The sequence below is a fragment of the Streptomyces sp. NPDC031064 genome (assembly GCF_055570965.1).
On sequence record NZ_JBVIGF010000004.1, the window covers coordinates 123,749 to 180,785 of the forward strand.

Annotated in this window: 49 protein-coding genes, 1 tRNA gene and 1 pseudogene (1 of these 51 only partly in view); 31 read left to right on the forward strand and 20 right to left on the reverse strand. The window is 71.8% G+C overall.

Features of this window, described 5'->3' with window-relative positions:
- Positions 1 to 92: 92 nt before the first annotated feature.
- From ACZ46W_RS15880 to ACZ46W_RS15900, 5 genes and pseudogenes are all read left to right on the forward strand, one after another.
- Positions 93 to 926: pseudogene (locus ACZ46W_RS15880) on the forward strand (bifunctional DNA primase/polymerase); the annotation flags it as partial.
- On the forward strand, positions 923 to 1,264 hold the full coding sequence (locus ACZ46W_RS15885; protein ID WP_468337361.1) for a hypothetical protein: 342 nt from the start codon (positions 923 to 925) through the stop codon (positions 1,262 to 1,264). The pseudogene ACZ46W_RS15880 and the gene ACZ46W_RS15885, both read left to right, overlap by 4 nt.
- The gene (locus tag ACZ46W_RS15890; protein ID WP_468337364.1) at positions 1,261 to 2,457 is read left to right on the forward strand and encodes a DUF3631 domain-containing protein; all 1,197 of its coding nucleotides are present in this window, start codon (positions 1,261 to 1,263) and stop codon (positions 2,455 to 2,457) included. Before ACZ46W_RS15885 ends, ACZ46W_RS15890 begins: the two co-directional genes overlap by 4 nt.
- Positions 2,458 to 2,645: 188 nt before the next feature.
- On the forward strand, positions 2,646 to 2,834 hold the full coding sequence (locus ACZ46W_RS15895; protein ID WP_468337367.1) for a helix-turn-helix transcriptional regulator: 189 nt from the start codon (positions 2,646 to 2,648) through the stop codon (positions 2,832 to 2,834).
- Between the two features lie 57 nt (positions 2,835 to 2,891).
- Positions 2,892 to 4,277, forward strand: a complete 1,386-nt coding sequence (locus tag ACZ46W_RS15900; protein WP_468337370.1) for a tyrosine-type recombinase/integrase — start codon at positions 2,892 to 2,894, stop codon at positions 4,275 to 4,277.
- A gap of 146 nt (positions 4,278 to 4,423) precedes the next feature.
- On the opposite strand, the gene ACZ46W_RS15905 is transcribed toward ACZ46W_RS15900, so the two are convergent.
- The 3 genes from ACZ46W_RS15905 to ACZ46W_RS15915 all read right to left on the reverse strand — a co-directional run bounded on the left by ACZ46W_RS15905 (position 4,424) and on the right by ACZ46W_RS15915 (position 6,351).
- Positions 4,424 to 4,508 (reverse strand) — tRNA-Ser (locus ACZ46W_RS15905).
- 69 nt (positions 4,509 to 4,577) lie between these two features.
- Positions 4,578 to 4,802 (reverse strand): hypothetical protein, encoded by a 225-nt coding sequence (locus ACZ46W_RS15910; RefSeq protein WP_468337373.1) that lies wholly within the window; start codon positions 4,800 to 4,802, stop codon positions 4,578 to 4,580.
- A gap of 79 nt (positions 4,803 to 4,881) precedes the next feature.
- Positions 4,882 to 6,351, reverse strand: a complete 1,470-nt coding sequence (locus ACZ46W_RS15915; protein WP_468337376.1) for a S1C family serine protease — start codon at positions 6,349 to 6,351, stop codon at positions 4,882 to 4,884.
- A gap of 177 nt (positions 6,352 to 6,528) precedes the next feature.
- Here ACZ46W_RS15915 and ACZ46W_RS15920 point away from each other — a divergent pair, with 177 nt between their 5' ends.
- The 3 genes from ACZ46W_RS15920 (at position 6,529) to ACZ46W_RS15930 (ending at position 9,261) form a co-directional block, all read left to right on the forward strand.
- On the forward strand, positions 6,529 to 7,329 hold the full coding sequence (locus tag ACZ46W_RS15920; RefSeq protein WP_468337379.1) for a glycerophosphodiester phosphodiesterase: 801 nt from the start codon (positions 6,529 to 6,531) through the stop codon (positions 7,327 to 7,329).
- Positions 7,330 to 7,382: 53 nt separating this feature from the next.
- Complete coding sequence (locus tag ACZ46W_RS15925; protein ID WP_468337383.1) at positions 7,383 to 8,003, forward strand: ATP-binding protein; 621 nt, start codon at positions 7,383 to 7,385, stop codon at positions 8,001 to 8,003.
- A gap of 289 nt (positions 8,004 to 8,292) precedes the next feature.
- Positions 8,293 to 9,261 carry a DUF5926 family protein gene (locus tag ACZ46W_RS15930; protein WP_468337386.1) on the forward strand — a complete coding sequence of 323 codons (969 nt, stop codon included), beginning with the start codon at positions 8,293 to 8,295 and terminating at the stop codon, positions 9,259 to 9,261.
- Positions 9,262 to 9,482: 221 nt separating this feature from the next.
- Here ACZ46W_RS15930 and ACZ46W_RS15935 read toward each other — a convergent pair whose 3' ends face one another.
- Positions 9,483 to 10,016 carry a hypothetical protein gene (locus ACZ46W_RS15935; RefSeq protein WP_468337389.1) on the reverse strand — a complete coding sequence of 178 codons (534 nt, stop codon included), beginning with the start codon at positions 10,014 to 10,016 and terminating at the stop codon, positions 9,483 to 9,485.
- Positions 10,017 to 10,185: 169 nt separating this feature from the next.
- A complete protein-coding gene (locus ACZ46W_RS15940; protein ID WP_468337392.1) occupies positions 10,186 to 10,869 on the reverse strand; it encodes a bifunctional DNA primase/polymerase in 684 nt (227 codons plus the stop codon).
- Between the two features lie 544 nt (positions 10,870 to 11,413).
- On the opposite strand from ACZ46W_RS15940, the gene ACZ46W_RS15945 reads away from it, so the two are divergent.
- Positions 11,414 to 12,922 carry a PP2C family protein-serine/threonine phosphatase gene (locus ACZ46W_RS15945; protein ID WP_468338753.1) on the forward strand — a complete coding sequence of 503 codons (1,509 nt, stop codon included), beginning with the start codon at positions 11,414 to 11,416 and terminating at the stop codon, positions 12,920 to 12,922.
- Positions 12,923 to 13,081: 159 nt separating this feature from the next.
- Complete coding sequence (locus tag ACZ46W_RS15950) at positions 13,082 to 14,545, forward strand: aminopeptidase P family protein (protein WP_468337395.1); 1,464 nt, start codon at positions 13,082 to 13,084, stop codon at positions 14,543 to 14,545.
- Positions 14,546 to 14,607: 62 nt separating this feature from the next.
- Here ACZ46W_RS15950 and ACZ46W_RS15955 read toward each other — a convergent pair whose 3' ends face one another.
- On the reverse strand, positions 14,608 to 15,060 hold the full coding sequence (locus ACZ46W_RS15955; RefSeq protein ID WP_468337398.1) for an ATP-binding protein: 453 nt from the start codon (positions 15,058 to 15,060) through the stop codon (positions 14,608 to 14,610).
- A gap of 214 nt (positions 15,061 to 15,274) precedes the next feature.
- Between ACZ46W_RS15955 and ACZ46W_RS15960 the strand changes: the two genes are divergently transcribed.
- The 9 genes from ACZ46W_RS15960 (at position 15,275) to ACZ46W_RS16000 (ending at position 24,769) form a co-directional block, all read left to right on the forward strand.
- On the forward strand, positions 15,275 to 16,063 hold the full coding sequence (locus ACZ46W_RS15960; RefSeq protein ID WP_468337401.1) for a hypothetical protein: 789 nt from the start codon (positions 15,275 to 15,277) through the stop codon (positions 16,061 to 16,063).
- Positions 16,064 to 16,156: 93 nt separating this feature from the next.
- Positions 16,157 to 16,879 carry a YcnI family copper-binding membrane protein gene (locus ACZ46W_RS15965; protein ID WP_468337404.1) on the forward strand — a complete coding sequence of 241 codons (723 nt, stop codon included), beginning with the start codon at positions 16,157 to 16,159 and terminating at the stop codon, positions 16,877 to 16,879.
- Between the two features lie 30 nt (positions 16,880 to 16,909).
- Positions 16,910 to 17,605 (forward strand): SCO family protein, encoded by a 696-nt coding sequence (locus tag ACZ46W_RS15970; RefSeq protein WP_468337407.1) that lies wholly within the window; start codon positions 16,910 to 16,912, stop codon positions 17,603 to 17,605.
- A gap of 53 nt (positions 17,606 to 17,658) precedes the next feature.
- Positions 17,659 to 18,069 (forward strand): copper chaperone PCu(A)C, encoded by a 411-nt coding sequence (locus ACZ46W_RS15975; RefSeq protein ID WP_468338755.1) that lies wholly within the window; start codon positions 17,659 to 17,661, stop codon positions 18,067 to 18,069.
- 22 nt (positions 18,070 to 18,091) lie between these two features.
- Entirely contained in the window at positions 18,092 to 19,999 is a 1,908-nt protein-coding gene (locus ACZ46W_RS15980; RefSeq protein WP_468337410.1) for a copper resistance CopC/CopD family protein, read from the forward strand.
- Positions 19,996 to 21,240 (forward strand): iron uptake transporter deferrochelatase/peroxidase subunit, encoded by a 1,245-nt coding sequence (efeB, locus tag ACZ46W_RS15985; protein WP_468338757.1) that lies wholly within the window; start codon positions 19,996 to 19,998, stop codon positions 21,238 to 21,240. The genes ACZ46W_RS15980 and efeB overlap by 4 nt, the downstream gene beginning before the upstream one ends.
- Before the next feature lie 40 nt (positions 21,241 to 21,280).
- Positions 21,281 to 22,216 (forward strand): prephenate dehydratase, encoded by a 936-nt coding sequence (gene pheA / locus ACZ46W_RS15990; RefSeq protein ID WP_468337413.1) that lies wholly within the window; start codon positions 21,281 to 21,283, stop codon positions 22,214 to 22,216.
- A 466-nt stretch (positions 22,217 to 22,682) separates the two neighbouring features.
- Positions 22,683 to 23,960 (forward strand): serine--tRNA ligase, encoded by a 1,278-nt coding sequence (gene serS, locus ACZ46W_RS15995; RefSeq protein ID WP_366127940.1) that lies wholly within the window; start codon positions 22,683 to 22,685, stop codon positions 23,958 to 23,960.
- Positions 23,957 to 24,769, forward strand: a complete 813-nt coding sequence (locus ACZ46W_RS16000) for an HAD family hydrolase (protein WP_468337416.1) — start codon at positions 23,957 to 23,959, stop codon at positions 24,767 to 24,769. Before serS ends, ACZ46W_RS16000 begins: the two co-directional genes overlap by 4 nt.
- A gap of 185 nt (positions 24,770 to 24,954) precedes the next feature.
- Here ACZ46W_RS16000 and lpdA read toward each other — a convergent pair whose 3' ends face one another.
- Complete coding sequence (gene lpdA, locus ACZ46W_RS16005) at positions 24,955 to 26,358, reverse strand: dihydrolipoyl dehydrogenase (RefSeq protein ID WP_468337419.1); 1,404 nt, start codon at positions 26,356 to 26,358, stop codon at positions 24,955 to 24,957.
- 112 nt (positions 26,359 to 26,470) lie between these two features.
- Between lpdA and ACZ46W_RS16010 the strand changes: the two genes are divergently transcribed.
- Positions 26,471 to 27,148 carry a FadR/GntR family transcriptional regulator gene (locus ACZ46W_RS16010; protein ID WP_468337422.1) on the forward strand — a complete coding sequence of 226 codons (678 nt, stop codon included), beginning with the start codon at positions 26,471 to 26,473 and terminating at the stop codon, positions 27,146 to 27,148.
- 39 nt (positions 27,149 to 27,187) lie between these two features.
- A complete protein-coding gene (locus ACZ46W_RS16015; protein WP_468337425.1) occupies positions 27,188 to 28,480 on the forward strand; it encodes a CynX/NimT family MFS transporter in 1,293 nt (430 codons plus the stop codon).
- On the opposite strand, the gene ACZ46W_RS16020 is transcribed toward ACZ46W_RS16015, so the two are convergent.
- The 5 genes from ACZ46W_RS16020 to ACZ46W_RS16040 form a co-directional block, all read right to left on the reverse strand.
- Positions 28,477 to 28,716: an SGM_3592 family protein gene (locus tag ACZ46W_RS16020; RefSeq protein WP_468337427.1), complete on the reverse strand. Its 240-nt coding sequence runs from the start codon at positions 28,714 to 28,716 to the stop codon at positions 28,477 to 28,479. The two genes, ACZ46W_RS16015 and ACZ46W_RS16020, sit on opposite strands and share 4 nt — an antisense overlap.
- Positions 28,717 to 28,832: 116 nt before the next feature.
- Positions 28,833 to 29,552, reverse strand: a complete 720-nt coding sequence (locus tag ACZ46W_RS16025) for an ABC transporter permease (protein WP_468337430.1) — start codon at positions 29,550 to 29,552, stop codon at positions 28,833 to 28,835.
- Positions 29,553 to 29,582: 30 nt separating this feature from the next.
- Positions 29,583 to 30,494 (reverse strand): ABC transporter ATP-binding protein, encoded by a 912-nt coding sequence (locus tag ACZ46W_RS16030; protein ID WP_468337433.1) that lies wholly within the window; start codon positions 30,492 to 30,494, stop codon positions 29,583 to 29,585.
- A gap of 49 nt (positions 30,495 to 30,543) precedes the next feature.
- Positions 30,544 to 31,428, reverse strand: a complete 885-nt coding sequence (locus ACZ46W_RS16035; protein ID WP_468337436.1) for an ABC transporter permease — start codon at positions 31,426 to 31,428, stop codon at positions 30,544 to 30,546.
- Positions 31,425 to 32,399: an ABC transporter ATP-binding protein gene (locus ACZ46W_RS16040; RefSeq protein ID WP_468338759.1), complete on the reverse strand. Its 975-nt coding sequence runs from the start codon at positions 32,397 to 32,399 to the stop codon at positions 31,425 to 31,427. Before ACZ46W_RS16040 ends, ACZ46W_RS16035 begins: the two co-directional genes overlap by 4 nt.
- 306 nt (positions 32,400 to 32,705) lie before the next feature.
- On the opposite strand from ACZ46W_RS16040, the gene ACZ46W_RS16045 reads away from it, so the two are divergent.
- From ACZ46W_RS16045 to ACZ46W_RS16060, 4 genes are all read left to right on the forward strand, one after another.
- Complete coding sequence (locus tag ACZ46W_RS16045; protein WP_468337439.1) at positions 32,706 to 33,548, forward strand: M24 family metallopeptidase; 843 nt, start codon at positions 32,706 to 32,708, stop codon at positions 33,546 to 33,548.
- Entirely contained in the window at positions 33,548 to 35,314 is a 1,767-nt protein-coding gene (locus ACZ46W_RS16050; protein WP_468337443.1) for an SDR family oxidoreductase, read from the forward strand. Before ACZ46W_RS16045 ends, ACZ46W_RS16050 begins: the two co-directional genes overlap by 1 nt.
- A gap of 68 nt (positions 35,315 to 35,382) precedes the next feature.
- On the forward strand, positions 35,383 to 36,336 hold the full coding sequence (locus ACZ46W_RS16055) for a MerR family transcriptional regulator (RefSeq protein ID WP_468337445.1): 954 nt from the start codon (positions 35,383 to 35,385) through the stop codon (positions 36,334 to 36,336).
- Positions 36,337 to 36,514: 178 nt separating this feature from the next.
- Complete coding sequence (locus ACZ46W_RS16060) at positions 36,515 to 37,057, forward strand: RNA 2'-phosphotransferase (protein WP_468338761.1); 543 nt, start codon at positions 36,515 to 36,517, stop codon at positions 37,055 to 37,057.
- 18 nt (positions 37,058 to 37,075) lie between these two features.
- Here the strand turns inward: ACZ46W_RS16060 and ACZ46W_RS16065 are convergent, their stop codons facing one another.
- Positions 37,076 to 37,969, reverse strand: coding sequence for an LLM class flavin-dependent oxidoreductase (locus ACZ46W_RS16065; RefSeq protein WP_468337448.1), 894 nt, complete (start codon positions 37,967 to 37,969; stop codon positions 37,076 to 37,078).
- A gap of 95 nt (positions 37,970 to 38,064) precedes the next feature.
- On the opposite strand from ACZ46W_RS16065, the gene ACZ46W_RS16070 reads away from it, so the two are divergent.
- Complete coding sequence (locus tag ACZ46W_RS16070) at positions 38,065 to 38,925, forward strand: Cof-type HAD-IIB family hydrolase (protein ID WP_468337451.1); 861 nt, start codon at positions 38,065 to 38,067, stop codon at positions 38,923 to 38,925.
- Here ACZ46W_RS16070 and ACZ46W_RS16075 read toward each other — a convergent pair.
- From ACZ46W_RS16075 to ACZ46W_RS16095, 5 genes are all read right to left on the reverse strand, one after another.
- Complete coding sequence (locus ACZ46W_RS16075) at positions 38,919 to 40,196, reverse strand: peptidoglycan DD-metalloendopeptidase family protein (RefSeq protein ID WP_468337454.1); 1,278 nt, start codon at positions 40,194 to 40,196, stop codon at positions 38,919 to 38,921. The genes ACZ46W_RS16070 and ACZ46W_RS16075 overlap by 7 nt on opposite strands.
- Before the next feature lie 124 nt (positions 40,197 to 40,320).
- Complete coding sequence (locus ACZ46W_RS16080) at positions 40,321 to 42,063, reverse strand: sensor histidine kinase (protein WP_468337457.1); 1,743 nt, start codon at positions 42,061 to 42,063, stop codon at positions 40,321 to 40,323.
- Between the two features lie 41 nt (positions 42,064 to 42,104).
- Positions 42,105 to 45,707, reverse strand: a complete 3,603-nt coding sequence (gene cydD / locus ACZ46W_RS16085) for a thiol reductant ABC exporter subunit CydD (protein ID WP_468337460.1) — start codon at positions 45,705 to 45,707, stop codon at positions 42,105 to 42,107.
- Between the two features lie 15 nt (positions 45,708 to 45,722).
- Positions 45,723 to 46,724, reverse strand: coding sequence for a cytochrome d ubiquinol oxidase subunit II (gene cydB, locus ACZ46W_RS16090; RefSeq protein WP_468337463.1), 1,002 nt, complete (start codon positions 46,722 to 46,724; stop codon positions 45,723 to 45,725).
- A 13-nt stretch (positions 46,725 to 46,737) separates the two neighbouring features.
- On the reverse strand, positions 46,738 to 48,264 hold the full coding sequence (locus ACZ46W_RS16095; protein ID WP_366127960.1) for a cytochrome ubiquinol oxidase subunit I: 1,527 nt from the start codon (positions 48,262 to 48,264) through the stop codon (positions 46,738 to 46,740).
- A 198-nt stretch (positions 48,265 to 48,462) separates the two neighbouring features.
- Here ACZ46W_RS16095 and ACZ46W_RS16100 point away from each other — a divergent pair, with 198 nt between their 5' ends.
- Positions 48,463 to 48,831, forward strand: a complete 369-nt coding sequence (locus ACZ46W_RS16100; RefSeq protein ID WP_468337466.1) for a cyclophilin-like fold protein — start codon at positions 48,463 to 48,465, stop codon at positions 48,829 to 48,831.
- Between the two features lie 326 nt (positions 48,832 to 49,157).
- Here ACZ46W_RS16100 and hisC read toward each other — a convergent pair whose 3' ends face one another.
- Positions 49,158 to 50,240, reverse strand: a complete 1,083-nt coding sequence (gene hisC / locus ACZ46W_RS16105) for a histidinol-phosphate transaminase (RefSeq protein ID WP_468337469.1) — start codon at positions 50,238 to 50,240, stop codon at positions 49,158 to 49,160.
- A gap of 451 nt (positions 50,241 to 50,691) precedes the next feature.
- Here hisC and ACZ46W_RS16110 point away from each other — a divergent pair, with 451 nt between their 5' ends.
- From ACZ46W_RS16110 to ACZ46W_RS16120, 3 genes are all read left to right on the forward strand, one after another.
- Positions 50,692 to 51,798 (forward strand): LacI family DNA-binding transcriptional regulator, encoded by a 1,107-nt coding sequence (locus tag ACZ46W_RS16110; protein ID WP_366127963.1) that lies wholly within the window; start codon positions 50,692 to 50,694, stop codon positions 51,796 to 51,798.
- A gap of 203 nt (positions 51,799 to 52,001) precedes the next feature.
- The gene (locus ACZ46W_RS16115) at positions 52,002 to 53,144 is read left to right on the forward strand and encodes a metallophosphoesterase (RefSeq protein WP_468337472.1); all 1,143 of its coding nucleotides are present in this window, start codon (positions 52,002 to 52,004) and stop codon (positions 53,142 to 53,144) included.
- Positions 53,145 to 53,303: 159 nt separating this feature from the next.
- Complete coding sequence (locus tag ACZ46W_RS16120) at positions 53,304 to 54,122, forward strand: hypothetical protein (protein ID WP_468337475.1); 819 nt, start codon at positions 53,304 to 53,306, stop codon at positions 54,120 to 54,122.
- Positions 54,123 to 54,219: 97 nt separating this feature from the next.
- Here the strand turns inward: ACZ46W_RS16120 and thiC are convergent, their stop codons facing one another.
- Positions 54,220 to 56,001, reverse strand: coding sequence for a phosphomethylpyrimidine synthase ThiC (gene thiC / locus ACZ46W_RS16125; RefSeq protein ID WP_468337478.1), 1,782 nt, complete (start codon positions 55,999 to 56,001; stop codon positions 54,220 to 54,222).
- Between the two features lie 199 nt (positions 56,002 to 56,200).
- Between thiC and ACZ46W_RS16130 the strand changes: the two genes are divergently transcribed.
- Positions 56,201 to 57,037 carry the 5' portion of a YibE/F family protein gene (locus ACZ46W_RS16130; protein WP_468337481.1) on the forward strand. Its footprint extends 498 nt past the window's final position, so only the first 837 of its 1,335 coding nucleotides appear in the window; it begins with the start codon at positions 56,201 to 56,203; its stop codon lies off the right edge, out of view.

The window sequence follows — 57,037 nt, forward strand, 5'->3', positions numbered from 1 at the left end:
GACTCCGGGGCCCGCCCTCTGACCTGCTAATTCTCTGACCTGCAAGCGGTGGGTGTGGGATTTGAACCCACGGTGACTCGCGCCACGACGGTTTTCCCCTCCGCCCCGGTAGCAAGCGCCCCGCCCTGCACAGCGAGGAACGCTGCCCCCGCACCGGACAGTGCGCCGGCGGCCACAGCAAGTGGGAGCAGCGCGCCACGACCGACCCCGACCGCATCCACCGAGCCTGGAGCGACCGGCCGTTCAACGTCGGCATCGCCACCGGCCCCAGTGGACTGCTGGTCGTCGACCTGGACATGCCCAAGGACAAGAGCAGTGCGGACACGCCTAACGGCGTGACGACCTTTGAGGCGCTCTGCGAGCGCACCGGGCAGGCCGTCCCTACCACCCGCACCGTCCGGACCGCGAGCGGCGGTCGTCACCTGTACTTCACCGCCCCGCCCGGCATCCGGCTGACGAACACGGCCGGCACGCTCGCGCCGCTGGTCGACACCCGAGCCTGGGGCGGATACGTGGTCGCACCGGGCAGCATCACCCCCACGGGCCCGTACGAGGTGATTGACCCGGCTCCGGTAGCTCAAGCCCCCGGATGGCTGCTGGACGCTCTGAGGCCCGTGCAGCGCCCCGCACAACCCGTTTGCCTCGCGCGCCTGGGATGCGCCAGCCGCCGTGCTCAAGTCGTCCTTGAACGCGAGGCGTCGGCCATCGCCTCAGCCCACGAAGGCAGGCGTGAGGCGGAGTTGTTCCGGGCCGCCCGCGCCATGGGCCGGTTCGTCGCGTGGGGCGACATCCCCCGCCATGAGGTTGAGCAGGCTTTTCAGGCAGCGGGGGAGGCGGCCGGACTCAAGCCGTACGAGTGCCGCTCCACCCTCCGAAGCGCCCTGAACTGGTCCATCCGCACCTGCCGGCCCCGGGAGGCAGCGTGACCACCCCGGGCCGCCCCCGCCTGAAAAGCCTCACCAAGGCCAGTGACCAGCCGCACACCGCCGAACCGGCCGGACTCCTGGCGGCCGTGGGCGGCCGAAAGGGCGCCGCCGAAGGCGTCCCTTCTGTTCTTCTCCCTGACCCGCGCCAGACCACCGTCAGCGGCATCCGCCCCGGTCTGCACATCAGCACCAAGGGCCTGCCCGTCGCCGACTGGCTGTGCGCGTGCGGACACCACGAACGCGCCCGGGGCCGCACCGTCGTGACTGCACTGGCCGGACGGGTCCGCGTCGGCGAATGCCCGCACCTGACCACCACGGAAAGGAGGAACGCCGCATGAGCAACCAGCAGCACATCGACGGCGCCGCCCTGCTCGATGAGGTCGAGCGCTTCCACCGCCGGTTCAACGTCTTCCCCCGGGAAGCGGCCTACGTGGCCGTCGCCCTGTGGGACGCCCACGCGCACCTGCTGGACGCGTTCGACTCCACCCCGCGCCTGGCGTTCCTGTCCCCCGAACCGGGGTCGGGCAAGTCGCGGGCCCTGGAGGTGGTCGAGACCCTGGTACCGCGTCCGATGCTGGCGGTGAACGCCCGGGCCGCCGCGCTGTTCCGGTCCGTCTCCGACCCGGCCGGACGGCCCACGATCCTCTTCGACGAGATCGACACCGTCTTCGGCCCCAAGGCCGGGGACAACGAGGAACTGCGCGGCTTCCTCAACGCCGGCCACCGCCGCTCCGGGGTCACCTACCGGTGCATCGGCGACGGCGGGAACCAGACCGTGGTGGAGTTCCCCTCCTACACCGCTGTCGCGGTCGCCGGACTCGGCTACCTCCCCGACACGATCACCACCCGCTCGATCATCATCCGCATGCGCCGCCGGGCCAGGAACGAGAAGGTGGAGCCGTTCCGGGCCCGGCTGCATGAGGCGGAGGGCAACGCCCTGCGGGACCGGCTCGCCCAGTGGGCCGACCAGGTCCGCGAAGACATCGCGGGCCGGTGGCCTGAGATGCCCGAAGGCGTCACCGACCGCCCGGCCGATGTGTGGGAACCCCTGCTCGCCGTCGCGGACGCCGCCGGGGGCAACTGGCCCGAGCGCGCCCGCACCGCGTGCGTGGAGCTGGTCAACGCCGCCCGAGCGGACGACAAGGGCAGTCTCGGTATCCGGCTGCTCACTGATCTGCGCGACCACGTCCTGGGCGGTATCGACCGCCTGCCGACCGTCGCGGTCCTGGACCGGCTGTGCGCGCTGGACGAAGCACCGTGGGCGGACATGAGCGGCCGGCCGCTGGATTCCCGCACCCTGGCCAAGATGCTGGCTGAGTACATGACCAGCGACAACACACCCATCAGGGCCCGCAACATCAAGACCGCCGGGGCCGTCCTGAAGGGCTACTACGCCGCCGATCTCCACGACGCGTGGCAGCGGTACTGCCCCCCACCCCCCTCCAGGGCCGCTACCTCCGCTACCTCCGCTACCCCGCAGGTCAGCGAGCCGGAAGCGGTAGCGGAAGGGCTCTTCCCGTCCGCTACCTGAGCGCTACCCGCTACCGGTCCCGCACCCGCGAAGGGTCGGGCCGGTAGCGGCTGCATCCGCTACCGCTACCCCTACCCGCTACCTCGATCATGCCCCTGACCAGGGCGGTAGCGGAGGTAGCGGAGGTAGCGGACCTGACAGGAAGGGGCCAGACGGCCCTGAGCCACATCACCGAGGAGTGCACCGTTATGGCTCGCCCGCAGATGCTCAAGCTCCCCGAAGTCCTGGCCGAACTCGGCATGAGCCGAGCCGCCTTCTACCGGATGCGCGCCCGCGCTCAGGGCCCGCGTGTGATCAAGCTCCCCAACGGCCAGCTTCGCGTCCGCCGTTCGGACCTGGACGCCTGGCTATCCGGCTGTGAGGAAGCCGCCGCCTGATCCGCCCACCACCGAGAGGGCCCGCTGCGCAGCGGGCCCTCTCCCCCTTGGAGAGACATGCTCACGTACGACGTAGACATCTGGTCCATCCGGCAGCGCAAGGGACGACCGAAGCCGTTCGAGCTGCGGTGGCGGGTCGGCGAGCGCGCACACTCCCGAAGCTTCAAGCTCAAGCCCCAGGCAGACGGGCGCCGTTCGGAGCTGCTGGCCGCGCTGCGCAACCGCGAGCAGTTCGACGAGCAGACCGGCCTCCCTGTCTCGGAATTCGAGGCGCTGACCACCCCGACCTGGTTCGAGCACGCCACCGCCTACGTGCTGATGAAGTGGCCGAAGGCAGCGGCCAAGCACCGCGCGAGCATTGCCGAGACGTTCGCCACCGTGACGCCGGCATTCGTGTCCACCTCGCGCGGTGCCCCGGACGACGGAGTGCTGCGGAAGGCGCTGTACGGGTGGGCGTTCCGGGCCGCTCAGGGCGACGACGGGTCCCTGAGCCCGCGCCACGAGGTCGAAGCCCCGCCCGAGGACATTGCGGCGGCCCTCGCATGGGTCGCCGAAAACACGGTCAAGATGACCGAGGTCGGCACGTCGGAACGACTGCGGCGGGCTCTGGATGCCCTGTCCAAGCGGCTCGACGGGAAGCCGGCGGCGGACAACACGGTGAACCGCAAGCGCATGGTGCTGAGCAACGCGCTGCGGTACGCCGTGGAGCGCGGCACCCTCACGGCCAACCCCCTCGGGCGCGTCGACTGGACCGCTCCCGACAAGGACGACGAGGTCGACTTCCGGTACGTGCCGAACCCGGACCAGGCCGCTGCTCTTATCGACGCTGTGCGGCAGTCCGGGGCGCGCGGTGAGCACATGGCCGCCTTCTTCGGCTGCCTTTACTACGCCGCTATGCGCCCGTCGGAGATCGCCGCTCTTCGGGACGAGGACTGCACCCTGCCCGAAGCCGGATGGGGTGAGCTGATCCTCGCCGGGAGCCGCCCGGAAGTCGGCTCGGGGTGGACGGACGACGGACAGTCGTTCGAGCAGCGCGGCCTGAAGCGCCGGGCCCGGACGGCCACCAGGTCTGTGCCCATCCCACCCGTACTCACCGCGATGCTCCGGGAGCACAAGGAGAAGTACGGGGTGGCCGACGACGGCCGACTGTTCCGTGCGGCGATGGGGGGACGGGTGCGGTCAACGGAGTACTGCGAGCTGTGGGACGCGGCCCGGCTCAAGGCTCTGTCTGCGAAGGAGGCCAAGACGCCCCTCGCGGATGTGCCGTACTCCCTCCGCCATGCTGGGGTCTCCCTGTGGATCAACTCCGGTGTGGACCCGATGGAAGTGGCGCAGCGGGCCGGGCACAGCCTCACTGTGCTCTTCCGCTTCTACGCCAAGATCTTGAAGGGTCAGCAGTCCCGCGCGAACGAGCTGATCGAGAAGGGTCTGAGCGGCGGATGAGATCCGAGGTCCTGGCCCACAGATGGCCCATACGTACTGGTCAGCACCGGGATACAGCCGACTCAGGGTGAGACAGGGTGAGCACAGAGGGCGGGCGCCCGACTCCGGGGCCCGCCCTCTGACCTGCTAATTCTCTGACCTGCAAGCGGTGGGTGTGGGATTTGAACCCACGGTGACTCGCGCCACGACGGTTTTCAAGACCGTTCCCTTAGGCCGCTCGGGCAACCCACCCTTGCCCCGTGTCGCCTGGAGTGGGGCGGCTACAGACTACCGGCTGGGGGAGGGTGGCGGGTGGGGGTGTCAGGGGGGTGACTCGGCCCAGACCGCGGGGCCGCCGCCCTGCCAGTGGATGAGGTGGGTCGTGGCCACTTCGTCCGGGCCCAGTTCCAGGCCGGCGCCGCTGAGGAGGTCGACGAGGTCGGCGACGCTGTGGGCGAGGCCCAGGGTCTTGCCGTCGGCGTGTACGGTGCGGCCGCCGGAGGGGTTCGGCGGGGAGACGGTGACGGGCGGCGGGTTGGCGGTCATGGACCCACTGTGGGCCCGTACCCGGCTCCGGGCACGCCGGAAGGCGGGTACGGGTGACGTCGTGCGCGCCAGCCGCGGGTCAGTTGCTGTCGCCCTTGCGCTGGCCCAGGGTGACCTCGGCCTTTGATTCCTTGCCGCCCCGCTCGTAGGTGAGCGTGACCTTGTCGCCGGGCTTGTGGGTCCAGATCTCGCTGATCAGGGTCGGGCCGCTGTCGATCGTCCGGTCGCCGAACTTGGTGATCACGTCGCCGGGCTTGAGGCCCGCCTTGGCGGCGGGGCCGTTCGGGACGACAGCCGGGGTGCCGCCCTCGCCCTGGTCGGCAATGCGGGCGCCTTCGCCCTCCTCGGTCATGTTCACCGTGGCGCCGATCACCGGGTAGACCGGCTGGCCCGTCCTGATCAGTTGGTCGGCGACGCCCTTGGCCTGGTTGATCGGGATGGCGAAGCCGAGGCCGATGGAGCCCGCCTGCGACTGGCCGAGGCCACCGCTGCCGGCCGACTGGATGGCGGAGTTGATGCCGATCACCGCGCCGCGCGCGTCGAGGAGCGGGCCACCGGAGTTGCCCGGGTTGATCGAGGCGTCGGTCTGGAGGGCGCTCATGTACGAGTTCCGGCCGGCGCCGCTGCCGTCACCGGAGGCGACCGGGCGGTTCTTGGCGCTGATGATGCCGGTGGTGACGGTGTTGGACAGCCCGAACGGCGCGCCGATCGCGATCGTCGAGTCGCCGACCGCCACCCGGTCCGAGTCGCCCAGCGGGAGCGGGGCGAGGCCGGACGGGGCGTTCTTGAGCTTCAGTACGGCGACGTCATAGCCCTGGGCGCGGCCGATGACCTCGGCGTCGTACTTCTTGCCGTTGGAGAAGGTCGCGGAGAGGGTGCCGCCCTCCGCCGCGGACTCCACCACGTGGTTGTTGGTGAGGATGTGGCCTTCCTTGTCGTACACGAACCCGGTGCCCGTGCCGCCCTCGCCCGCCGAGCCGCCCGACTTGGCCTCGATGGTGACGACGCTCGGCAGGGCCTTGTTCGCCACGGCGGCGATCGTGCCCGGCTCCCGCTTGAAGCCGGCCGGCGCCTCGCCCGCCGCGACGGTCGTCGAGCTGGTCGAGCCGTCGTTGCGCTCGGCCGCCCAGTAGCCGATGCCGCCACCGACGCCGCCCGCGATGAGCGCGGCGGCCAGGACGGCGGCGACCAGACCACCGCCGGAACGTTTGCGCAGCGGCTCACCGGCCGGTGGGACGGGTGCGCCCCACGCCGGAGCCGCCGGCGGGGGCGGCCACCCCCCGGCGGCCCCCGAGGCGGGCCCGGCGGGCCCGGCAGCAGGCGGCACGGCGGGCCCGGCGGCAGGCGGCGCGGCCTGGGGGGTGGCCGGGGGCGTGGCGGGAGGTGCCGGCGGCGGTGCGGCGGGGGGCGTCCGGGGCGGTTCGGGGGCCGGGTGTGCCGCCGATGCGTGGGCGTCCTCCGCCGGCGCGGACGAAGAGGGCGGCACAGGAGGTGTGGACGGGGCGGAGGGGGCGGACGGGACCGCGTTGCCCTCGTTCTCAGTGCTCACAGCTCGTTCTCCTCGGGTTCCACGTCGTTCCACGTCATCAGGGGTGCTGACAGTCAGCTTTTCCCACAGGCCGTCAGGCCACTGTAAGCCGGACCTGTGCGTCTTCGGGCCATCCTTTATTTCCGACAAATCAGACGCCTGTCGATGAGGGCCGAACAGCGGTGGCACCATGTCGCGGTGACCCACGCACGCCAGCACACCATCCAGGTCGTCGCCCACCGAGGCGCTTCCGAGGACGCGCCCGAGCACACCCTGGCCGCGTACATGAAGGCGATCGAGGACGGCGCCGACGCCCTCGAATGCGACGTACGGCTCACCGCCGACGGCCACCTCGTCTGCGTCCACGACCGCCGCGTCAACCGCACCTCCAACGGGCGCGGCGCCGTCTCCGCGCTGGAGCTGGCCGATCTGGCCCAGCTCGACTTCGGCGCCTGGAGGGACGCGAGCGAGAGCCCCGACTGGGGCGACCCCGAGTACACCTCCGTACTCACCCTGGAACGGCTGCTCGCGCTCGTGGCCGACGCCGGGCGGCGCATCGAGCTGGCCATCGAGACCAAGCACCCCACCCGCTGGGCCGGCCAGGTGGAGGCACGGCTCGTGGAGCTGCTCGACCGGTACGGGCTGACCCGGCCGCGGACCGGCACCACCACGCCCGTACGGGTCATGAGCTTCTCCGCCCGTTCGCTGCACCGGGTCGCCGCCGCCGCGCCCGCCGTCCCGACCGTGTACCTGATGCAGTTCGTCACCCCGCGCGTGCGCGACGGACGGCTGCCCGCCGGGTCCCGGATCGCCGGGCCGTCCATCCGGATCGTCCGCAACAACCCCGCCTACATCGCCCGCCTCCACCGGGCCGGGCACCGTGTCCATGTCTGGACGGTGAACGAGCCGGAGGACGTCGAGCTGTGCGCCCGCCTCGGAGTGGAGGCAATCATCACCAACCGCCCCAAACAGGTCCTGTCCCAACTGGGCCGCCTTTAACACCCGTTACACGGAGTGCTCCGGCGCGTTCGCTCCGTGGCCGTCCGTGTCGAGTGCGTCACCACACATCGATTGGCCGGTTTCCGGTCCAGTCCATTGGGGCATTCACACCGTGGCGTGGGGCAAAGGAGGTCTCGGGGGTGGCGTTGGTGGTGGCACAGGAGGTGCCCACGTCGTCGAGCATGGCCGTACCCCATGGCCCTGCGGGCGTGGGTGAGGCGAGGCACCGCATGCGGGAGCAGCTCCGCCGCAGCGGTATGGCCGAATCGGTCGTCGACGATGCCGTACTGGTCCTTTCCGAACTGCTCAGCAATTCCTGCCGGCACGGCCGGCCGCTGGGCCGTGGGGTGGAGGTCGGCGACGGTGACATCCGCGCCGCCTGGCGCGTCGACAAGCACGGCGCCCTGACCGTCGAGGTGACGGACGGGGGTGGTCCGACCCGTCCGGTTCCGGCCACGCCTTCGGTCACCGCACGTGGCGGCCGGGGGCTGAACATCATCAGCGCGCTCGCCCAGGACTGGGGCGTACGCGACAGCGCGTCCGGTGAGGTGACGGTCTGGGTGGTCCTCACGGGGGGCCACCGGCGCGACGACTTCGCTACGCGCGTCACCGCTCCGGGCTTCGACTTCCTGGACGTGTACGGGACGTACGACGCGTACGAGGACGTCGACTGACCCGCCGCGTGGGGTGACCACGGCGCCGCCCACGGGTGGACGCCGGCGAGGGTACGGGCGCGGTGCCGCTCGGGGCACCCCGGCGGCCGTCCGGGCGCGCTTCCCGGCTCCGGCGACGGGCGCGGTGGCCGTCTGGGCGCGCTCCCCGGCTCCGGGCGGGGCGCGGCGCCGCATCGCGCACACCCACCGCACCGTCCCGGCATGCGGGTGGCCCGGGCAGGGGCTTCGGGCGGCTAGGCTCGCGGCCGACACAGCACTGCCGCACTGCCGTTACGGGAGAAGTCAGACCATGGGCAAGAAGCGTCCCCAGACCAAGGCCGGGAAGCCCCAGGCAACCACCGGAGAGATCCCGGTCGTCGGGGCCCGCGAGCCCTGCCCCTGCGGCTCGGGCCGCCGCTACAAGGCCTGCCACGGCCGGGCCGCCGCGCACGCGGTGACCGAGCTGGTCCAGCGGCCCTTCGAGGGGCTGCCCGGCGAGTGCGACTGGGTGGCCCTGCGCGAGCTGGTCCCCGCCGCGACCGCCGCGCTGGCGCTGAAGGGCGGGCTGCCCGAGGGCGTGCCCTCCGTGACGCTCGCGACCGTCCTGCCCATGGCGTGGCCCGCGCTGCGCCGCGACGACGGCTCCGTCCTGCTCGCGCTCCAGAACGACACCTCCTCCGGCGACCTCAGCCGGGACCTCGCCGACACCCTCCAGCGCGCGCTGACCGCGCAGCCGGGTACGCCGGTGGGTGCCCAGCGGGTGCCGGCGGACGGGCCGCGCCTCCAGGACCTGCTGGACACGGACGTCGCTTTCGAGCCGGTCGTCCACTCGGGCTTCGAGTTCTGGGTGCCGGACTCCGAGCAGAGCGCGGCGCCGGAGGTGGCCGCCTCCCTGGAGCGGGCCAACGCCGCCGCGATCCCGACCGTCAAGCTGTCCGGCGTGGACGCCGCGTACTGGTGCGAGACGCCCGAGAAGAACCACCTGCGCTGGGTCATGCCGCACCCGGAGGAGCAGCTCCTCGACGCGCTGGCCCGGCTGCACGCCGCCGGGGCGTCGTCGCTCGGCGAGGGCACCCGGCTGGTCGGCTCGTTCCGGGCGCACGGCCTGATGGTCCCGGTGTGGGACCTGCCGACCGGGATGGGTGCCAAGGAGTGCGAGCAGCCGGCCGCCGAGTTCGCCGAGCGGCTCGCGGGCGCGCTCGCCGCCGACGCGCCGCTGACGGCGGAGGAGCGGAGGGCCCGCGGCGGGCTCACCAACCGCCAGGTCACCCTGAGCTGAGCCCTTTATCAGAAACGCAACCGATACACATCCGGACCGTTCGGTGACGTCCGCCACAACGGTCGGTACCCGTCGGTAAATCCCTGTCCGAATAACTGAGATCGAATTTGCGAACAGCCGATCTCTTGTTACGGTGCTTGGAGCCCGGTCGCTGGTGCATCCCCCGTCGCCAGCGACCGGGCCCTTCATTTTCCCCGGAAGGGGATCTTCCGCCTCCGGCCTCAACTGCCCGCCGGATCGGCCGAGTTGCTCCCGGCTCTCAGCAACAGCCTCTCGCCCTCGCTCTCCGCGAACTCCGCCACCGCCGAGTATTCGGCAGGCTTCCCGCGCGACGGTTCCCTGGGCGTCTCACAAACACCCGGCTCGTCGTCCGCGCGCGCCTCGCAATGCGTCTGTACGGTGCGCTCGCCCGGGGCCATCAAGGTGAGTGCGACGCTGATCGGCTCGCCCGACGCATTGCGATAGTAGGCCCGCGCCCACGTGTCGGTCCCCTCGGTCATCACGCACGTCTGCGCGTCCAGCCCCTCCGGCGACGCCACCTCCGGCCCGCAGCTCGACAGGTTCGCCTCATGGGAGGGGGAGGAGGACGGGGCCGTGGCCGGAGGAGCGGCCGGGGCATCGATTCCGGCCAGAAGTGCCGACCGCGCCGGCGCGGCGGGAGCGCCTGGGCTTCCGGCCGGTCCGGCGGAGGCGGCCAGCGGCAGCAGCGTGGTGGCCACCACGACGGCCCCGAGCCCGATCACGCGGAGATTCATGGGGACCCCACCTGCCAGATGCCCGGGATTTCTTGACGGTGGGGCGACGATATCGACGGAACGCGCCCGGCCCGGAGGGCGTGCGCCCAATTCCCGTACAACTCGGCCCCGCTCACACCCGTACGAGTGACGTACGAGTACCAGCGGGGCCGCGAGCCGGTGCAGGGCGTCAGTACCGCAGGCGGCTGCCGCCGTCCGGCGCGCTCGTGCTCGCCTCGACCAACGCGTCCACGACCGCCTCCACGTCCGGCAGCCACGGCGACGCCGACCCGGCGAGGGGCGCGCGCTCCCAGCGCACCTGGCCCGTCCCGGTGTCCGACGGCGGCAGCACCAGATAGCCGCCCTCCCCGTGGAAGCGCAGGGAACTGGGCACGCAGTCCTTGACGTACAGCAGTTCGCCGAGCTGTTCGAGGGTGTACGGGGCGACCAGCAGCGACCAGCGGGTGGGCGTCGCGACCACCGGGCCGAGCCGCATCTCCATCCGGTCGAGTGCCGACAGTGCCCGCGCCCCCGCGATGGCGGGCAGGCTCACCGCGCACGGCGCGCGGCCCCCGGTGGCGAGCACGACCGGGGCGTCGGGGCGGTTGGCCCACCACCAGCGCACCATGCGCTCGTCGGTGGTGGCCGCCAGCAGGCCGGGGTCGAAGGGGTGGGCGCCGGGTACGACGCAGTCGGGGTCGGGACAGGCACAGCCGCGCTCCCGGTCGCCGCGGCCCCCGGCCGGCTCGAGTCCCACGCCGGGGAGTACGGGCCAGCGCCACTCGGTGGCGCACAGGAGCGCCGCGTCCAGGTGGACGGGCCTCCTCTTGCGCCGGAACCGGAGCCCGCGTCGCCTTCCGAGGATCTCGCGCATGAGCGCTCGTTCCTTTCCGTTGAACGCCGAGGTCATCCACATCACAACAGGTGTGCGTCACTTCACTGTGCGTTCGGGCCGGCGCGTCACCGCCCCGTGCCGGTGCCGGCGTGGGGCCGGCCGCTCTTCGCCTGCGGCAGGCAGCACCGCCCGGGGCCGCCGAGCGTGTGCCGGGCCGCAGCCCGGGCCGGCTGTCCGTCCATTAAACGCGTGGCGAGGGGTGGCGCGCCCATGGCGCGCACTGGCTGTCCCGCTGGTACCGCTGTTCTCTTTCCCCGCCACTCGGGGATGGGGTGCGGCCTTCCGGGGCTAAGGACGCCCGGGTTCCCCGCGGGGTTCCGGGCTCGCCCCAACTGCCCCTGGCCGTCACCGTTTACGTACCCAGCCCGCTCGGAACGACGCCCCCTCGGACCGCGTCGGCCGACGCCGTCTCCGGGAGGTGCCCCTTTTCGAACGGGGCTCAGTCGACCGCAAATCCTGCCCATGGGGGGCATTTTTGAGCCAAGTTACGGCTGCGGTAAATACCGCGCGCCCTCCCGTGACAATGCTGGACATCCCCTCACTTCTGCGTGTACATGTGGATGCAGTGACAGCGGCGCAGATTGACATGGGGGTTTGCGATGCTATCCAGCGAAACGCACCCGTCGAAGAGCCGGCTGCCATGAGCGCCCCTCACGTGCCGAAAGTGGCTGGAATCGATCCAACCGTCCCGGCGCCAGCGCACACTGCGGCGCCTCTCCCCGGCCTTCCGGCCCCTCCCGTCGCACCCGGTGCGATGATCCAGGACAAGCTGGCGGGCTGGGTCTCCGACCTCACCACGCTGCACGAACTCACCGAACGACTCACCCGTACGGGCACCCTCGACGACGCCCTCCACGAACTGCTGCGCGCCGGCGCCGCGCTCGTCGGCGCCCGCCGCGGCATGGCCGTCCTCGAACCGGCCGACGGCCTCGGCCCCACCACCACCATCGGTCTGGGCCTCGCCCACGCCGACCTCGGCACCATCGAGACCGTGCCGCGCAGCGCCACCTCCTACGGCCGCATCCTGGACGACGCCCCGGACGAACACCGGTCCGGTCCGAAGCCCGGCGGTCCCGTCGCCGTCCCCGACCTCTTCGCCGACGAGGGCCTCGACCCGCGCCACCGCGAGGTCGCCGCCCGCCTCGGCTACGCCGCCAGCTACGCCGTGCCGCTCGCCACCGACGCGGCCGGCCGGCTGGGCGCCGCCGTCTGGCTGTACGACGAGCCCGCCGAACCGGCCGAGGGGCGGCGCCACCTCGTCGGCCTCTACGGGCGGTACGCCTCCGAGCACCTGGCCCGCCTGCTGGAACTGGAGCGGGGCCGGGCGAGGCTGGCCACCATCACCGAGGAGCTGCTGCCGAGCCGGCTGCCGCGCGTCACGGGCGTCCAGCTCGCCGCCCGGCACCGCGCCGGGCCGCGCGGCGGTGGCGACTGGTACGACGCCCTGCCCCTGCCGGAGGGCGCGCTCGGCATGGCGGTCGGGTCGGTGTCCGGGTCGGGGCCGAGCGCGCTGGCCGCGATGGGCCGGCTGCGGGCCTCGCTGCGGGCGTACGCCGTGATGGAGGGCGAGGACCCGGTCGCCGTCCTGTCCGACCTGGAGCTGCTGCTGCGGCTGACCGAGCCCGCCCGGTCCGCCACCGCGCTCTTCGCGTACGCGGAGCCGGCGCGCCGCAAGGTCGTGCTGGCCGGGGCGGGGCACACCCCGCCGCTGATCGTCGGCGAGCGGCGCACCGAGTACGTCGAGACGTCGCTGTCGGCGCCCCTGGGGATGCTCGCCTGCTGGGAGGCGCCGAGCGTGGAGATCGCCCCGGAGCCCGGTGAGACGGTGCTCCTGTATACGGACGGACTGCTGCGGCGGACCGGGGACTCCATGGACCGGGCCTTCGCGCGGCTGCACGCGGCCGCCACGACCGTCCCCCGGGCGGACCGGTCCGACCCGGGCGCGATCGCCGACCACGTGCTGCGGTCGGTGCTGCCGGAGGACGGCTCCGGTGACGAGGACGTGGTGATGCTGGCCGCCCGTTTCGAGTGACGGCCGCGGTGGCGGTTCCGGGCGGCGTGAGGGCGACCTGGGAGTGACGTAAGACCCTGGGTCGGCCTTCCGTACGACCGTACGATGGTGGGCGTCCCGTGCTCGGCGGTGGTCGAGGGCCGGGACCGTTCGAGTGTCGTACCAACAGGAGGCGGACCCGTGGCCGAAGAGCTCACGCCGGAGACCCCGGAAGAGACCGACGAGCCGATCAAGCAGCGCAAGAACGGCCTGTACCCGGGCGTGTCCGACGAGCTCGCGGAGAACATGAAGTCCGGCTGGGCCGACACCGAGCTGCACGGCCTGGAGCCCATCGCCCAGGCCGCCCACACCGCCGCCCGCCGCGCCGCGCTGTCCGCGCGCTTCCCCGGCGAGCGGCTCGTGATCCCGTCGGGCAACCTGAAGACCCGCGCCAACGACACGGAGTACGCCTTCCGGCCGTCGACGGAGTACGCCTACCTCACCGGCGACCACACCCACGACAGCGTCCTGGTGCTGGAGCCGAGGAAGAGCGGCGGCCACGACGAGACGATCTACCTGCTGCCCCGCTCCAACCGGGAGAACGGCGAGTTCTGGCTGGACGGCCAGGGCGAGCTGTGGGTGGGCCGGCGGCACTCGCTGGCCGAGGCGGAGCAAGTGCTCGGCATCCCGGCCAAGGACGTGCGCGAGCTGCCGAAGCAGTTGAGCGAGGCCACCGGGCCGGTGCGCAACGTGCGCGGGCACGACGCGGGCATCGAGGCGGCCCTGACCGACAAGGTCACCGCCGAGCGCGACGAGGAGCTGCGGGTGTACCTCTCGGAGGCGCGCCTGGTGAAGGACGCGTTCGAGATCGCCGAGCTGGAGCGGGCGTGCGAGTCGACCGCGCGCGGCTTCGAGGACGTCGTACGCGTCCTGGACAAGGCGGAGGCGACCAGCGAGCGGTACATCGAGGGCACCTTCTTCCTGCGCGCCCGGGTCGAGGGCAACGACATCGGCTACGGCTCGATCTGCGCCGCCGGACCGCACGCCACGACCCTGCACTGGGTGCGCAACGACGGCCCGGTGCGCGCGGGTGAGCTGCTGCTGCTGGACGCGGGCGTGGAGACGACGGCGCTGTACACGGCCGACGTGACCCGGACGCTGCCGATCAACGGCCGCTTCGACGACATCCAGCGCAAGATCTACGACGCCGTGTACGACGCCCAGGAGGCGGGCATCGCGGCGGTGAAGCCGGGCGCGAGGTTCCGCGACTTCCACGACGCCGCGCAGCGCGTGCTGGCCGAGCGGCTCGTCTCGTGGGGCCTGCTCGGGGACATGGACGTGGAGAAGGTCCTGGAGCTGGGCCTCCAGCGCCGCTGGACCCTGCACGGCACCGGTCACATGCTGGGCATGGACGTCCACGACTGCGCGGCCGCGCGGACCGAGGCGTACGTGGACGGCGTCCTGGAGCCGGGCATGTGCCTGACCGTCGAGCCGGGCCTGTACTTCCAGGCGGACGACCTGACCGTGCCGGAGGAGTACCGGGGCATCGGCGTCCGGATCGAGGACGACATCCTGGTCACCGAGGACGGCAACCGGAACCTGTCGGCCGGGCTGCCGCGCCGGTCGGACGAGGTCGAGGCCTGGATGGCGGCCCTGAGGGGCTGACCCGCCGCGGCTTCACGAAAGCCCCTGGCCGGTACGCCGGCCGGGGGCTTTTCCACGTGGCGTCACGACGCCACGAGCGGCGCGTCCGTACGCCACTTGACGATCTTGTCGAAGCTCACCACCGCGCCGCCACGCCCGGATCTGTTGCCGAAGTGGACGTGATCGGCCAGCTCTTCGATGAGGCGCAGGCCCCGTCCGTTCTCGGCCTCCAGGGCGGTCCGGCGGACCGTCGGGGCGGGCTCGGCGGGGAACCCCGGGCCCGAGTCCGCCACTTCGATACGGCACTTCTCGCCGTCCAGGTACGCGGTGACCCGGTACTCCGCCGAGACGTCCCCGGTGCCCGTCCGCCCGCCGTGCTCCACGGCGTTGGCGCACGCCTCGGTGAGGGCGAGCGACAGGTCGTAGGAGATCTCCGGATCCACCCCCGCGGTCTCCATGGTGCCGAGAAGGAGGCGACGGGCGAGCGGAACGCTCGCAGCCTCGCGCCGCAAATGGAGAGACCACCAGATGCTCATGCTCCAGCCTCCTGGCTGCGGCTCGACATACCGATACGTATTGCCCCCACTTGTCGGTCGTAAGCGCCACGTTGACGCGGCAGCCCCCGTTCGGCGGATATGCGTAGCCCGTACGCCGGTGTATGTCGGGGCCTGTCGGACTCCCCCGGCGAAACAGTGACCTTCCGGACCTGCCGTGTGGCGGGGACGGGCGCAGTGCGATGATGGCCCGGCCATGTCTGCCCCTTCCGCTGGTCCACGGCTGCTGAGGGCCGCGGTGTTCACCGCGGTCTGCCTCGTGCTGTCCGGGCTGGGGCACGTGCTCGCCGCCTGCGAGACCGTCCCGTGGTGGACGCTGGCCCTGGGCTTCCTCTGTGTCTTCACGGTGACCGTGCCGTTCGCCGGCCGCGAACGCTCGCTTCCGGTGATCGCCACGGCCCTGGCCGGTGGCCAGCTCACGCTGCACGCGCTGTTCGGGCTCGGGCAGCGGCAGCAGCTCACCGTGGGCATCGGCGACCGGGCGGACGACGCGTTGATCCGGATGGCCGCCAAACTGGTGTGCGGGGCGGGCGCCGCCTCGCTGAGCCCCGCCGACGCCCACCGGATCGTCACGCGGGCCGGGCTGGACCCGGCCGACGCCGCCTCGCACGCCGGGCATGCCGGACACGTGGTGGAGCCCGCCGCCGGGCTGTGGCCCAGCCTCCCCATGGTCCTCGGCCACCTGCTGGCCGCCCTCGCGACCGGGTGGCTGCTGCGGCGCGGCGACCTGGCGCTGCTGCAACTGGGCCGGCTGTCGGCCCACGGCGCCACCGAGCTCGCCGAAGGGGCGCTCGTACGTTCCCTGCGCGCCGCCCTCGTCCTCGTACGCGCCCTGGTGTCCGGGCTTCCCGCGCTGCCCGCGGGCGGGCCGCGTCCGCCGCGTACCGACGACGACCCTCCGCGGCCCGCCACGGCGGACGCACTCCAGCACACGGTGATCAGGCGCGGCCCCCCGGCCGTATCGCTCTACGCCCTCGCAGCCTGACACGGCCCACTCGACGGGAGTGGCGCCGTGGTGCGCCCGTGCATCCGTGCACCCGCGCGTTCGACCGCTTACCCCTGTGGAGTGTGTTCTGTCATGAACGTTTCTTCCCGTATCGCCCTCGCCTCCGGCGTCGCCGTCTCCTCCCTCGTCCTGCTCTCCGGGACCGCCTTCGCGCACGTGAGCGTGCAGCCGCAGGGTGAGGCCGCCAAGGGCGGGTACGCCACGGTGAACTTCAAGGTCCCCAACGAGCGCGACAACGCCTCGACCGTGAAGCTCGAAGTGGCCCTTCCCGCCGACGCCCCGATGGCCTCCGTCATGCCGCAGCCCGTCCCGGGCTGGACCGTCACCGTCGACAAGGCCAAGCTCGCCAAGCCCCTTGAGGTGCACGGCAAGAAGATCACCGAGGCGCCCTCCAAGATCACCTGGACGGCGGCCGGTTCGAAGATCGGACCCGGGCAGTTCCAGCAGTTCCCCGTCTCCCTCGGGCAGCTCCCGGAGAACGCCGACAAGCTCGTCTTCAAGGCCCTCCAGACGTACGACAACAAGGAAGTCGTGCGCTGGATCGAGGAACCGAAGGACGGCGCCCCGGAGCCGGAGACCCCCGCGCCCGTCCTGACGCTGTCCGCCGCGAAGGACGACCACCACGGTGGCGGCACCGCCGCCAAGGCCGACGACAAGGCGCACGGTACGGAGGGCAAGGCCGCCGCCGCGGACTCCACCGACACCACCGCCCGCGTCCTCGGCGTCGTCGGCATCCTGGTCGGCGCCGCCGGTGTCGCCTTCGGCGTCCTGGCCGGCCGCCGCCGCTCGGCCTGACGCCCCCCGCAATCACCAGAGAGAAACCCCATGCACATCGAGAAGACCAAGGCCCGGCCGCGGGCCCGGCGTACCCCCGTCCTCGCGGCCGCGCTCGTCGCCGCCTCGGCGCTCGCCCTGTCGGCGTGCGGCGACGGCGGCACCGGCACGTCCGGCGGCTCCGCCGCCGGCGTGTCCGTCGAGGCGTCGCCCGACAAGGCCGCGACCGTGCTCGACCGGCCCTTCGAGAAGCCCAATCTCGTCCTGACCGACACCAAGGGCCAGAAGTACGACCTCCGTGAGCGCACCAAGGGCAAGCCGACGCTGATCTACTTCGGCTACACGCACTGCCCGGACGTCTGCCCCCTGACGATGAGCAACATCGCCCTGGCCCGCAAGAAGCTCCCCAAGGCGGACCAGGACAAGCTCCAGGTCGTGTTCGTCACGACCGACCCCGAGCGGGACACCTCCGCCGAGCTCGCCAAGTGGCTGCCCGGCGCGGGCGATCCGTCCTTCACCGGCCTCACCGGCGACTTCCCGACCATCCAGGCGGGCGCACGCCAGATCGGCATCGGCATCGACCCGCCGAAGAAGGAGAAGGACGGCTCGGTCGTCTCCATGCACGGCGCGCAGGTGATCGCCTTCTCGCCCAGGACCGACCAGGGCTACGTCATCTTCGGCGACGACACCACCGCCGAGGAGTACGAGAAGAGCCTGCCGAAGATCATCAAGGGGGAGAACCCGTGACCCGCCGCACCACCCTGACCGCCCTCGCCGCCGCCACGGCCCTCGCCGGAGCCATGGCGCTCGGCGGGTGTTCCTCCGACGGCTCCGCCGGCGGCCGGCCCGAGCTGAAGGTGGGCGGGGCCTTCATGCCGCAGCCCGTCGGCAACATGGCGGGCGGTTTCCTGACCGTCACCAACTCGGGCGACACGGCGGACAAGCTCACCTCGGTCACGAGCCCGCTCTCCGACGACGTCCAGATACACGAGACGAAGGACCAGAAGATGCGGCAGGTGTCGTCCTTCGACATCCCCGCGGGCGGTGAGCTGAAGCTCGAACGCGGCGGCAGCCACATCATGTTCATGGCCATCAAGAAGCAGCCGAAGCAGGGCGACAAGGTCGAGGTGGAACTGCACTTCGAGAAGTCGGACCCGATCAAGGTCGACCTGCCGGTGGAAGCGGCGACCCACAATCCGGCCGCGCACTAGGCACTTGGGGGACTGACACACCATGACGGCCACCGCCCCGCGCTTCGGCACCGCCCATGTCCTCCGGCTGCTGCTGGTCACCGCGGTGTTCACCGCGGCGCTGCTCGGCACCGTGCTCTCCGGCACGGCGAGCGCGCACGCCGCCCTGACCGGCAGCGACCCGAGGGACGGGGCGGTGGTCGCCACCGCCCCCAAGAGCGTCACGCTCACCTTCTCCGAGCAGGTCGCCATGGGGGACGACTCGATCCGAGTCCTGGAACCGAGCGGCAAACGCGCCGACACCGGCGAGCTGCGCGACCTGTGCGCCGGATCGGTCGTCAAGTACGGCGTGCACCTGCACGCCGGGCTGCCGAACGGCACGTACACCGTCGCCTGGCGGGCCGTCTCGGCCGACAGCCACCCCATCTCCGGCGCGTTCACCTTCTCCATCGGCGCCCCGTCGCAGACGACGGTCGCGCTGCCGAAGGAGGAGGCGGGCGGCGGAGTCGTCGGGGTGTTGTACGGGATCGCGCGGTACGTCTCGTACGGCGGTTTCGTCCTGCTGCTGGGCGGCGCCGCGTTCGTGCTGGCCTGCTGGCCGCGCGGGGCGACCGTACGGCCGCTGCAACGGCTGGTCGTGCGCGGCTGGGTGGCGCTGACGGCGGCCACGCTGGCGCTGTTGCTGCTGCGCGGGCCGTACACCGGACTGCCGTTCGGGCTCGACTCGCTCGGCGAGGTCCTGGAGACCAAGACCGGTGCCGCGCTGGTCTCGCGGATGCTGCTGCTCGGCGCGGCGGCCCTGTTCGTGGCGGTGCTCTTCGGCGCCTATACCAGGCGGGAGGACGAGGGCGAGAAGAAGGACCTGACCTTCGGGCTCGCGATCGGCGGGACGGTGGTCGCGGCCGGGATCGCCGGTACGTGGGCGCTGTCCGAGCACGCCTCGGCCGGGCTCCAGCCGCTCGTCGCGATGCCCGTCGACATCCTGCACCTGCTGGCGATGGCCGCCTGGCTGGGCGGGCTGGCCGCCCTGCTGGTCGCGCTCCACCGGGAGCCGACGATCGAGGGCACGGCGGTACGGCGGTTCTCGCGGGTGGCGTTCGGCTCCGTGGTCGTGCTGGCCGCGACCGGGATCTACCAGTCGTGGCGGCAGGTCGGCTCCTGGTCGGCGCTGACCGGCACGGCGTACGGGCGGCTGCTGGTGCTCAAGGTGGGGCTCGTCGCCGTGCTGGTGGGCGTGGCGTGGATCTCGCGCCGGTGGACGCGGCAGTTGGCGGAGACGGCCACCGTCGTGACGGAGCAGGACGGGGAGGGCGACGAGGAGGAGGACGGGGCCGAGGGCGCCGACGAGCCGGTCACCGTGCCGGATGACCCGGAGCGCGCCGCCCAGCTCGCCCGGCAGCGGGCCGCCCTCGCCACCGCCCGGGCCAAGCGCGCCCGCGACGCCGACCCGGGGCGGGCCGGTCTGCGGCGGTCGGTGCTGGCCGAGGCGGCCGTCGCCGTGGTGCTGCTCGCCGTGACGACCGTACTGACGACGACCGAGCCCGGCCGGACGGAGGAGGAGGCGAGCCGTACGCAGGCGTCGTCGTCCACGCCCGCCGTACCCGACCGGCCGCTCGACCTGAGGCTGCCGTTCGACACCGGCGGCGCCGTGAACGGCAAGGGAACGGTACGGCTCACCCTCGACCCGGGCCGCTCCGGCGGGAACGCCATGCACGTGTACGTGACGGGCGCGGACGGGCGGCCCCTGGACGTACCCGAGCTGAAGGTGTCCTTCACCCTGGAGTCGAAGCAGATCGGGCCGCTGCCCGTCGTGCCGGACCGGGTCTCCGCCGGGCACTGGACATCGGCCGCCGTGCAGATCCCGATGCCGGGCGAGTGGAAGCTGCGGGTGACCGTCCGGACCTCCGACATCGACCAGACGACCATCGACAAGAACGTGAAGATCGGCTGACCGTGAACGACGACCTTCAGATCTCCAGGCGCAAACTGCTCGGCACCGTCGGCGCGGCCGGCGCGACCGGGCTGGTGCTGGGCGCGGCCGGGGGCGCCGCCACGTACGCCGGCGCGTCCGTTCCGGAGGCCGGCACGGCGCTGGCGACGGTCGGCTCGACGGCCGTGCCGTTCCGGGGCGCCCACCAGGCGGGCATCCTCCAGCCGTTGCAGGCCCGCGGCCATCTGGTCGCCTTCGACCTGGCGCCGGGCACGGGCCGCAAGGAGGCCGTCGCGCTGATGCGCCGCTGGTCGGCGGCGGCCGAACTGCTGATGGCGGGCAAGCCGGTGGGCGACGGGGACAGTGGCGTGGCGCTGGACGCGGGGCCGTGTTCGCTGACGGTCACCTTCGGCTTCGGCGCGTCCTTCTTCGACCGGACGGGCCTGGTGGCGCGGCGGCCGGTGGAACTGGACCCGCTGCCCGCCTTCTCGTCCGACCGGCTCGACCCGAAGCGGTCGAACGGCGACCTGTGGGTGCAGATCGGCGCCGATGACTCGCTGGTCGCCTTCCACGCGCTGCGCGCGATCCAGAAGGAGGCGGGCGCGGCCGCGAAGGTGCGCTGGCAGATGAACGGCTTCAACCGCTCGCCGGGTGCCACCGCGCACCCGATGACCGCCCGCAACCTGATGGGCCAGGTCGACGGCACGGGCAACCCGAAGCCGTCGGAGCCGGACTTCCAGGAGCGGATCTTCGTCGCGGCGGGCGGGCGGCAGCCGTGGATGGCGGGCGGTTCGTACGCGGTCGTCCGGCGCATCCGGATGCTGCTGGACGACTGGGAGCGGCTGCCGCTGAAGCAGCAGGAGCGGGTGATCGGCCGCCGGAAATCGGACGGCGCCCCGCTGACGGGCGGGAGCGAGACGACCGAGCTCGACCTGGACCGGACGGGGGCGGACGGCCGGCCGGTCATCCCCGACAACGCGCACGCGCGGATCTCGGCGCCGGAGCAGAACGGCGGTGCGGCGATGCTGCGGCGCCCGTTCTCCTTCCACGACGGCATCGGACCGGACGGGACGCCCGACGCGGGGCTGCTGTTCATCGCCTGGCAGGCCGACCCCCTGAAGGGCTTCGTACCCGTGCAGCGGAAGCTGGACCGGGGGGACGCGCTGTCGCCGTTCATCCGGCACGAGGCGAGCGGCCTGTTCGCCGTGCCGGGCGGGCCGGGGGAGGGCGAGTACGTGGGGCAGCGGCTGCTGGAGGCGTGATCGGCTCCGCGGGGACTTCCGGCGCATTAGGGTGACCGGTATGTCGGCCACTCGCTATACGTATCTCGGTCCCGAGGGCACCTTCACCGAAGCGGCCCTCCGTACGCTCCCGGAAGCCGCCACGCGGGAGCTGGTGCCGATGGTCTCCGTGCCCGCGGCCCTGGACGCCGTGCGCAACGGGGAGGCCGCCGCCGCCCTCGTGCCGATCGAGAACTCGGTGGAGGGCGGCGTGACCGCGACCCTCGACGAGCTGGCGTCCGGCGAGCCGCTGATGATCTACCGCGAGGTGCTGCTGCCGATCGCGTTCGCGCTGCTGGTGCGGCCGGGCACCAAGCTGTCGGACATCAAGACGGTCACCGGGCACCCGGTCGCCCAGCCGCAGGTGCGCAACTGGCTGCGGGCCCACCTGCCCGAGGCGGTGTGGGAGTCGGCCGCCTCGAACGCGGACGGCGCGCGGCTGGTGCAGGAGGGGCGGTTCGACGCGGCGTTCGCGGGTGAGTTCGCGGCGGCGACGTACGGGCTGGAGGCGCTGGTCACCGAGATCCACGACGCCGAGAACGCGGAGACCCGGTTCGTGCTGGTGGGCCGCCCTGCCCGGCCGGCCGCGCCGACGGGCGCGGACAAGACGTCGGTGGTCATCTGGCAGCGCGAGGACCATCCGGGTGCGCTGCTGGAGCTGCTCCAGGAGTTCGCGGCGCGCGGCGTCAACCTGATGCTGCTCCAGTCCCGGCCGACGGGCGCGGGGATCGGCAACTACTGCTTCGCGATCGACGCCGAGGGCCACATCGCGGACCGGCGGGTCGCCGAGGCGCTGATGGGCCTGAAGCGGATCTGCGCGAACGTCCGGTTCCTGGGCTCGTACCCGCGCGCGGGTGCGACGGCCGAGGACGTGACGCCGCTGCGGCCCGGGACGTCGGACGAGGAGTTCACGGCGGCGTCGGACTGGCTGGCGCGGTGCCAGGACGGCCGGGCCTGAGCGGTACGGCCGCCGGGGTTCGGGTTACTTCCACAAAGTTATCCACAGGGCTGCTTCTCGACCTGGGGACAAGTCGACAACTCAACCGGACGCAGTCGACAAATCGCTCTAGGCGCCTCAGGTGGCCGCAGAGTGCTGCACATCAGCCGTGTCACCTTAATTCCGTCGAACAACTCCTTAGAGCGAGAATTTCCCACCCGAATGAGTGTGTGGCCGGGGTTTGATCAGGGAATCCAGGGTGACGGCAGGGTAACGCCGGGCGATTCGGAATGATCAATTCCTTAGTCCACAACGGATTCGCACAGCCTGTGGATAACCTCGGGAATGCGCTGTGGCTGTGGACAACGGCGGGAAATTCAGCGCGCATTCCCCAGGGAGAATTCCGGCAATTCGGGCAAAGCGACACGCAAGGCGCGGACGGCATATCGGCTGGGGTGAGGCGAGCCCGCACCGGTAGCCTGGTGGGGTGATTGACCTTCGCCTGCTCCGTGAGGACCCCGACCGTGTTCGCGCCTCCCAGCGCGCCCGTGGAGAGGACGTCGGCCTCGTCGACGCCCTGCTCTCCGCCGATGAGCGGCGCAGGTCGTCCGGCGTCCGCTTCGACGAACTCCGCTCCGAGCAGAAGGCGCTCGGCAAGCTGATCCCCAAGGCGTCCCCCGAGGAGCGGGCGGAGCTGCTCCAGAAGGCCGAGCAGCTCAAGGCCGACGTCAAGGCCGCCGACGCCGCGCAGAACGAGGCGGACGAGGAGACCAGGCGACTGCTGCTGAAGCTCGGCAACATCGTCCACGAGGACGTGCCGGTCGGCGGCGAGGAGGACTTCGTCGTCCTGGAGACGCACGGCACCATCCGTGACTTCGGCGCCGAGGGCTTCGAGCCCAAGGACCACCTGGAGCTCGGCGAGGCGCTGGGCGCCATCGACGTCGAGCGCGCCGCCAAGGTCTCCGGCTCCCGCTTCTACTACCTGACGGGCGTCGGCGCCCTGCTGGAGCTCGCACTCGTCAACGCGGCGATCGCGCAGGCGACGGAGGCCGGGTTCATCCCGATGCTGACGCCCACGCTGGTCCGCCCGCGCGCGATGGAGGGCACCGGCTTCCTCGGCCAGGCCGCCGAGAACGTGTACCACCTGGAGAAGGACGACTACTACCTGGTCGGTACGTCCGAGGTGCCGCTGGCCGCGTACCACATGGACGAGATCCTCGACGCGGACAAGCTCCCGCTGCGGTACGCCGGCTTCTCGCCGTGCTACCGGCGCGAGGCCGGCACGTACGGCAAGGACACCCGGGGCATCTTCCGCGTCCACCAGTTCGACAAGGTGGAGATGTTCTCCTACGTCGCCCCCGAGGACGCCGAGGCCGAGCACAAGCGGCTGCTGGACTGGGAGAAGCAGTGGCTGACCGCCCTGGAACTGCCGTTCCAGGTGATCGACGTGGCCACCGGTGACCTGGGCGCCTCCGCCTCGCGCAAGTACGACTGCGAGGCCTGGATCCCGACGCAGGGCAAGTACCGCGAGCTGACGTCCGCGTCGAACTGCGACAGCTTCCAGGCGCGGCGCCTGTCGGTGCGGATGCGCGACGGCAAGAAGGTGCAGCCGCTCGCCACGCTGAACGGCACGCTGTGCGCCGTACCGCGCACCATCGTCGCGCTCCTGGAGAACCACCAGCAGGCCGACGGCTCCGTGCGCGTCCCGCCGGTGCTCCGCCCCTACCTCGGTGGCCGGGAAGTCCTGGAGCCCGTCTCCAAGTGACCTCCTTCCCCTACAAGCTGATCGCGACCGATCTCGACGGGACGCTGCTGCGCTCCGACGAGACGGTCTCGCAGCGCACGCGTGACGCGCTCGCCGCCGCGACGGCGGCGGGCGCCGCGCACATCGTCGTCACGGGCCGCTCGGTCCCCTGGACCCGCCACATCCTGGACGACCTCGGGTACGACGGCCTCGCCGTCTGCGGCCAGGGCGCGCAGGTCTACCACGCGGGCGAGCACCGGCTGCTGACCTCCGTCACCCTGGACCGCCAGCTCGCGGGCCTCGCCCTGTCCAAGCTGGAGGCCGAGGTCGGCCCCCTGGCCCTCGCCGCGGCCCGCGACGGCCTCGACGGGGACGTCCTGGTCAGCCCCGGCTACCGCGTCCAGGAGGGCCCGCTGCCGTACGTCCCGTACGAGGACCCGGCCGACCTGTGGTCCGCCCCGCTCAACAAGGTCTACATCCAGCACCCCGAGCTGGACGACGACGCCCTCGCCCAGGCCGCCCGGCGGACGGTCGGCGGTCTCGTGGACGTGGTGGTGGCGGGCGCGGGCATCGTCGAGATCCTCCCGCTCGGCCTCAGCAAGGCCACGGGCCTGTCCCTCGCGGCCCGCCGGCTGGGCGTCAAGGCGGCGGACACCATCGCGTTCGGCGACATGCCCAACGACATCCCCATGTTCGCCTGGGCCCACCACGGCGTGGCCATGGCCAACGCCCACGACGACCTCAAGGCCGTCGCCCACGAGGTCACGGCCTCCAACGAGCACGACGGCATCGCGGTGGTCCTGGAGGAACTGCTCGGCGCCGCGGCCTGACGCGGGGCACGGTGAGGCGCCGGGGGCGGCCCGCGCGTATGGGAACGCGCGCTCGAAGCGGCCGCCCCCGGCGCCTGGCCCCCGTGTGAGCGCTGCCCCACCAATGTGCCCCGCACGCACGACGCGGCGCCACCGGATTACCCCGGGGGCGCCGCGCCATCGGACCCGTACCGGACCCGTACCGGTCAGAAGTTGATCATGTGGCCCGCGAGCCCGTGCACGGCCTCCTTGACCGCCTCGCCCAGCGTCGGGTGCGCGTGGACGTTCCGCGCCACCTCGTGGACCGTGAGGTCCCACTGCTGGGCCAGCGTCAGCTCGGGCAGCAGCTCGGTCACGTCCGGCCCGATCAGGTGCGCGCCGATGATCTCGCCGTACTTCGCGTCGCTGATCAGCTTCACGAACCCGGTCGTGTCACCCAGCCCGTGCGCCTTGCCGTTCGCCATGAAGGGGAACTTCGCGACCTTGACGTCGAAGCCCTGCTCCCGCGCCTGCTCCTCCGTCCAGCCGAAGCTGGCGATCTGCGGCTGGCAGTACGTGGCCCGCGGGATCATCACGTACTCCAGCTCCATCGTCTCCGCACCCGCGATGGTCTCCGCGGCGACGACGCCCATCGCCTCGGCCGTGTGCGCGAGCATCAGCTTCGCGGTCACGTCACCGATCGCGTAGATGTGCGGCACCGACGTGCGCGAACGCCCGTCGACGTCGATCGCGCCGCGCTCGGTGAGCTTCACACCCGTGTTCTCCAGGCCGTACCCCTCGACGTTCGGCGCGAAGCCGATCGCCTGGAGCACCTTGTCGGCCTCCAGCACCTGCTGCTTGCCGTCCTTGCCGGTCACGGTCACCCGCACCTGCGGACCGGACTCGTCGATCGCCTCGACCCGGGTCGACGTCAGCACGTCGATGCCGAGCTTGCGGTACTGCTTGGCCAGCTCCGCCGAGACGTCCTTGTCCTCCAGCGGCGCCACCCGGTCGAGGAACTCGACGATGGTGACCTTCACGCCGTAGTTGTGGAGCACGTACGCGAACTCGATGCCGATCGCGCCCGCGCCCGCGATCACGATCGAGCGCGGCAGCTCGTCGGCGAGGATCTGCTCCTCGTAGGTGACCACGCGCTCGCTGCGCCGCGTGCCCGGCAGCAGGCGCGGCGTGGCGCCGGTCGCGATGATGCAGTTGTCGAACGAGATCGTGGTCGTCGTGCCGTCGGTGAGCGCCACCCGCATGGTGTTCGCGTCCAGGAAGGTGCCCCGGCCGGTGAACTCCGTGATCTTGTTCTTCTTCATCAGGAAGTGGACGCCCTTGACCCGGCCGTCCGCGACGGTCCGGCTGCGCCGGAACGCCTCGCCGTAGTCGAAGGAGACCTGGCCGTCCACCTTGATGCCGTACGTCTTCGCCTCGTGGGTGAAGAGGTGGGCCAGCTCGGCGTTGCGCAGCAGGGCCTTGGTGGGGATGCAGCCGACGTTCAGGCAGACACCGCCCCAGTACTTCTCCTCGACCACCGCGACGCGCTTGCCCAACTGGGCGGCGCGGATGGCGGCGACGTATCCGCCGGGGCCTGCTCCGAGTACGACGACGTCGAAGCGGTCTGACATGGCTTGCTCCCCAGGGTGTGAGTGAGTGCGGATGTGCCCACAGTAATCCTGGAGGCAAGTTGTAGGATGACTGGGCAACCGGGTGAATAGGCGGAATGGAGTAGTGGGCGGGATGGCACTGAAGGCCGCGGGACGGACCTCCCTCGTCGACGCGGTCGTCGAACAGCTCCGGGCCCAGCTCACCGACGGCGAATGGGCCGTCGGCGACCGCATCCCCACCGAGCACGAGCTCGCCGAGCAGCTCGGCGTCGGCCGCAACACCGTCCGCGAGGCCGTCCGCGTCCTCGTCCACGCCGGTCTGCTGGAGTCCCGGCAGGGCAACGGCACCTTCGTCCGCTCCACTGCCGACCCCGCCGCCGTGCTGCGCACCGTCCGGGCCGCCGGCGCCCTGGACGTCCTGGAGCTGCGGATCGCCCTGGAGACGGAGGCGGCACGCCTCGCGGCCGCCCGCCGCGACACGCACGACCTGCTGCGGCTGCGCGCCGCGCTGGCGACCCTGCGGGAGGAGGGCGACCGGGACGCGGACGCCGACCTGGCCTTCCACCGCGCGGTCGTCGAGGCCACGCACAACGCCGCGTTCACCGAGGTGTACCGGTTCTTCTCCGTGCAGGTCCACGAGAGCCTCGTCGAGTCGCTCGGCGACCACGAGATGCCGGCCATCGACCTGGACGCGCACGAGGCGCTGGTCGTGGCGATCGAGGCGGGAGACGCGGACGCGGCGGGGGCGGCGGTGCGCGAGCTGCTGCGCGTGCCCATGGAGACGGTCAGGGCGATCGTCGCCGCCCGCTGACTCCCCTCCGTACGTACGTTGTTGAGAAAGGTGCACGTCTTGTCACGCCCGGATTCCGATCGGCTGCTGCTCCTCGACGCGGAGGCCGACGTCCGGCCCTCGCCCCAAGGGACCGCCGCGAGGCGGGCGTTGCTCCGCCATCCGGCGCTGCTGCTCGTCGGGATCGTGCTGGCCTCGCTGAACATGCGGGCGGCGCTGGCGAGCGTGTCGCCCCTGGTCGGCGAGATCAGTGCGAGCTTCGGACTGTCGTCGACCACGAGCTCGCTGGTCACGTCGGTACCGGTGCTGTTCCTGGGCGTGGGCGCGCTGGTCACGCCCTGGCTGGCCCGGCGGCTGGGCACCGAACGGGTCCTGCTGGGCGCGCTGTTGCTGCTGGCCGCCGGCATCCTCGTACGCGTACTGCCGTCCGTGTACGCGCTGTACGGCGGCGGTGTCCTGGTCGGTACGGCGATCGCACTGCTCAACGTCCTGATGCCCGGGCTGATCAAGCGCGACTTCCCGGACCGGGCCGCGTCGATGACGTCCGTCTACACGGGCGCGATGATCGCGGGCGCGACGGTGGTGGCGGCGGCCTCCGTGCCGCTGGAGAGGGCGTTCGGGGGCAGTTGGGAGGCGTCACTCGCGTTCTGGTCACTGCTCGCGGCGGTGGCGGCGCTGGCGTGGCTGCCGCAGGTGCTGGTCGCCCGGGGGCGGACGTCTCGCGAGATACGAGCGCCTCACGAGGTGCCGGTGGTTTCGGGGACTCCCCGCACCGGCCGGAGCGTCTGGCGCTCGCCGCTCGCCTGGCAGGTCACCCTCTTCATGGGCCTGCAGTCCCTCTGGTCGTACGTACTGATCGCCTGGATGCCGACGATCTTCACCGACCAGGGCATGAGCCGCTCGACGGCGGGTGTCGTGTTCGCCTTCAACAACCTCATCCAGGTCGCGGGCGCGTTCCTGGTGCCGCTGCTGGCCGGCCGGATGCGCGGCCAGCGCCCGCTGGTCGTGCTGGTCACCTCGATGGTCGCGGCGGGGTACGCGGGGCTGATGGTCGCCCCGGTGTCCGGCGCCTGGCTGTGGGCGGCGGTACTGGGCGTCGGCCAGGGCGGCGCGGTGGGCCTGGCGCTGACGCTGATCGTGCTGCGCAGCGGCGACGCGGTGACCGCGTCGCGGCTGTCGGGGATGGCGCAGACGGTCGGCTACCTGCTGGCGGCCGCCGGCCCGCTCGCGGCGGGCGCGGTCCACGAGGCGACGGGCGGCTGGACGGTGCCGATCGCGCTGGTGCTGTGCGTCTGCGGGGCGGCCCTGGCGGTGGGGCTGATGGCGGCGCGCGACCGCACGGTCCAGCTCTAGTCCTGGTCCTTGCGGCGGCGCCGCTTGCGCCGGCGGGCCCGGCTGAAGAACCAGCCCGCCGGCGGCTCGTCCGAGCGCCAGGGCTGCGGCTCGGGTGGCCGGCCACGCCAGCGGGCGGCGAGCATCCGGGCGCGGGCGGACGGCTCGGTGGTCTCGGCGGAGCGTATGAAGTCGTTGTCCAGTTCGACGTCGTCCCAGTCCCGCGATCCGTCCCGGGACTCGTGGTCAGCGGCCATGGATGCCTCCTCCGTACGGCAAGTGTGCCCACCGTTCCGTCAAACCGGCGTGAAGGGGATCGAAGGGCCCCCCACGCGCGCGTGCGGGGCCCTCACGTACGTACCGCTTACCCCGCTTACTCGTCGCCCGCGAGGGTCAGCGTCCGCAGCTTCTGGCCCGCGTACCAGGTCGCCGCCACCGTGACGCCCGCCAGCAGCGCCACCGCGACCGGCAGGCCCACGTCGGAGGCGATCAGCCCGTCTCCGGTGACCTTCTCGGCGACGGCCAGCGCCCACTGCTGGACGCTCAGGGTCTTGGCGCCCTCGATCAGGCTGCCGAACAGGGTCTCCCACACCAGGGCGTACACGAGCCCGATGACGACCGCGTGCCGGCTGACCGTGCCGAGCAGCAGGAAGAGCGCGCTGTACGCGATCGAGGCGACGAGCGCCGCGACCGTGTAGGCGACCGCCACCTGCTGTCCGTTGCCGTTGAGGATCATTCCGGCCAGGAAGGTGGGGACGGCGGAGAACGCCATGGTCACGGCGATGGCCACGATCAGTTTGGTGAAGATGATCGCGGGCCGCTTCACCGGCTTGGCGAGCAGGTAGACGATCGAACCGTCGTCGATCTCGGGTCCGATCGCGCCCGTCCCGGCGATGACACCGATCAGCGGCACCATGGTGGCGAGCGCGAACCCGCCGAGGACGTCGGCGGCGATCTGGTCGTCGGCGCCGTTGAAGCCCCGGACGGCGGCCGCGATGAGTAGCAGCAGGCCGGGCAGGACGAACAGGATCGCGGCCCGGCGGCGGCCGAGCAGGGCCCGGTAGGTGAGCCGGGCGACTGTGGGGTTGTACATGGTCGAAGGGATCCCTTCAGGCGCCGGCACTCAGGCCGCGACGAGGTACGAGAAGACCGACTCCAGGGACTCGTCCGAGGGCGAGACCGTCAGCAGCCGGATGGAGTGCTCGCGGGCGACCTTCGGCAGCAGCTCGGTGAAGCGCCCGAAGTCCACCGCCTGGATGCGCAGGGCGCCCTCCGTCACGTCCACCTCGATGCCTGCCGTCGACGGGTCGGCGATCAGGGCGGCCGCCAGGGCGCGGTCGTCGCTGGAGCGGACGAGGTAGCGGTGCGGCCGGTCGGTCATCAGGCGCCGGATGCGCCGGAAGTCGCCGCTCGCCGCGTGCCGCCCGGCGACGATCACCTCGATGTGGGAGGCCAACTGCTCGACCTCCTCCAGGATGTGCGAGGAGAACAGGACGGTACGGCCCTCCCGGCCCATCCGCCGCAGCAGGTCCATGAGCTGCATGCGCTGGCGCGGGTCCATGCCGTTGAACGGCTCGTCCAGCAGCAGCACGGACGGCTCGTGGACGAGGGCGGAGGCCATCTTCACGCGCTGCCGCATGCCCTTGCTGTACGTCGCGATCTTGCGGTCCTGGGCGTACTCCATCTCCACCGTGGCCAGCGCCCGCTGGGCCTCCGTCGCGCCGAGGCCGTGCAACTCGGCGTTGGCGACGACGAATTCGCGGCCGGTGAGGAAGTCGTACATGGCCTCGCGCTCGGGCACGACGCCGATCTGCCGGTAGACGGACTCGTTGCGCCAGATCTGCTGCCCGTCGAGGGTCACGGACCCGGTCGAGGGGGCGAGGAAGCCGCCCATCATGTTGATCAGGGTGGATTTTCCGGCGCCGTTGGGGCCCAGCAGCCCGGTCACACCGGGGCCGATGGTCATGGTGACGTCGTTGACGGCCACGACGTTGCCGAACCACCGTGAGACGTGATCGATGGAAAGAGTACTCATGGGCGCGGCCCATTCCTTAGAAGGGTGGTGGCGGGCGACGGGAGGGGGGTCACAGCCCGACCTTTCGGTAGCGGCGCATCAGGACGGCGTACGAGCCCGCGATGAGGGCGAGGACGACCAGCAGGTAGACCGCGCCCACCCCGGCGTCCGGCCCGGCCTCGGCGGGGAAGGAGGACGTGGCGCCCAGGAAGGCGGTCTGCACGCCGTCGATGAGGGTGATCGGCGAGAACAGGCCCAGCCACTTCACCGCGCCCAGGGAGTCGGTGCTCCAGGCGATCGCCTGGAGGGTGGTGACCGCGCCGTACGAGATCGTGAGCGCGGCGATGACGGCGGCCACGCCGAACCCTCGGCGCGGCGTCAGCGCCGCCATGACCAGGCCGATTCCGCCGAAGAGGAGCGAGAGCAGAGCCACGGAGACCAGTCCCTGGGCGAACCCCCGGCTCTGGTCGGCGAAGTCCATCTTCGCCAGCAGGGATCCGATGTAGAGGATGAGCAGCGGCGAGGCGGTCAGGATGAACAGGGCCGACGCCATGGCGCCGTACTTGGCGACGACGTAGTCGACCCGCTCGATGGGGCGGGAGAAGTACAGCGGCACGGTCTTGAAGCGGAGGTCGCGAGAGACGGACTGGGGTGCCTGTGCGGCCACGTACAGCCCGATGACGGCCTGCGTGAAGATCGCGTACCGCGTGTAGTCCATCGGCAGGTCCTTCATCTTGGTGGCGACCGCCACCGCGACGACGACCAGCGCGGGGATGCACATCACCGCGAAGAGCAGCATCGGCAGCACCTTGGACTTGGCGCTGCGGCCCAGCCCGTACGCGCCGCGCAGCGACTGCGAGAACAGCGAACGGCGCGCGTAGGCACGGCCGAGGCGGGGCCCGTCGTAGTCGCGGTAGCCGATGTTGTGGATCTGTGTCTGCGGCTCGGTGGTCATCGGGCCGGTACCTCCGTCGTGGCCTGGTCCGCCGCTTCCGTGCCCGGCCGGAACACCTCGGCGATGTGGTGGCGGCGCTGTTCCATCCGTACGAGGCCGAGGCCGAGGTGCGCGACGGTGTCGCGCACGATGTCGTACGTCTCCTCGCCGGTCGCCTCCAGCAGCAGGATGTGGCCGGCGCCCGGCATACCGTCCTCCACGCCCGCGTGGAGGGTGATTCCGGCCGCCTTGAGCGCCTCGCGGAGGGCCGCCGTGCCGTCCGGGTGCGTGTCGGTGTCGGTGACCTCGACGGCGAGGGTGGCGGTGAGCTGGGTGAAGTCGCTGGTGGAGCTGGAGCGCAGGAGCTGCCCGCCGTCGATGACGACGACGTGGTCACAGGTGCGTTCGAGTTCGCCCAGCAGGTGGGAGGTGACCAGGACCGAGATGCCGAAGTCCGTGTACACGCGGCGGATCAGGCCCAGCATCTCGTCGCGGCCGACCGGGTCGAGGCCGTTGGTCGGTTCGTCGAGGAGGACCAACTGCGGGTCGTGGACCAGGGCCTGCGCGAGCTTGACGCGCTGTTTCATGCCGGTCGAGTAGCCGCCGATGGGGCGGTAGCGCTCCTCGTACAGGCCGACGTGGCGCAGCGTGTCGGCGGTGCGCTCGCGCGCGGCGGCGGGCGGCAGGCCGGACATGCGCGCCATGTGGACGACGAACTCGGTGGCCGAGACGTCGGGCGGCAGGCAGTCGTGCTCGGGCATGTAGCCGACCCGCTCGCGTATGGCGGCGCCGCTGGTGGCGACGTCGAGGCCGAGGACCTCGGCACGGCCCTCGGTGGCGGGGGACAGACCCAGCAGGATCTTGATCATGGTGGACTTGCCGGCTCCGTTGGCACCCACCAGTCCGGTCACACCGGGCCCGATGTCCAGGGAGAGCCGGTCGAGAGCGGTCACCCGGGGGAACCGCTTGCTGAGGCTTTCGGTCGCGATCACAGTCACGCTTCGACGGTAGTGGCCCAGGCCACACCTGGCGTCAGACCAGGCGGCTGGATCGATGTCCGACTCCAGGCGTACGTGCCCGTAGGGGCCTGGCACCGGAGGCGGGGGCGGGGGCTGGGGGCGGGGCCGGGGCCGGGAGCCGGGGGCGGGGGCCGGGCGGTGTTTTCCACAGGCGGTGTTTTCCACAGGCGGTGCACGACCCTTGACGCAGCCGCCGGGCATTGTCACATTCATCAGTGTCAAGTTACGGACGCGTAGCGCGCATACCGCACACGGCACACGGGACGGACGGCTGGTGGCATGACGTCGGTAGTGACATCCGAACGCGGCACGGAGCTGCGCGGGTTCAGGGAAGTGCAGCGTTTGGCGTACGAGTGCGCCGAGGTGGTCGCCGCGCAGCTCAAGCCGGGCGTGACGGAGCGCGAGGCGGCGCGGATGCAGCGCGACTGGCTGCGCGGGCGGGGCGTGCGGGACTGGTTCCACCTGCCGTTCGCCTGGTTCGGCGACCGCACGGCGTTCGTGAACTTCCGCATCCCGCTTCAGTTCTTCCCCACGAACCGGCGGCTGGAGGCGGGGATGCCGTTCATCCTCGACATGGCGCCGGTGTACAAGGGCTACCCCGCGGACGTCGGGTATTCGGGGTGCCTCGGCCTCAACCCGGTCCACGACAAACTCCTCGCCGACTTGCGCGAGCACCGCGAGCTGATCCTTCGCGAGGTGCGGGAGCGGCGCCCGCTGCGGGAGATCCACCAGGACGTGGACCGGCTCATGGTGCGGCAGGGGTACGCCAGCCGGCACCGCGCGTATCCCTTCGGCGTGATCGCCCACAAGGTCGACCGGGTCAAGGAGCGCCGCTGGTCGCCCACGCTCTTCGGGTTCGGTACGCAGTCCCTGAAGGGGCTCGCGAGCGACGCCCTCCACGGCCACCGCGACGGCTGGTCGCCGCTGTGGTCCCCGTACAAGTTCTCCGACCATCCCCCGCAGCCCGGGCTGTGGGCGGTCGAACCGCACCTCGGCTTCCGGGGTACGGGCGCGAAGTTCGAGGAGCTCCTGGTGGTGACCGACTCCAGGGACCCCGAGGAGAGCGCGTTCTGGCTGGATGACGATCTGCCGCACGTGCGGCGCTGGACGGAGGGTCTGTGATGACGTCGCTGGACGCGCGGGAGCGCTGGGTGCGGACGGGCGGGATCGAGCTGTGCGTCGCGGAGCTGGGCGACCCCGCCCGGCCGACGGTCGTGCTCGTGCACGGCTACCCGGACTCCAAGGAGGTGTGGTCGGAGGTCGCCGTACGGCTCGCCGAGCACTTCCACGTGGTGCTGTACGACGTGCGCGGGCACGGCCGGTCGACGGCGCCCAAGCCGCTGCGCGGCGGGTTCACGCTGGAGAAGCTGACGGACGACTTCCTGGCGGTCATCGACGCGGTCAGCCCGGACAGGCCCGTGCACCTGGTCGGGCACGACTGGGGATCGGTCCAGTCGTGGGAATTCGTCACGGTCGAGCGCACCCAGGGGCGGATCGCCTCCTTCACCTCGATGTCCGGCCCGTCCCTGGACCACTTCGGGCACTGGATCAAGCAGCGCATGACCCGGCCGACCCCGCGCCGGGTCGGCCAACTGCTCGGCCAGGGCGCCAAGTCCTGGTACGTGTACCTGCTGCACACCCCGGTCCTGCCCGAGCTGGCCTGGCGCGGCCCGCTCGGCAAGCGGTGGCCGCGGATCATGCGCCGCGTCGAGAAGGTGCCGGACGACGGCTACCCCACCGCGTCGCTGCCCTCCGACGCGGCACACGGCGCCTGGCTCTACCGGGACAACGTCCGGGCACGCCTGCTGCGCCCGCGCACGGACGCGTACGCCCACGCGCCCGTGCAGTTGATCACGCCGACCGGGGACGTCTTCCTGTCGCAGCGGCTGTACGACGAGCTGGCGACGTGGGCGCCGCGGTTGGTGCGCCGGACGCTGCCGGCCAAGCACTGGGTGCCGCGCACCCGGCCCGACCAGTTGGCCGCGTGGATCACCGAGTTCGTGACGGCGCACGAGGACCAGGGCGGCGAGGTGCCCGTGCCGGTCGCCTCCGGGCGGCGGTACGCGGACCGGTTCGGCGGCCAGTTGGTCCTGGTGACGGGCGCGGCCAGCGGCATCGGGCGGGCCACGGCGTTCGCGTTCGCCGAGGCGGGCGCGCGGGTGGTGGCCGTGGACCGGGACGCGGAGGGCGCGGCACGGACGGCAGGGATGGCCCGGCTGATCGGCGCGCCGGACGCCTGGGGCGAGGCGGTGGACGTCAGCGACGAGCAGGCCATGGAGAAGCTCGCCGAGAAGGTCGCCGCCGAGTACGGCACGGTGGACGTGCTGGTGAACAACGCCGGGATAGGCCTCTCGGGCGCCTTCCTCGACACGACGAGCGAGGACTGGAGGAAGGTGCTCGACGTCAATCTGTGGGGCGTCATCCACGGCTGCCGGATCTTCGGCCGGCAGATGGCCGAGCGCGGCCAGGGCGGCCACATCGTGAACACCGCGTCCGCCGCCGCGTTCCAGCCGTCCCGGATGCTGCCCGCGTACAGCACCTCCAAGGCGGCGGTGCTGATGCTCAGCGAGTGCCTGCGCGCCGAGCTGGCGGGCCGGGACATCGGGGTCACCGCCGTGTGCCCGGGCATCGTGAACACCAACATCACCGCCACCGCCCGCTTCGCCGGGGTGTCGGAGGACGAGGAGAAGCGCCGGCAGAAGAAGACCGCCCGGCTGTACGGGCTGCGCAACTACCCGCCGGAGAAGGTCGCCGACGCGATCCTGCGGGCCGTCGTCAGGAACGAGGCGGTGGTGCCGGTGACGCCGGAGGCCCATGGCGCCCGGCTGCTGTCCCGGCTGGCACCGGGGGCGCTGCGCGCGCTCGCCCGGCTGGACGCACGGCTGTGAGCGTCGTGGGGTCCTCGTGGCGGCCGTACCATCCCTCGCAGGGCGGTTCGGGGTAGCGGGGAGCGGGTGTGGACGAGCAGGCGGCACGGATACCGGCGGCCGAGTACCGGATCGAGGACCTGGCGCACCACAGCGGCGCCACGGTCCGGACCATCCGCGCCTACCAGGACCGCGGGCTGCTGCCGAAGCCGGAGCGGCGCGGCCGGTCCAATGTGTACGGGGAGGCCCACCTGGCGCGGCTGCGGCAGATCGCCGACCTGCTGGACCGGGGCTACACGCTGGCGTCCATCAAGGAGCTGCTGGAGGCCTGGGACGCCGGCCGCGGCCTCGGCGGCGTCCTGGGGCTGGTCGCCGAGGTGCACGGGCCCTGGACGGATGAGGAGGCGGACCGGATCACACGGGCCGAGCTGGACGCCACCTTCGGCGGGACTCCGGACGAGGAGGCGGTGGAGGAGGCCATAGAGCTCGGCGTGCTGGAGCGCATCCCGGGGCGCGAGGACGAGTTCCTGGTACCGAGCCCCCAAGAGCTGGCGGTGGCGGCCGAGTTGTACGCCGCCGGCGTTCCGCTGCTGGCGATCTCCGGTCACCTCAGGGAACTTCGCGGTCAGGTGGAGCACATCGCCAACCGCTTCCTGGAGTTCACCATGGAGCACGTCTTCGCCCGCTACCTCGGCCACCGGCCGCCCACGGACGCGGACGCGTCGGAGGCGGCCGCCCTGGTACGACGCCTCCGGCCGCTCGCACAACAGACGGTGGACGCGGAACTGGCCCGCGCCATGCGGACGTTCGCCACCCGGCACCTCCAGCAGCACCTGTCGCCCGAGGGCGCTCCCCTGAAGGGCGACGAGACCACACAGGTGACACTGCCCGCCTCGACGATCCGGGCCGTGTGGAGCCTTGTTGGGCAGCGGAACGCGTCGGCGTTCATCGCCGCGGCGACCGAAAGGGAGGTGCAGGCAAGGACATTGGACGCACTTGCCTCAAGTAATGTGAAATCGGCAGAAGTCGACGAAGTGCCTTAAACGGCATGACCGTTGCCCACAGAATTGTCAATTAGCCTGTGGATAACCCGAGTTGTTTGTGGATCAAACCTGGTCACGGCAATTTCTGTGGCAAACCGGACGTGATGCCTGACACGCTGAAGGCATGAACGGTATGAACGGTATGAACGGTATGGGCGGCATGGACGGCATGGGCGGCATGGACGAAAGACGCACCGTGAAGGTGTCGAAGTACCTTTCGAAACACCTGCGCCACCAGCCCGAGCGGATCGGACTGGCCCTCGACCCCAACGGCTGGGTCGCCATCGACGACCTGCTGCGGGCGGCCGCCGAGCATGGCGTACGGATCAGCCGCGCCGAGCTGGAGCACGTCGTCGCCGTCAACGACAAGCGGCGCTTCACGATCGACGGTGACCGGATCCGCGCCAACCAGGGTCACACCGTCGACGTCGACCTGGGCCTGCCGCCCGCCGTCCCGCCCGCGTATCTGTACCACGGCACCGTCGCCCGCAACCTGCCCGCGATCCGGGCCGAGGGGCTGCGGCCCATGGCCCGCCACCACGTCCACCTGTCGCCCGACCGCGAGACCGCGACGCGCGTCGGCGCCCGCCGTGGCCGCCCGGTCGTGCTGTCCGTGGACGCCGCCGCCATGCACCGGGACGGCCATGTCTTCCACGTCAGCGCCAACGGGGTCTGGCTCACCGACGCCGTACCCCCCGCCTACCTGCGCTTCCCCGGCTGACCGCTGCTCGGGCCGGTCTCAGCGGAGCTGTGCCAGGGCCTCCGTGGCGATCCGCTCGAAGACCTCCTCGTCGGCGGCGAACATCGAGTCCGGCACCGGCGCGTGGATCACGATCTCGGTGAAGCCCAGTGCGAAGTAGCGGCCCGCGAAGTCCACGAAGGCGTCCAAGGACTCCAGCGGCCGGTCCGGCGTGAACCCGGTCAGCAGGATCTTGTCCAGCTCCGCCACGTCCCGGCCGGCATCCGCGCACGCCTTGCCGAGCTTGTCCATCTGCCCCAGCAGGGCAGCGCGTGAGTCCTCGGGCGTACCCGACTCCGACACCTTCGGGTCCCCGGTGGTCACCCACGCCTGCCCGTGCCGCGCCGCCAGCTTCAGCCCGCGCGGCCCCGTGGCGGCGACGGCGAACGGCAACCGCGGCCGCTGCACGCACCCGGGGACGTTCTGCGCCTCGCCCGCCGAGTAGAACGCCCCCTCATACGTCACCGACTCCTCCGTCAGCAGCCGGTCCAGCAGCGGCACGAACTCCGCGAACCGGTCCGCCCGCTCGCGCGGCGTCCACGCCTCCTGGCCCAGCGCCGTGGCGTCGAAGCCATTGCCCCCCGCACCGATGCCCAGCGTGATCCGGCCGCCGGAGATGTCGTCCAGCGAGATGAGCTCCTTGGCGAGCGTCACCGGATGCCGGAAGTTCGGCGAGGTCACCAGCGTGCCCAGCCGTATCCGCTCCGTCGCCGTGGCCGCCGCCGTCAGCGTCGGGATCGCGCCGAACCAGGGGCCGCCCCGGAACGGCACCCGCCACGAGAGGTGGTCGTAGGTGTACGCGGCGTGGAAGCCGAGCCGCTCGGCCCGCAGCCATGCGTCGCGGCCGCCGTCGTGCCAGCGGCGGTAGGGGAGGATCACAGTGCTCAGACGCATGGAACGAGCCTACGGTGCCCCACCGACAAGCCCTCCCTGGCTCAGATGTGCAGCTATCCGCACGCCCGTGCACCCCTGTACGGGACAATGGGGGCGTGACCTCAGCGATCTCTCCCCGACCACGGCCCACGGCCCATCGACGTCCCCGGCTGATCGCCACAGACCTGGACGGAACGCTCCTGCGCGACGACAAATCGGTCTCCGACCGGACGATCTCGGCGCTCGCCGCCGCCGAGGAGGCCGGTATCGAGGTCTTCTTCGTCACCGGCCGCCCCGCCCGCTGGATGGGCGTCGTCAGCGACCACGTCCATGGGCACGGCCTGGCGATCTGCGCCAACGGCGCCGCCGTCGTCGACCTGCACTCCGGCGGCCGGCTTCTGGAGGTCCGGCCACTGGAGCGGGAGACCGCCCTCCACGTCGTACGGACGCTCCGCCGCGAGGCGCCCGGCACCGCCTTCGCGGTCGAGCTCACCACCGGCTTCCACTACGAGCCCGACTACCCGCCCTTCTGGGTCGACCCGACCGCCACCATCGCCCCCGCCGAAAAGCTCCTGCACGAGGACGATCCGGGCTCCGGCGCGCCCGTGCTCAAACTGCTCGCCCACCACACCGACCTCACCCCGGACGGCTTCCTCGCCCTGGCCCGCGCGGCCGCCGGCGACCGCGCGAGCATCACCCGCTCCAGCCCCAGCGCCCTGCTGGAGATCAGCGGCCTGGGCGTCTCCAAGGCGAGCACGCTCGCGCTGTGCTGCGCCGAGCGCGGCATCTCCGCCGACGAGGTGGTGGCGTTCGGGGACATGCCGAACGACATCGAGATGCTGTCCTGGGCCGGCCGCTCCTACGCGATGGGCAACGCCCACCCGGACGTCGTGGCCGCCGCCTCCGGCCGGACCGTCGCCAACAACGACGACGGTGTCGCGCGCGTCATCGAGGACATCCTCGGCACGGCTCACTGACGGGACCGGCCCAGCCGGACCCCGGTTTCGCCGAGCCGGACCCCGTGCTCGCCCAGCCAGCGCACCGGGTCCACGGCCGAGCCCGTGTACGGCGTGATCCGCACCTCGAAGTGGAGGTGCGGTCCCGTCGAGTTGCCGGTGTTCCCGGACCGCCCGATCGGCTGCCCGGGTACGACCCGCTGGCCCGGGGACACGGCGGGCGCGGCGAGGTGCGCGTACTGCGAGTACCAGCCGCCCGCATGCCGCACCACCACCTGGATCCCGAACGCCCCGCCGCAGGTCACCGACTGCACCCGGCCCGCCCCGATCGACCGCACCGGGGTCCCGACGGCCACCGCGAAGTCCTGCCCCGTGTGCCGGTGCGCCCAGTGCGCGCCCGCCCGGTGGAAGCCGGCGGACAGGGCGTACTCCTCCACCGGCGCGACCCACCGGCGCCCACCGCCACCCCACCCACCGACCCGCGCACCCCCGGCACCGACCCGCGCACCGGCACCGGCACCGACCCGCGCACCGCCACCGTCCCCGGCACCGCCGACGCCCAGGGAGCCGGCCACACCGGAACCCCCCGCCGCGCCACCGGCCCCGGAACCCACCCCGGCCACACGACCGACACCGCTCGCACCCGCCGTACCCGCAGTACCCGCTGTACCCGGCGCACCCGCCGCGCCCGCCGCCGCCGGGGGTTCCGCCCGCACCGCGCCCCCGCACCGGCCCGCGGCCACCCGCCGGTCCGCCTCGGCCTGGAGCCGCCACTGGGCCCGCTCCAGCCGCGCCTCGACGCCCCGCCGGATGGCAGCCAACTGCCTCCTGCGTACGTCCAGGTCGTGCCAGGCCAGGCGGGCCTCCCTCTCGGCCCGCGCGAGGCGTCGTTCCGCCGCCCTGGTGCGCTCCATGAGACGGTTCACGACCCGGTCCGCCTGCCGGGCGAGCCCCGCCGCCCGCATCGCCTCCTCGGCGTCGTCGGCCAGCAGTAGCCGCGCCGTCAGGCCCAGTGAGCCGCCCGCCCGGTACTGCGCCCGGGCGACCTCGCCCATCCGGTCGTTCAGCACGGCCAGTTCGCGCCGCTTCAGGGCCAGCTCCCGCTGGAGCCGTCCGGCCACGACGCGCTGCGCCGCCGCCGCGCGCCGGCCCCGCTCGTACGTCTCGGTGGCCCGCGCGGCCTCGTCGTACAACCGGGCCACCTCCGCAGCCGCGCCACCGGGCCCGTCGGCGGCGGCCGCCGACGGGCCCGGGAGCAGGGCGAGGAGTACGGCCAGCGCCACGAGCACCATCCTGGGATGGTGGCGCCGGACGCGCCCGATGTCCGGCACCGCAGCGGTGTCGTACCGCCGACCGGCCCATCACCGTTCCGCCGACCGGCCTACGGCGCCACCCGGACGGCCCCAGGACGAGCGCCTACAGTGGCGCCTCCCAGACCACCGTCGTACCGCCGCCGTGCTCGCCGATCCCCGGCCCGCACCGGCTCGACCCGCCCAGCGACTCCGCCCGCCGCGCCAGGTTCCGCAAGCCGCTGCGCCGCCCGCCCTCGGGGAGGCCCACCCCGTCGTCCGCGACCGTCAGCCGCACGCCTTCCGTCCCGTCGGGGAGCTTCGCCGTGGCGTCCACGACGACCTCGATCCGCCGCGCGTGGGCGTGCCGGAACGCGTTGGACAGCGCCTCGCGCAGCGCGGCCACGAGGTTCTTGCCGGTGAGTTCGCCCACGCCGGTGTCGACGGGGCCGGTGAAGCGGTGCGCGGGGGTGAAGCCCAGCGGTACGGCCGCCATGTTGATCTCCCGCAGGACGCGGGTGCTGAGGCCCGACGGGGCCTCGGCCGGGCCCTGCTGGAGCGCGAAGACGGCCGTGCGGATCTCCTGGATGGTCACGTCCAGTTCGTCGACGGCCCGCTCCACTCCGGCCTGAACGGCGGGTTCGAGCGCGCCCCGCTGAGCGCCCTCCAGCATCATGCCGGTGGCGAACAGCCGCTGGATGACCAGGTCGTGCAGGTCGCGCGCGATACGGTCCCGGTCCTCGTAGACCGCCAGGCGCTCGCGGTCGCGCTGTGCCTCCGCCATCTTCAGCGCCACCGCGGCCTGGGAGGCGAACTGGGTGGCGAGGGTGCGTTCCGTCCCGGTGAACTGGCGGGCGCCCGGGGCGCGTGGTGTGGCGAGGGCGCCCAGGACCCGGCCGCCGCTCTGGAGCGGCAGCATCATGGTGGGCCCGTACGGCCGGGCCGGACCGGTGGTCATGCGGGGGTCGGTCGCCGCGTCGGTCATGAACACCGCCTCACCGGCGAGCAGCCGCTCGACGACGGGGCTCTCCGGCGGGATGACGACGCCCAGCGCGGTGGCCGGGTCGTCCGCGGAGACGGCGACGATCTCCAGGCCGCCGCTGCCGTCGGCGGCGGGCAGCAGCACGATCCCCGCGCACGCGTCGGCGAGTCTCCGGGCCTGTTCGGCGACGACCGACAGGGCCTCGTCGGCGTCCCCGCCGGACAGCAGCGCGGTGGTGACCGCCACCGAGCCGTCGATCCACCGCTCGCGCTGGCGGGCGGCCTCGTAGAGGCGGGCGTTGCCGATGGCGATCCCCGCCTCGGTGGCGAGGACGCGCACCATGTGGAGGTCGTCGTCGTTGAACTCGGCCCCGCCCCGCTTCTCGGTCAGGTAGAGGTTGCCGAAGATCTCGCCCTGGACGCGGATGGGTACGCCGAGGAAGGTGCGCATCGGGGGATGGCCGGGCGGGAAGCCCGCTGCGCGCGGGTCCGCCGTCAGATCGGCGAGCCGCATGGCCTCGGGGTGGTGGATGAGCGCGCCGAGCAGCCCCGCGTGGCCGTCGGGGCGGCGGCCGATCTGCCGCGCGACCTCGTCGGAGGCCCCGTACGTCACGAAGTCCGACAGCCCCTTGCCCTCCTCGTCGACGACGCCGATGGCGGCGTAGCGGGCGTCGGCGAGCTCGGCGGCGGTCTCGCAGATCCGGTCGAGCGTGGAGTGCGGTTCGAGCCCGGTACCGACGGACCGCATGGCTTCCAGCAGTTGTGGGACGCGGGCGGTCAGCTCGGTCGACAGCCCCCGCAGGCCGCGGGACGCCCGCGCCTCCGCTGCCGCTGCCGCTGCCGCTGCCGCATCGTGCCTCTGGTGGTCCGGTCGCTCGGGCGCGGTCATGCCCTGAGCGTAGTAAGTCCCATATAGGGAGAAAAGTCGGTTTACGCCGTCCCCTTCAGCAGCAGATCGGCTGCCCTCTCCCGCTCCAGCATGCGGCGCAGCGGACCGTCGGCGGCGGCCAGTTCGGCGTACGGGCCGCGCTGTACCGTGCGTCCGCCGTCCAGCACGACGACGTCGTCGACCGCGTCCAGGCCGTGCAGCCGGTGCGTGATCAGCACGGTCGTGCGGCCCTCGGTGGCCCGCAGCAGGTCGTCGGTGAGCGCGTCCGCCGTCGCCAGGTCCAGGTGCTCGGCGGGCTCGTCGAGGACCAGGACCGGGAAGTCGGCGAGCAACGCGCGGGCGAGGGCCAGGCGCTGGCGCTGGCCGCCGGAGAGCCGGGCGCCGTGCTCGCCGACGAGCGTGTCCAGGCCGTCGGGCAGCCCCTCCACCCACTCCAGCAGCCGGGCCCGGTCCAGCGCCGCGCGCAGCTCGTCGTCCCCGGCACCGGGCCGGGCCAGCCGGAGGTTCTCCCGGATGGAGCTGTCGAAGGTGTGCGCGTCCTGGGCGCACAGCCCCACCAGGCGGCGTACGTCGTCGCCGTCGAGCGCCACCGCGTCCACCCCGCCGATCCGGTACGTGCCGTCGCGGGCGTCCAGGAACCGCAGCAGCACCTGGGCGAGCGTCGTCTTGCCGGAGCCGGACGCCCCGACGACGGCGACCCGCCGGCCGGCCTCCAGCCGCAGGTCGAACGCCGCGAGCGCGTCGCCGCCCTGACCTGCGTACCGGGCGGTGAGCCCGCGCAGCTCCAGCGGGAAGGGGCTGTCGGGCGCCGGCTTGGGCTCACTCGGCTCGTGTACGGGGACGGGGGCGTCGAGCACCTCGTACACCCGCTCCGCGCTCCGCCGCACCCGCTGGCGGTACTGCACGGCCAGGGGGAGGCCGGTCACCGCCTCGAACGCGGCGAGCGGGGTGAGGACGACGACGGCCAGCGCCACGCCGTCGAGCCGCCCGTCGCGTACCGCCTGCACGCCCACCAGCGCGGCCGCCGCCACGGTCACCCCCGTGACCAGCGCGGTCAGCCCGCCGCCCAGGGCGGTGGCGGTGGCCTGGCGGGCGGCGATCCAGGTGAGGGCGCCGTCCGCCTCGCGCGCCCGGTCGATACGCCGCGCGAGGGCGCCCGCCACCGTCAGCTCGGCGCAGCCGCGCAGCAGGTCCACGACCCGGGTGGCGAGGGCACCGCGCGCCGGGGCGAGCCGCTGCTCGGCGCGGCGCGCGACGGCTCCGCCGGCCAGCGGCACGGCGACGCCCGCGACCAGGAGCCCGACCGCCAGGACCGCCCCGGCCTCGGGCAGCAGCCACGCGGTGAACCCGACGGCCCCGGCGCCGACCACGGCGGCGGTCCCCGCGGGCAGCAGCCACCGCAGCCAGTAGTCCTGGAGGGCGTCCACGTCGGAGACGAGCCGCGACAGCAGGTCGCCGCGGCGCGCCGTGCGCAGCCCGGCCGGCGCGATCCGCTCCAGTCCGCGGTAGACGGCGACCCGCAGTTCGGCGAGCGTCCGCAGCACGGCGTCGTGCGATACGAGCCGCTCGGCGTACCGGAACACGGCCCGCCCGATGCCGAACGCCCGGGTCGCCGTCACGGCCACCATCAGGTACAGCACGGGTGGCTGTTCGGAGGCCCGCGAGATCAGCCAGCCGGACACGGCCATGAGCCCCACGGCCGATCCGAGGGCGAGGCTGCCCAGCAGCAGCGCGAGAGCGAGCCGCCCCCGCAGGTCCCCTGCCATCGCCCGCACCCGTGCGAGCACCCGGCCGCCACGGCCGGAGTCCGCGAGCACCCCGCCCTCGCGGCCGGAGCCGGCGTCGGCGACATCGGGGGCGACGACATCGGCGTCGGCGTCGGCGTCGGCGTCGGCGACACCCGTCCCCGTCGCCCCCGGGTTCCCGCCGACGAGCCCGAACGCCGCTTCGAGCGCCTCCAGGCCGCGCGGTGCGCCCGCATCGGCACCGGCCGCCCCGCCGGGAACGGCCTCCCTCAGCGTGACGACCCGGTCGGCGACCGCCAGGAGCGCCGGGCGGTGGACGACGAGGAGCACCGTCCGCCCCTCGGCGAGGCGGCGCACCGCGTCCACCACGGCCGCCTCCGTCTCCCCGTCGAGCGCCGCCGTCGGCTCGTCCAGCAGAAGCAGCGGCCGGTCGGCCAGGAACGCCCGCGCCAGGGCCAGCCGTTGGCGCTGCCCCGCCGACAGTCCGGCGCCGTCCTCCCCGAGCACCGTCCCGGCGCCCTCGGGCAGCGCCGCCACGAACTCGGCCGCGCCCGCGTCCCGCAACGCCCGCGCGACCGCCTCGTCGTCCGCGTCCGGCCGGGCGAGGCGCACGTTCTCCGCGATGGTCCCGGCGAACAGGTACGGCCGCTGGGGCACCCACGCGATCCGCTCCCGCCACCGCTCCAGGTCCAGCGACCCGAGCTCCACGCCCCCGAGGCGCACCCGCCCGCTGCCCGCTTCCGGCTCGGCGAAGCCCAGCACCACATCCAGCAGCGTCGACTTGCCGGCCCCGCTCGCCCCGACCAGGGCCACCGTCTCGCCCGGTTCCACCACCAGCGACGCGCGGTCCAGCGACGGCTCGGCGCGCCCTGCGTGCCGTACGGTCACGTTCTCCAGCTCAAGCCGTACGGACGCGGGCACGGAAGCCCCGCCGCCTGCCCGGACCTGCGTCTCCAGAACGGCGAAGATCTCCTCCGCGGCCGCCAGCCCCTCCGCCGCCGCGTGGTACTGCGCACCGACCTGCCGCAGCGGCAGATACGCCTCGGGCGCCAGGATCAGGATCACCAGGCCCGTGTACAGGTCCAGGTCCCCGTGGACCAGCCGCATACCGACGCCGACCGCGACCAGGGCGACCGACAGCGTCGACAGCAACTCCAGCGCGAACGACGACAGGAAGGCGATCCGCAGCGTCCGCAGCGTGGCCTGCCGGTACTGCGAAGTGATCGCCCGGATCGACGCGGCCTGGGCCTTCGCCCGCCCGAACACCTTCAGCGTCGGCAACCCCGCCACCACGTCCAGGAAGTGCCCGGACAGCCGCGAGAGCAGTTTCCACTGCCGGTCCATCCGGGCCTGTGTGGCCCATCCGATGAGCACCATGAAGACCGGGATCAGCGGCAGCGTCCCGACGATGATCGCCGCCGACACCCAGTCCTCGGTGACGATCCGCGCCAGGACCGCCACCGGCACCACCACCGCCAGGCCGAGCTGCGGCAGATAGCGCGAGAAGTAGTCGTCGAGCGCGTCCACTCCCCGGGTGGCCAGCGCCACCAGCGACCCGGCCCGCTGCCCGCTCAGCCACCCCGGCCCCAGCTCGGCCGCCCGCTCCAGCAGCCGCCTTCGCAGCTCGGACTTCACCGCGGCGCTCGCGCGGTGGGCGGCCAGCTCGGTCAGCCACGACACAAGCGCCCGCCCGGCCGCCACAACGCCCAGCAGCACCAATGGCGTCCCCAGGTCCCCGACGTCCAGCCCCCGCTGGAAGGCACCCACCACCACCTCGGCGATGAGCATGGCCTGGGCGACGACCAGCGCCGCCCCGACGGCGCCCAGAGCCACCACCGCCGCCAGGAACAGACGGGTGGCCCGGGCGTATCGGAGCAGACGCGGGTCGATCGGTTTCACGTGAAACATCCCCTATTAGTGAGCGTCGGCGATGTGCTGGGTGCCGATGCGCTTGCGGAACACCCAGTACGTCCAGCCCTGGTACAGCATCACCAGCGGCGCGGCGATGACCGCCAGCCACGTCATGATCTTCAAGGTGTACGGGCTGGACGCCGAATTGCTGACGGTCAGGCTCCAGTCCGGGTCCAGCGAGGACGGCATGACGTTCGGGAAGAGCGTCAGGAAGAGCATCGCCACCGCGGCCGCGATCGTGACGCCCGACAGCGCGAACGACCACCCTTCGCGCCCCGCCTTGATGGCGAAGACCGCCACAACCAGCGCCACAGCGGCGATCACCATGGCCACCAGGCTCGCCCCGTCACCACGCGAGACCTGGAGCCACCCGAGGAAGGCGACGGCCAGCGCCATGGCGACCAGTCCCAGCATCAGCGCCAGTCGCCGCGCCCGTACCCGGATGTCCCCGACCGTCTTCAGCGCGGTGAACACCGCCCCGTGGAAGGTGAACAGGGTCAGCGTGACGAGCCCGCCCAGCAGCGCGAAGGGGTTGAACAGATCGAAGAGCGTGCCGACGTACTCCTTGGACGCGTCGATCGCCACACCCCGCACGATGTTGCCGAAGGCCACACCCCACAGGAACGCGGGGATCAGCGAGGTCCAGAAGATGGCCTGCTCCCAGTTGTGCTGCCACTTCTCCTCCGGGCGCTTGGCCCGGTACTCGAAGGCGACACCACGCACGATCAAGCAGACCAGGATGACCAGCAGCGGCAGGTAGAAGCCCGAGAAGAGCGTGGCGTACCAGTCCGGGAAGGCGGCGAACGTCGCCCCGCCGGCCGTGAGCAGCCACACCTCGTTGCCGTCCCAGACGGGTCCGATGGTGTTGATCAGCACCCGCTTCTCGACCCGGTTGCGGGCGAGGAGCTTGGTCAGGACGCCGACGCCGAAGTCGAAGCCCTCCAGGAAGAAGTAGCCGGTCCACAGGAAGGCGATGACGACGAACCAGATGTCGTGAAGTTCCATAACTCACCAGTCCTCAGTACGAAAAGGCCATCGGCCGGTCGACTTCACGCTCAGGGTTGTCCGGGTCCCGGTCGTGGCCGCCGATCCTGGTGGGCGGGTTGAGGTCGGACTCCGTCAGCTCGGGAGGCCCGGCCTTCACGTACTTCACGAGCAACTTCACCTCGATCACGGCGAGCACCGCGTACAGCGCCGTGAAGACGACCATCGAGGTGATCACCTCGGCCTGGGAGACACCGGGGGAGACCGCGTCACGGGTGCGAAGGACGCCGTACACGACCCACGGCTGGCGGCCCATCTCGGTGAAGATCCAGCCCCAGGAGTTCGCGATGAGCGGGAACGCCATCGTCCACAGCGCGACGAGCCAGTACAGACGACCCAGCTTGGGGCTGAGCGGCTTCTTGAACAGGACCAGGTTGGGCACCTCGTCCTCCCCGACCCGCAACCGCGCGGGCAGCAGGAACCGCTTCCGGGTCAGCCACAGCCCGAGCAGACCCAGCGAGAAGGACGCCATGCCGAAGCCGATCATCCACCGGAATCCCCAGTACGCCACGGGGATGTTGGGCCGGTAGTCACCGGGGCCGTACTTCTCCTGAAGCGCCTTGTTGGTGTCGTTGATGCCCGGCACATAGGACTCGAAGTCGCTGTGGGCGAGGAAGGACAACAGCCCGGGAATCTCCACCGCGACCTTGTTGTGGCCCTTGTCCACGTCCCCGACGGCGAAGACGGAGAACGGCGCCGGCTTCTCGCCCTCCCACAGCGCCTCCGCCGCGGCCATCTTCATCGGCTGCTGCTCGTACATGACCTTGCCGAGGAAGTCACCGCTGATCGCGGTGAACATGCCGCCGATCACCACGGTGACCAGACCGAGGCGCAGCGAGGTCTTCATCACCGGGACGTGCCGCTTGCGCACCAGGTGGAAGGCGGCGATGCCGACCATGAACGCGCCACCCGTCAGGAAAGCCGCGGACATGGTGTGGAAGACCTGCGTCAGCGTCGTGTTCTGGGTGAGCACGAGCCAGAAGTCGGTCAGCTCGGCGCGCCCGGTCTTCTCGTTGATCTTGTACCCGACCGGGTGCTGCATCCAGGAGTTGGCCGCCAGGATGAAGTACGCCGACAGGATCGTGCCGATCGACACCATCCATATGCAGGCCAGGTGGATCTTCTTCGGCAGCTTGTCCCAGCCGAAGATCCACAGGCCGATGAACGTCGACTCGAAGAAGAACGCGATCAGTGCCTCGAAGGCGAGCGGAGCCCCGAAGACGTCACCGACGAACCGCGAGTAGTCGGACCAGTTCATGCCGAACTGGAACTCCTGCACGATGCCGGTGACCACACCCATCGCGATGTTGATCAGGAACAGCTTCCCCCAGAACTTCGTCGCCCTGAGGTACTTCTCCTTCTCGGTCCGCACCCATGCCGTCTGGAGACCGGCGGTGAGTGCGGCGAGGGAGATCGTCAGGGGAACGAAGAGGAAGTGATAGACGGTCGTGATACCGAACTGCCACCGCGCCAGCGTCTCTGGCGCCAGAGCCAGGTCCACGTCAGCTTCTCCTTACGGCCTACGTCCTACGGTCCGGACGTCCTTGCGTCGCCTCGCCGATTCCGGTGGATCTTGGGAGGAACCAGGCGCGCTTGTGAATGCGTTCACAATCACAAGGTATTATGACTCAAACGAAATCCGTAGCCGAAACCGGGGGTCCCCTTCCGCGAAACTTCAACATCTTGTTGAATTTCGCGCATGCAGATACGTATCTCCTGGCCCGCCGGCCATATCACCGCGACCATCGACGAAACCCCCACCAGCAAGGCGCTCGCGGGGGTCCTCCCGATCAGCTCCACGGCCCACACCTGGGGCGAAGAGGTCTACTTCGAGACACCCGCCTCCCCGGCCCTGGAGCCCGACGCCCAGCAGGTCGTCGAGCCGGGCACGGTCGCCTTCTGGACCGAGGGCAACGCCCTCGCCCTCCCCTACGGCCCCACCCCCATCTCGCGCGGCGACGAATGCCGCCTGGCGAGCCCCTGCAACGTCCTCGGCCGCCTCGACGGCGACCCCCACGCCCTCGCCACGGTCCGCTCGGGCGACCCGATCCGCGTCGAACTCGCCTGACCCCCACCCCCGGCCCGCAGACGGCCGACGGCCGGGGCGGGGCCGTGCAATGTCGTCCCCGCAGAGGTTGGCGGCAAGGGGTGGGTTCCCCAGCGCGTGACCCAAGGCCGCCGGCCTCGAGGAGTCGAGCCCGGAGGGGCCACGCCCCACCACCCCCGCCCGCGCCGCACCCCCGGCGCCCGGGGCACCCACCCGCACGGCGCCCCACAAGCAGGCGCCCCACCCGCACGGGCCCTACAAGCAGACGCCCGACCCTCACGGCGCCCCACAAACAGGCGCCCCACCCGCCCGGGGCGCCCCCGCACGGGCGCCCCGCCATCCGTCGCCTAGAAGCGCTCCTTGCGGAACGCCTCCGCCGCCCGCAGGAAGATGTCGTTCGCCTCGCTCTCGCCGATCGTGATCCGAACGCCCTCCCCCGGGAAGCCCCGCACGACCACGCCCGCCTGCTCGCAGGCCGCCGCGAAGTCCACCGTGAGCTCACCGAGCCGCAGCCACACGAAGTTGGCCTGCGTCTCCGGGACGGTCCACCCCTGCTCGACGAGCCCCTGGTACACCCGCTGCCGCTCGCACACCAGCGAGCCCACGCGCCCCAGCAGCTCGTCCTCCGCACGCAGCGAGGCCACCGCCGCGTCCTGCGCGAGCTGGCTCACGCCGAACGGCACCGCCGTCTTGCGCAGGGCCGCGGCCACCGGCTCGTGGGCGACCGCGAAGCCGACCCGCAGCCCGGCGAGCCCGTACGCCTTGGAGAACGTGCGCAGCACGGCCACATTGGGGCGATCCCGGTAGATCTCCACGCCGTCCGGCACCTCCGCGTCCCGGATGAACTCCCGGTACGCCTCGTCGAGCACGACCAGCACGTCGGACGGCACCCGGTCGAGGAACCGCTCCAGCTCGGCCCGGCGCACCACGGTGCCGGTGGGGTTGTTGGGGTTGCAGACGAAGATCAGCCGGGTCCGGTCGGTGATCGCGTCGGCCATCGCGTCCAGGTCGTGGACGTCACCGGGGGTGAGCGGCACCTGCACCGGCGTCGCGCCGCTGACCTGGGTGATGATCGGGTACGCCTCGAAGGACCGCCAGGCGTAGATCACCTCGTCGCCGGGTCCGGAGGTGGCCTGGACGAGCTGCTGGGCCACGCCCACCGAGCCCGTACCGGTGGCCAGGTGCGACACGGGCACCCCGAAGCGCTCGGCGAGCTCGTTCATGAGGCCGGTGCACGCCATGTCCGGGTACCGGTTGAACGCCGCGGCAGCCGCCAGCGCGCTCTCCATGACACCGGGCAGCGGCGGGTAGGGGTTCTCGTTGGAGGACAGCTTGTACGCGACCGGCCCCTCGGCCGCGGCGGGCTTGCCCGGCTTGTAGGTGGGGATGCCGTCCAGCACGGCGCGCAGCTTCGGGCTCGTCTCGCTCACTCTGGTCCTCCTCGACCGTACGTACCACCAATACTGCTCACCATATGAGGATTCCGCCGCGCTGCGAATGGCCAATTTCCAGCTCGGAACCGACGAGGACCGACCGCGGACCGACGAGGACCGTCGAGGACCGACACGAGCCCGCCACAGCAGCGCCACTCCATGACCGCGCCACCGGCGCAATGACAGGGGGGAGCGCTCCCCCGTACGCCGCACGCCCCTGGCTCGCGCCGTGGCGCGCGTCCCCCGTAGAGGTGAGTTGAGACCTCATCGAGACATCGTCCATTTGGCAGGCCCATGCGCGCCGACAACTGGCGGCGCCATGTGAACCCCCGCAACTGCCTTGCTTTTCAAGGCAATTGTGGGGTGGCGACCGTGCAGAAACGTGCCTGTCAACGAGTGAATATGCGACCGGCTCAACCGCCCGCCCTCGCCCTACTATCGGCTCGCCATGACAGCAGCAGGGAAGCACCAGGTGAGCCGGGCACAGACCCGGGGAAGCCGGCAAGGGCGAGCGGGCATCCGGGACGTGGCCGCCGCAGCCGGGGTCTCCATCACGACTGTCTCCGACGCGCTCAACGGCAAGGGCCGGCTCCCGGACGCCACCCGCCGCCATGTCCGCGAGGTCGCCGACCGGCTGGGCTATCGCCCCTCCGCCGCGGCCCGCACGCTCCGTACCGGCAAGTCCGGCCTCATCGGCCTGACCGTGACGACCTACGGGGATGAACCTTTCACCTTCACCGAATTCGCGTACTTCGCCGAGATGGCCAGGGCCGCCACCTCCGCCGCGCTCGCCCGCGGCTACGCCCTGGTCATCCTGCCCGCCACCTCCCGCCATGACGTCTGGTCGAACGTCGCCCTCGACGGCACCGTCGTCATCGACCCCTCCGACCACGACCCGGTGGTCACCGAGCTGGTCCGCCAGGGCCTGCCCGTCGTCTCCGACGGCCGTCCGGCCGGCACCCTCCCCGTCACCGCCTGGGTCGACAACGACCACGAGGCCGCCGTCCTCGACCTGCTCGACCACCTCGCGGCCGCCGGCGCCCGCCGGATCGGCCTGCTCACCGGTACCTCCACCGACACGTACACGCGCCTGTCCACCACCGCCTACCTCAATTGGTGCGAGCGCGTCGGTCAGGACCCGGTCTACGAGGCCTACCCGGCCCACGACCCCTGCGCGGGTGCCGTCGCCGCCGACCGGCTGCTGGCCCGCCCCGACCGCCCCGACGCGGTGTACGGACTGTTCGACCCCAACGGCACCGACCTGCTGGCGGCGGCGCGGCGCTACGGGCTGCGCGTACCGGACGACCTGCTGCTGGTGTGCTGTAGCGAGTCGACCGTCTACGCCGCCACCGAGCCGCCCATCACCACGCTCTCCCTCAAGCCCCGCCGGATCGGTACCGCGGTCGTCCAACTGCTCATCGACGCCATCGAGGGCATCGACACCGACCGGCCCGTCGAGCAGGTGATACCGACGGAGCTGATCGTCCGGACGTCCTCACAGCGCCGCCCACCGCGGACGACCGTCAGCCCTCCCCGGTCCCCCTCGCAGGAGTGACCGGCGGAAAGCCCCGGTGAGCGGCCTGTCAGGCCAGGGCCAAACTTCCCCAATTGGGGGTGAATCGGCCGGTGAACCCAGGGTGCACCCGGATTCACCACCCCTGGTGCGTCACACAGCACAAGGCTCATTCCTATGATGGGCGGACGACACCGCGGACCGCCCCGACCAGGCCGGTCCGCCAGGTGTAGGGCGTCGCGACGGTGGTGGAGGGGTCGATGACTCAGGGGGCCGGTCAAGGACCCGTGGTGCGGACGGCGACGTTGCGCGACTTCCGCGTACCGCCGTACGCCCAGGTGCCCGTGCAGAGCCATGCCTCCCACCCGGGCGACCTCCACCCGGGCCACCCCCACTCCGGCAACGTCCACCCGGGCAACGCGTTCCCCGAGAGCGAGCTGCCCGAGGGGTACACGCCCACCGAACGCGACCTCCCGGTGATCAACCGTGGCGACACCGTGCAGGTGACCGTCTCCCCGGAGGCGCCGCCGTCCCCGGCCGCCGCCCCGGCGCCCGCTGCGGAGAACGGGCCGGGCCCGCTCTACGTGGTGGGCGACGTCCACGGGTACCTCGACGAGCTCCTCGCCGCCCTGCGTGAGCAGGGTCTCATCGACGGCGAGGGGCACTGGGCGGCCGGCAACGCCCGGCTCTGGTTCCTCGGTGACTTCACGGACCGCGGCCCCGACGGCATCGGCGTCATCGACCTCGTCATGCGGCTCTCCGCCGAGGCCGCCGCGGCCGGCGGCTACTGCAAGGCCCTGATGGGCAATCATGAACTGCTGCTGATCGGCGCCAAGCGGTTCGCCGACACGCCGGTCAACTCCGGCGCGGGCACCGCCACCTTCCAGGCCGCCTGGCTGCTCAACGGCGGCCAGAAGAGCGACATGGACCGCCTCCAGGACGTCCACCTCCAGTGGATGTCCCGCCTCGACGCCGTGGTGGAGGAGGACGGGCACCTGCTGGTGCACTCCGACACGACCGCCTACCTGGAGTACGGCTCCACGATCGAGGACGTCAACGACACCGTCCACGAGATCCTGACCCGCAACGACGCCGACGAGTGCTGGGACCTGTTCCGCAAGCTGACCAAGCGCTTCGCGTTCCGCGACGAGGGCGGGCCCCTGGCCGTGCAGGAGCTGCTGGCGGCCTACGGCGGTCGGCGCATCGTCCACGGCCACAGCCCGATTCCGTATCTGCTGGGCGAAGTGGGCTCCGAGGACGGCGAGGACGGCACGGGCCCGACGGTCGAAGGCCCGCACGTGTATGCGGACGGGCTGGCCATCGCCATGGACGGCGGTGTGACCATGGCCGGAAAGCTGCTGGTCGTCCAGCTCCCCCTGCCCAATTGAGACATAACGCAGCGCAGTCGGGCCAGGCGATTTCCGGAAATCCTCTGTCACCCCTTGCCGTAACCGCTCTACCATCGGTATTTCCGTAGCAGGCTCTCCTCCGTTTCTGCCCAACTGCCCGTTCTACGCGGGCAAACAGGCCCTACGGAGCATCGGGGGATGCACATGAAAAGCGCTCCGCACCTGCTGACCGAGGACCGCGCCGAGTACGAGCGCATCCTCGACGACGCGCTGCGCACCGCGCACGACCGTCCGGATCTCGCCGGGATCGGGCAGCGGCTCAACACCGAGCAGTTGCGCACCATGGCCCTGAACGCAACCGCGCTGATATCCGCGGCCGCCGCCGCGGAGTACGACCACTTCGTCAAGGTGCGTGAGGAGTCGCGCACCCCTGCCGGAGTGTCCGCCATCGGCTCCGTCCTGGGCTCGGGCGATGCCGAGACCGATACGGGCGCCGGCGTCGGTGTCATCGTCACCGTGCTGGCACCGGTTCTGGCGGGCACGGCCGCGCTCATCTTCCTGCTGGTCGGCTATGTGCTGAAGATGATCGACCCGGCCCCCGCCTTCGCCGACTCGCTGCTGGCGGCGGGCTGGTTCTTCGGGGCCGTGACGGCGGCCGGCATCCTGGCCGCCGCGATCGGCCTGCTGATCACGGCGCTGCGCAACAGTTCCACCCAGGTGCCGGCCCAGGAGCCGGGCGGCGAGTTGCCCGACGAGGTCTCCCGCGCCAGGGAGGCATGGCGGCACGCCCTGCTGGAGCGGGGGATCCTGCCGTTCCTGCGGGACGCCCTGGCCGACCCCAGTGCGGACCCCCTTTCAGGGGTGCCTCCGCGCCACGTCGGCCGGATCCCGAAGGTGGGCTACAGCGGGCCGGAGTTCTCCAGCCCGGGCGAGAGTGGTTCGGGTCCCCGCCCGACGTTCACCAGCCCCGACTTCACCAGCCCGGACTTCGGCGGCCCCGAGCACCAGCCGGACTGACCGAACCGACCGGCCGATGGAGCCCCCCGACGGGCCTGTTTCACGTGAAACGAACAGGTGTTTCACGTGAAACAGGCAGGCCCTCCATCGGCACGCGTCAGTCGGCCATCGGCAGGTAGACCCGATTGCCGGCCGCGGCGAACTCCTTGGACTTCTCCGCCATTCCGGCCTCGATCTCCTGCTCCTTGAGATCACCACCGTGCTCTCGCCGGATGTCCTGCGAGATCTTCATCGAGCAGAACTTCGGTCCGCACATGGAGCAGAAGTGCGCGGTCTTGGCCGGCTCGGCGGGCAGCGTCTCGTCGTGGAACTCACGCGCCGTGTCCGGGTCGAGAGCCAGGTTGAACTGGTCCTCCCACCGGAACTCGAACCGCGCGTCCGACAGGGCGTCGTCCCACTCCTGAGCGCCGGGGTGCCCCTTGGCCAGGTCCGCCGCGTGTGCGGCGATCTTGTAGGTGATCACACCGGTCTTCACGTCGTCCCGGTTGGGCAGGCCCAGGTGCTCCTTGGGCGTGACGTAGCAGAGCATCGCGGTCCCCCACCAGGCGATCATCGCCGCGCCGATGCCGGACGTGATGTGGTCGTAGGCCGGGGCGACGTCGGTGGTCAGCGGGCCGAGCGTGTAGAACGGCGCCTCCTCGCAGATCTCCTGCTGGAGGTCGATGTTCTCCTTGATCTTGTGCATCGGGACATGGCCCGGGCCCTCGATCATCGTCTGAACGTTGTGCCGCTTGGCGATCTGGTTCAGCTCACCCAGCGTGCGCAGCTCCGCGAACTGCGCCTCGTCGTTGGCGTCCGCGATCGAGCCGGGCCGCAGGCCGTCGCCGAGCGAGTACGTCACGTCGTACGCGGCGAGGATCTCGCAGAGCTCCTCGAAGTTCTCGTACAGGAACGACTCCTTGTGGTGCGCCAGGCACCACGCGGCCATGATCGAGCCGCCGCGCGAGACGATGCCGGTCTTGCGGCGCGCGGTGAGCGGCACGTACCGCAGCAGCACACCCGCGTGGACCGTCATGTAGTCGACGCCCTGCTCGGCCTGCTCGATGACGGTGTCCTTGTAGATCTCCCAGGTCAGTTCCTCGGCCTTGCCGTCGACCTTCTCCAGCGCCTGGTACAGCGGGACGGTGCCGATCGGCACGGGGGAGTTGCGCAGCACCCACTCGCGGGTGGTGTGGATGTTGCGGCCCGTGGAGAGGTCCATGACCGTGTCGGCGCCCCAGCGGGTGGCCCAGGTCATCTTCTCCACCTCCTCCTCGATGGAGGAGGTGACCGCCGAGTTGCCGATGTTGGCGTTGACCTTCACCAGGAACCGCTTGCCGATGATCATCGGCTCGATCTCCGGGTGGTTGACGTTGGCCGGGAGGACCGCGCGGCCGGCCGCGATCTCCTCGCGTACGACCTCGGGGGAGACGTTCTCGCGGATCGCGACGTACTCCATCTCCGGCGTGATCTCGCCCCGGCGGGCGTACGCGAGCTGCGTCACCGCCTGCCCGTCGCGGCCCCGGCGGGGCTGGCGCGGGCGGCCCGGGAAGACGGCGTCGAGGTTGCGCAGCCCCCCGCGAGGCGAGGTGTGCTTGATCCCGTCGTCCTCGGGGCGGACGGGGCGGCCGGCGTACTCCTCGGTGTCGCCACGGCCGATGATCCAGCTCTCCCGCAGCGGCGGCAGGCCACGGCGTACATCGGTCTCGACATTCGGATCGGTGTACGGCCCCGACGTGTCGTACAGCGTCACGTCCTTGCCGTTGGTGAGGTGCACCTTGCGGACCGGCACCCGGAGGTCGGGGCGTGAGCCCTCGATGTACCCCTTGTGCCATCCGATGGACTTCCCGGCCTCGTCGTTCTGGTTCGAGGCAGGCGTGCGTGCGTCCTGAACGGTCATGATGACCTACTCCCTACGCCGGCATTACCCGGTAACAGGTTCGGCGGTCGACGCAGCGGTTTCCGTACCCCTCGTACGGATGTCAGCGCCCTCTCAGCCCGGTGCTCCGAGCTCCCGCGTGTGCAAAGGTGCCACCACGCTAGCGCCATCTCGGCCACGCTGAACAGAGGGCCCCGGTCGTTCTTGCGATGATCGGTCGGTGACTTCCTCGCAGCAGTCCCCCGAACCGACCGGACACGCACATGGTCATACCCATAGCCATGCCCACAGCCACGGCCCAGCCGCGCCCGTCTCCAAGCACCTGCGGAAGGTCATCGCCGCCGTCCTGATCCCCTTCGCCACGGCCGTGCTGGTCGGCCTCGCCGTGCTGTGGCCCGGCGGCGCGCCCGAGCACGAGCGCACCGGCGTCGGCTTCGACCGGCAGACCGAGCAGGGCACGGTGGTCCAGGTCGAGAAGGTGGACTGCCGGGACGTGAACGCCGCACAGGTCCCGCCGACCGGCGACACGACCACGCCCGAGGGCCGCGAGGCGGTCAACGCGCAGCAGGGGCAGTGCGCGAAGGCGACGGTCGAGGTCACGACCGGCAAGGACAAGGGCCGCAAGTTCGTCGAGATCGTGCAGCCGGACGCGCCGCGCCAACTGGAGGAGGGCCAGGGAGTGGTGGTGGCCTACGCCCCCGACGCCCCGCGCGACCTGCAGTATTCGGTGACCGATGTGAACCGCAAGATGCCGATGCTGCTGCTCGCCGGGATCTTCGCGCTGGCGGTGGTGGCCGTCGGCCGGATGCGTGGCGTGATGGCGCTGGTCGCCCTGGCGGTGAGCTTCGCGGTGCTGACCCTGTTCATCCTGCCCGCCATCCTCCAGGGCTCGAACCCGCTGATCGTGGCGGTGGTCGGGTCGAGCGCCATCATGCTGATCGCGCTCTACAGTTGCCACGGCCTGACCGCACGCACCTCGGTGGCCGTGCTGGGCACGCTGATCTCGCTGCTGCTGATCGGCCTGCTCGGCTCCCTGTTCATCGGCTGGGCCTCGCTG

What these genes read in the sequence shown, in the direction of transcription:
- ACZ46W_RS15955 (WP_468337398.1), bottom strand. Translation starts at nt 15,060, where the DNA reads ATGAGCATCTGGTGGTCTCTCCATTTGCGGCGCGAGGCTGCGAGCGTT.
- cydB (WP_468337463.1), bottom strand. Translation starts at nt 46,724, where the DNA reads ATGGAACTTCACGACATCTGGTTCGTCGTCATCGCCTTCCTGTGGACC.
- ACZ46W_RS16050 (WP_468337443.1), top strand. Translation starts at nt 33,548, where the DNA reads ATGACGTCGCTGGACGCGCGGGAGCGCTGGGTGCGGACGGGCGGGATC.
- ACZ46W_RS15960 (WP_468337401.1), top strand. Translation starts at nt 15,275, where the DNA reads ATGTCTGCCCCTTCCGCTGGTCCACGGCTGCTGAGGGCCGCGGTGTTC.
- ACZ46W_RS16025 (WP_468337430.1), bottom strand. Translation starts at nt 29,552, where the DNA reads ATGTACAACCCCACAGTCGCCCGGCTCACCTACCGGGCCCTGCTCGGC.
- ACZ46W_RS15895 (WP_468337367.1), top strand. Translation starts at nt 2,646, where the DNA reads ATGGCTCGCCCGCAGATGCTCAAGCTCCCCGAAGTCCTGGCCGAACTC.
- ACZ46W_RS16120 (WP_468337475.1), top strand. Translation starts at nt 53,304, where the DNA reads ATGCACATGAAAAGCGCTCCGCACCTGCTGACCGAGGACCGCGCCGAG.
- ACZ46W_RS16060 (WP_468338761.1), top strand. Translation starts at nt 36,515, where the DNA reads ATGGACGAAAGACGCACCGTGAAGGTGTCGAAGTACCTTTCGAAACAC.
- ACZ46W_RS15945 (WP_468338753.1), top strand. Translation starts at nt 11,414, where the DNA reads ATGCTGGACATCCCCTCACTTCTGCGTGTACATGTGGATGCAGTGACA.
- ACZ46W_RS16010 (WP_468337422.1), top strand. Translation starts at nt 26,471, where the DNA reads ATGGCACTGAAGGCCGCGGGACGGACCTCCCTCGTCGACGCGGTCGTC.
- ACZ46W_RS15980 (WP_468337410.1), top strand. Translation starts at nt 18,092, where the DNA reads ATGACGGCCACCGCCCCGCGCTTCGGCACCGCCCATGTCCTCCGGCTG.
- ACZ46W_RS15940 (WP_468337392.1), bottom strand. Translation starts at nt 10,869, where the DNA reads ATGCGCGAGATCCTCGGAAGGCGACGCGGGCTCCGGTTCCGGCGCAAG.
- ACZ46W_RS15970 (WP_468337407.1), top strand. Translation starts at nt 16,910, where the DNA reads ATGCACATCGAGAAGACCAAGGCCCGGCCGCGGGCCCGGCGTACCCCC.
- ACZ46W_RS16035 (WP_468337436.1), bottom strand. Translation starts at nt 31,428, where the DNA reads ATGACCACCGAGCCGCAGACACAGATCCACAACATCGGCTACCGCGAC.
- ACZ46W_RS16045 (WP_468337439.1), top strand. Translation starts at nt 32,706, where the DNA reads ATGACGTCGGTAGTGACATCCGAACGCGGCACGGAGCTGCGCGGGTTC.
- ACZ46W_RS15900 (WP_468337370.1), top strand. Translation starts at nt 2,892, where the DNA reads ATGCTCACGTACGACGTAGACATCTGGTCCATCCGGCAGCGCAAGGGA.
- ACZ46W_RS16075 (WP_468337454.1), bottom strand. Translation starts at nt 40,196, where the DNA reads ATGGTGCTCGTGGCGCTGGCCGTACTCCTCGCCCTGCTCCCGGGCCCG.
- ACZ46W_RS16080 (WP_468337457.1), bottom strand. Translation starts at nt 42,063, where the DNA reads ATGACCGCGCCCGAGCGACCGGACCACCAGAGGCACGATGCGGCAGCG.
- ACZ46W_RS16065 (WP_468337448.1), bottom strand. Translation starts at nt 37,969, where the DNA reads ATGCGTCTGAGCACTGTGATCCTCCCCTACCGCCGCTGGCACGACGGC.
- ACZ46W_RS16030 (WP_468337433.1), bottom strand. Translation starts at nt 30,494, where the DNA reads ATGAGTACTCTTTCCATCGATCACGTCTCACGGTGGTTCGGCAACGTC.
- thiC (WP_468337478.1), bottom strand. Translation starts at nt 56,001, where the DNA reads ATGACCGTTCAGGACGCACGCACGCCTGCCTCGAACCAGAACGACGAG.
- ACZ46W_RS15910 (WP_468337373.1), bottom strand. Translation starts at nt 4,802, where the DNA reads ATGACCGCCAACCCGCCGCCCGTCACCGTCTCCCCGCCGAACCCCTCC.
- pheA (WP_468337413.1), top strand. Translation starts at nt 21,281, where the DNA reads ATGTCGGCCACTCGCTATACGTATCTCGGTCCCGAGGGCACCTTCACC.
- ACZ46W_RS15935 (WP_468337389.1), bottom strand. Translation starts at nt 10,016, where the DNA reads ATGAATCTCCGCGTGATCGGGCTCGGGGCCGTCGTGGTGGCCACCACG.
- ACZ46W_RS15930 (WP_468337386.1), top strand. Translation starts at nt 8,293, where the DNA reads ATGGGCAAGAAGCGTCCCCAGACCAAGGCCGGGAAGCCCCAGGCAACC.
- ACZ46W_RS16110 (WP_366127963.1), top strand. Translation starts at nt 50,692, where the DNA reads ATGACAGCAGCAGGGAAGCACCAGGTGAGCCGGGCACAGACCCGGGGA.
- ACZ46W_RS15975 (WP_468338755.1), top strand. Translation starts at nt 17,659, where the DNA reads ATGGCGCTCGGCGGGTGTTCCTCCGACGGCTCCGCCGGCGGCCGGCCC.
- ACZ46W_RS16100 (WP_468337466.1), top strand. Translation starts at nt 48,463, where the DNA reads ATGCAGATACGTATCTCCTGGCCCGCCGGCCATATCACCGCGACCATC.
- lpdA (WP_468337419.1), bottom strand. Translation starts at nt 26,358, where the DNA reads ATGTCAGACCGCTTCGACGTCGTCGTACTCGGAGCAGGCCCCGGCGGA.
- ACZ46W_RS16020 (WP_468337427.1), bottom strand. Translation starts at nt 28,716, where the DNA reads ATGGCCGCTGACCACGAGTCCCGGGACGGATCGCGGGACTGGGACGAC.
- ACZ46W_RS15965 (WP_468337404.1), top strand. Translation starts at nt 16,157, where the DNA reads ATGAACGTTTCTTCCCGTATCGCCCTCGCCTCCGGCGTCGCCGTCTCC.
- ACZ46W_RS15890 (WP_468337364.1), top strand. Translation starts at nt 1,261, where the DNA reads ATGAGCAACCAGCAGCACATCGACGGCGCCGCCCTGCTCGATGAGGTC.